The organism is Pseudomonas sp. FW305-3-2-15-E-TSA4 (assembly GCF_058787295.1).
The window spans coordinates 26724-84394 of record NZ_JBYSZP010000017.1; the positions used below are offsets into that span (position 1 = coordinate 26724).

Genomic DNA, 57671 nt, shown 5'->3' on the forward strand with positions numbered 1-57671 from the left:
GCGGTGGATCAGTCAATGAATTTTTGTCTGATCCACCGCTATCGCGAGCAGGCTCACTCCTACAGGTTTGATCAGGGTTGCACGACGGCGCCCGGCACCAACGGCAATTCCAGGCTGGCGACAAACCCGCCCTCAGGATGATTGGCCAGCAGCAGACTCCCGCCATGCCGCTCCGCCGCGCGCTTGGCAATCGCCAGGCCCAGACCATGCCCGGCCGCCGTCTGCCCCGGCGCCCGGTAGAACGGCTCGCCCAACTGGCTCAGATGCTCGGCCTGCACGCCCGGCCCGTGGTCGCGCGCACTCACCACAATTCGTTCGCCCTGACGTGTGGCCTGCAATTCGATTGCCTGCCCCACCGGGTTGAAGCGTTGGGCGTTGCGCAAAAGGTTATCGACGGCGCGCTCGATCATGGTCGGCCAGCCGGTCAGCGTCAGGTGTGGTTCGGCATCCAGGCGCACGGTCTGCTCCGGCGAGCCAAGTTGCGCGTCTTTCTGCAGGGTGCCGAGCAGCGCATTCAGGTCTACTTCTTCAGCACTGGCGTTGTCGGCATCGACTCGCGCCAGCACCAGAATTTCGCTGATCAGCGCTTCCAGCCGATCACATTCGCGGGTCAGGCGTGGCCAGAGCTTTCCCCGTTCTTCGGGGTTGGCCCGTTCCGCCAGCGCCAAGGCGATGCGCAGCCGTGCCAAGGGTGAGCGCAGTTCGTGGGACACATCGCGCAGCAACTGGCGCTGACTGCCGATCAGGCTTTGCAGGCGCGCGCCCATGCGGTTGAAGTCGTTGGCCAGCACGCCGAACTCATCGCGACGGTTGGCCAGTTTCGCCAGGCTGTTCTGCTGATAGGTGGTCTGCCCCAGATCATGCACCGCACCGCGTAAACGACTGAGCGGGCGGGTGATGGAGAAGGTCACCAGCAGGCTGAACAGGGTCAGCACCACCAGCGCAATGCCCAGCGCACTGAGCGGCCAGAGCAGGCTTTCGCGGTGCCAGGCGTCGAGCTCCGGGTGCGGGATGCGGAAGATGAACAGATAGGTGTCGCCGGTTTTTTCGCTGGTGAATTCGTCGGTCAGGCGCCGCCAGGGCAGGCGTCGATCATCGTTGTTCTGCCGGGCTTCGAAAGCGGCGGCCCTGCGAGGGAAGGTGCCACGCACTACCGGGTCGCCGCTTTCGTTCAGCACCTGGACATCGATGTGATATTGGCGCTTGCGTTGTTCGAGGATGTCCTGCGCGGCATCCTCGCCCTGGGCTTCGTAGGTTTGCGTCCATTCGGCGGCCAGGGTGTTGAGGCCGGGATGGCGGCTGAGGATCCACGCGTCCTGGTTGAGCATGTGCCCGAGCAGAATCGACAGCCCCGCCACTAGAGCAATGGCCAGCCAGAAGCTTGCGAGAATACGCCAGAACAATGAACGCACAGAAAATCCTCAATCAAACAAAAAACTCAACAATGTGGGAACGGGCTTGCTCGCGAATGCGGTGTGTCAGTCAACATTACTTTGTCTGATACACCGTATTCGCGAGCAAGCCCGCTCCCACATTTGGATTGAGTGGCAACAGAACCGACGGCGCTTAGCCGTCGGATCCGAGGTTATCGCATTATTGCGCTTTTTGCGGTTGTTGCGCTTTCCACGCTTTGAACTCGGCCCATTCGGCGCGGCGTTCAGCCTGTTTCTTCTGGATCTCGTCGAATTTCTTCTGTTGATCCGGTTTCAGCAGGTTGCGTACGTCAGCTTCGGCTTTCTTGTGGTTGGCGGCCATCTCGTCTTTCATGGCTTTCTGGTCGGCCGGCGAGAGTTTTTCCAGGTACTTCTCGACTACCTGGCGACGCTCATGCATCTGCTCGCCCATGATCTTGCGGATCTGATCACGTTGTTCACGGGACAGGTCGAGTTGGCTGTACGGGCCTTTGCCGTGCTCGCCGTGCATCTGACCGCCGTGGCGTGGGCCGTCGAGCGGGCCACCCATCGGGCCACCATCCTGTGGCATGGCCATGGCGACGGTTGGCAGAGCGGCAGCGAACATCAGAGCGATAAGAGTCTTGCGCATGGTGTATCTCCTTGTCTCGTTCCCGGTACGTTCCGGATGAGTTCAGATTACGGAGATCAAGGTCAGCGGCGGTCAGCGCTGCGTAAAGCTTGAGTAAAGACGCTTTGTTTCCAGCCTTACACATATCCCCCTGCAGGAGCTGCGGCACGCTGCGACCTTTTGATCTTCAAAAGCAAAGATCGCAGCCTTCGGCAGCTCCTACAGGGGGGCGTCGTTGTGTCGGACGACCTCGTCGCGGTGGTTGGATCAGAGGCTGTAGTAGTAACCGCGGCTGCGCAGGGCGACGATTCGCGGGCGACCGTCGGGGTGGGGGCCGATCTTCTTGCGCAGGTTGCTGACGTGCATGTCGAGGCTGCGGTCGTACAGGGTCAGTTTGCGGCCGAGGGCCAGTTGCGCCAGTTCCTGTTTGTCCAGCGGCTCGCCGGGCTGCTTGAGCAGGGCTTCGAGCAAACGACTTTCGGAAACGGTGAGAGTCAGTTCTTTCTCGTCGATGCTGACCACGCCACGCACCGGGCTGAAGCTCAGGTCGCCGAGTTCGAGCTGGGTCGACACGGCAGCCGGGTGACTGCGGCGCAATACGGCACGCAGGCGTGCGGTGAGTTCACGCGGATCGCAGGGTTTGGCCAGGTAATCGTCGGCGCCCAGCTCCAGACCGAGGATGCGATCCAGCGGTTCGCCACGGGCCGAGAGCATCAGCACTGGCAAATCGGCGTGTTCGCTGCGCAATTGCTTGAGCAGTTCCAGACCGCTGCCGTCGGGCAGCATCACGTCCAGCACCACCGCCGCCGGGGCAGATTCGGCCAACGCTTTGCGCGCGCTCTGGCCATCGTGGCAGGCGCGTACCTGGAAGCCTTCCTGGCTCAGCCAGCTACTCAGGAGTTCGCACAACTCCTGGTCATCATCAATCAGTAACAGCTCGCTCATGACTCACTCAATTTAGCCATTGCCGACGTTTTCGGCTTGCTCCACTGGCAAAGATACCGCACAGCAGCGCCAATAGCGCTACCCCGGCGCCGGTGACGAACCATTGCTGCTGTTCGGTCAACAGACGCGGCAATGGACTGGCCTGGGCTTCCTTGAGCTGCAGCTTCAGGCGCTGGTTCTCCTGACGCAACCGGGCAAGCTGGGCGCTTTCGCGGGTGTTATCGGCATTTTGCAGTTGTTTGCTCAGTTCTTCCCGCTGCTGCTCGCTGGCCTTCAGGCGCTGCTGCAGTTCGGTAATCTGACTGCCGGCACTTAACGACAATGGCGTGGAGCTGCCGCTTTCGGTGGTTTCCTCACCATGGGCGGGCGCCATGATCGACAACGTGACCCACATCAGACACAACGGACCTTTGCGCATTGCGATTCCTGCTTGCAAATGGATATTGGGCAGGTTGTCGGCAGGAAAACGAGAATAATGAGCGATTGAGAGCGGTGAGAAGCGGGAAGGTTCAGTGCTTGGAGTGGGTTGAGTGTGGCGAGAGAGCTGTTGTGGTGAGGGGATTCAGCGAAACGTCGCACCGCCCCGATGGGCTGCGAAGCAGACCTGAAATGGGAGCATGCGGTGTGTCAGGCACACCGCATTGGATGGCTTTGGGTTGCTGCGCAACCATCGGGGATAAATCCCCTCGCCACAGAGCCCCTCCACATTCCTTGGTTACGGCAAGACTTGCTTGAACGGCTTGACGATCACGTTGGCGTACACGCCGGCGGCGATGTACGGATCGGCGTCGGCCCAGGCCTGGGCGGCGCTCAGGGAGTCGAATTCGGCGACGATCAGGCTGCCGGTGAAACCCGCAGCGCCCGGATCATTGCTGTCGACCGCCGGGTGCGGGCCGGCCAGTACGATGCGGCCTTCGCCCTTGAGCACTTGCAGGCGTTCGAGGTGGGCGGGGCGCGCGGCGAGGCGGGCTTCGAGCGAGTTGGCGACGTCGGTGGCAATGATTGCGTAGAGCATGTCAGTCCTCGGTTTTTGGTGTTGTGGTATCGGCGTCATGCAGATGGCGGGACAGGTAGATGCCCTGACCGACCAGGAACAGCACGGTCATGCCCAGGCTGCCGAACACCTTGAAGTCGACCCAGATGCTCTGGAAGGTGAACGCCACGAACAGGTTGGCAGCCCCGCAGAACAGGAAAAAGGCGATCCAGGCGATGTTCAGGCGGGTCCAGACCGGATCCGGCAGGGTCAGCGCGTGGCCCATGATGCGTTTGATCAGCAGGCGGTCACCGATGAAGTGGCTGCCGATGAAGGCCAGGGCAAACAGCCAGTTGACCACCGGGGCTTTCCATTTGAGGAAGGTCTCGCTGTGGAAGGCCAGGGTCAGGCTGCCGAACACCAGGCAGGCGATCAGGGTCAGCCATTGGCTCTTTTCCAGCTTGCGCTGTTTGATGAACAACGCGCCGTAGACCACCAGGGAGCTGATGATCAGCATCGCCGTGGCGCTGTAAATACCACCTACAGTGACTTCGTGACCGGTGATATCGACAACCCGTGGATCAAGTTTGTAAACGATGAAAAACAGCAGAAGCGGGATGAAATCGATGAATTGTTTCACAGTGAGAGCCAGAAGCTGGATGTGGCGGCATAATAACAAACATATGGGCGCGCGATAGCGCCAGCTGATTTGAGGTTACAACTCCCCGTGAATGTTGATTTGCATTGCCACAGCACGGCCTCCGATGGCGCCCTGGCGCCAGCGATTCTGGTTGTGCGTGCGTTCGAAAACGGCGTGCGAATCCTTTCGTTGACCGATCATGACACCCTCGAAGGCCTCGCCGAAGCGCGCAGCGCCGCCGAAGAACTGGGCATGCAACTGGTCAATGGCGTCGAACTGTCCTGCACCTGGGGCGGCGCGACCATCCACGTGCTGGGCTACGGTTTCGACGTCAACGCCGCGCCACTGGTCGAGGCGATCGCCCGATTGCACGATGGCCGCTGGCTGCGGTCGGAAGAAATAAGCCGCAAGCTCGGCCTCAAAGGTATGCCCGGTGCCCTCGACGGCGCCCGGCAGATCCAGCAGGAGCTGGGCGACAGCGGCAACGCCCCGGCCCGTCCGCATTTCGCCGACTGGATGGTGCGTGAAGGTTTTGTAAAGGATCGCGCCGAAGCATTCCGCAAATGGCTCGGCGCCGGCAAGCTGGGTGACGTCAAGCAACACTGGCCGACGCTGGAAGACACCGTCGGCACCCTGCGCGCCGCCGGGGCGTGGGTCAGTCTGGCGCATCCATGGCACTACGATTTCACCCGCAGCAAGCGCCGAAAGCTGATTGCCGACTATATTCAAGCGGGCGGGCATGCAATCGAAGTGGTCAATGGCCATCAGCCCGCGGAACAGGTCGGCAGCCTGGCCATCCTTGCCCGCGAGTTCGGTCTGCTGGTCAGCTCCGGCAGTGATTTCCATGGCCCTGGAGGCTGGTCCGAGATTGGCCAGTACCGGCCGGTTCCCGAGGACCTTCCACCCCTGTGGTGTCGGTTCAAACATGACACAGATATTGCCGCCGTCTGAACAGGTAGAAAACGTGAGTCAATTTTTCCAGATCCATCCGGAAAACCCGCAAGCGCGCCTGATCAAACAGGCAGTCGAAATCATCCGCAAGGGCGGGGTGGTGATTTATCCCACGGACTCTTCCTACGCCATCGGTTGCCAGATCGGCGACAAGACCGCGATCGAGCGCGTGCGCCGTCTGCGCCAGCTCGACGAGAAGCACAACTTCGCGCTGATCTGCAGCGACCTGTCGCAACTGGGCAACTACGCCAAGATCGACACCGGCACTTTCCGCATTCTCAAGGCGCATCTGCCGGGGCCTTACACCTTTATCCTCAACGCCACCCGCGAAGTGCCGCGCCTGTTGCTGCATCCGAAAAAACGCACCATCGGCCTGCGGGTGCCGAGCCATCCGATTGCCCTGGCGTTGCTGGCCGAACTCGGCGAGCCGCTGATGAGCGTGACCCTGATCATGCCCGGCGACGAAGATCCGCTGAGCGATCCGTACGAAATGCGTCAATTGCTCGAACACCAGGTGGACCTGATCATCGACGGCGGTTTCGGCGGGATCAAGGCGTCTACCGTGATTGACCTGACCGGCGACGACCCGGAAGTGATCCGCGTCGGTTGCGGCGACCCCGCGCCGTTCATGGTCGAGGCCTGAATGTCCGCAGTGGAGACCGTTGTCGATCCCCAGGCCGGCGCCCAGCAGGAACTGCCGTTTGCCATGGTCTATGGCCAGGCAGTCACGGAAATGCCGCTGGACCTGTACATCCCGCCGGATGCGCTGGAAGTGTTTCTCGAAGCCTTCGAAGGCCCGCTCGACTTGCTGCTGTACCTGATCCGCAAACAGAACATCAACATCCTCGACATCCCGGTGGCGGAAATCACCCGCCAGTACATGGGCTATGTCGAATTGATGCAGTCGGTGCGTCTGGAGCTGGCCGCCGAGTATCTGGTGATGGCGGCGATGCTGGCCGAGATCAAATCACGGATGCTTTTGCCGCGCGCCGAAACCGTCGAAGATGAAGAGGACGACCCGCGCGCCGAACTGATCCGTCGCCTGCAGGAATACGAGCGCTTCAAGGCTGCCGCCGAAGGCATCGACGGCCTGAGCCGGGTCGGTCGCGATGTGGTCGTGCCCAAGCTCGACGCCCCCGAAGCCCGGGCGCGCAAGCTGTTGCCGGATGTCGCGCTGGAAGAGATTCTGATGTCCATGGCCGAAGTGCTGCGCCGGGGCGACATGTTCGAGAGCCACCAGGTCAGCCGCGAGGCACTGTCGACCCGCGAGCGCATGAGCGATGTGCTGGAACGGCTCAAGGGCGGCGGTTTTGTGCCGTTCGTCGAGCTGTTCACCGCCGAGGAAGGTCGCCTCGGCGTGGTGGTGACCTTTATGGCAATCCTTGAACTGGTCAAGGAATCCTTGGTCGAGCTGGTGCAGAATGAGCCGTTCGCCGCGATCCACGTGCGAGCCCGAGCCGAATAACGAGTCGAAACATGAACCTGACTGAACCCCGCGAGCTGGCGCCCCTGCTTGAAGCCTTTCTGTTGGCCTCGGGAAAACCGCAATCGCTTGAACGCCTCTACGAACTGTTCGAAGAAGGCGAGCGCCCCGAACCGCCGGTCTTCAAGAAAGCCCTGAGCCTGCTGGCCAAGTCCTGCGAGGGCCGCGCGTTCGAGCTCAAGGAAGTCGCCTCCGGCTACCGCCTGCAGATCCGCGAGAAGTTTTCGCCGTGGGTCGGACGTTTGTGGGAAGAACGTCCGCAGCGCTATTCCCGGGCGCTGCTGGAAACCATGGCGCTGATTGCCTATCGCCAGCCGATCACCCGCGGTGAGATCGAAGACGTGCGGGGCGTGGCGGTCAACACCAACATCGTCAAGACGCTGATCGAGCGCGAGTGGATCCGCATCGTCGGTTACCGCGACGTGCCGGGCAAACCGGCGATGTTCGCTACTACCAAGGCGTTTCTCGATCATTTCAACCTGAAAAACCTCGAAGACTTGCCACCGCTGGCGGAACTGCGCGAGATGGAAACCGAGCCGGTCCTCGATTTCGACGACGCACCGGCACCGCAGGGCCTGCAGGAACAGGCCGACGCCAGCGCCGACCCGGAAGAACCGAAGGAAGAAACCAGTTTCCACACGCTGTTGCTGGAGCTGGACAGCATGGAGGAGGGGATCAAGACCGACTTCGATGATCTGTTGCGCGATGCCGCGGATGGTGAAGCGTCGACGACTGAGCCGGGAGTCGAGACCGTCGAGCCGGCGATTGAAGTTGAACTTGAGGCCGAGCCTGAAGCCGAACCGGAAGAGGATGTGCTGGGCGTTGCCGAAGCCCGGGAAAAACTCCTGGCCGCCGTCGCTGCCCTCGAACAACCGGTGCCAGAACCTGAACCCGAGCTGAGCGAAGAAGAAGCTGAAGCCCGTGCGCTGGCGGAAGCCATCGAAGCCGAACGCCGCGAATTCGAGGACTGATAACGAACAACTGTGGGAGCGAGCCTGCTCGCGAATGCGGCGTGTCAGACAACGTTGATGTCGACTGACAGGACCCTTTCGCGAGCAGGCTCGCTCCCACATTTGGATCTACGTTCAGCCAGGAGATGCTGATGAGCTCAACCAAAGACCCGTGCATCAGCCTGTGCAAGTTCAGCGACGACATCTGCCTCGGCTGTGGCCGCAGCAAGCGCGAGATCCGTGCCTGGAAGAAACTCGACAAGGACGACAAGCGCACGGTGCTGGCCGAAGCCGCGCTGCGCCTGATCAAGCTGGGTGGCGCCGGTCGGCGGAAAAAGAAATAAGTAGCAAACCATCAGCTAGTCTCTGATGCGCGATGACGCACATCCGCGTATGATTCGCGACCCTTCGGCGATCCCTTCGCCCGAAAACCAGATTTCAATGCTTCAGGCGTCGCCTGAACAGACCACACCGGGAGGTGCCCAGATGAGTGACATCAATCAGCAAGACGACCAGGAAATCGGCCCAGCAGGCGAAAAACTGCAGAAAGTCCTCGCCCGTATCGGCGTTGGCTCGCGCCGTGACGTCGAAGCCTGGATCAGCCAGGGCCGGATCAAGGTCAATGGCAAAGACGCCACCCTCGGCCTGCGCGTCGACATGCACGACGCGATCACCATCGATGGCAAGGTGATCAAGCGCGAAGAGGCTGCCGAATCGGTGCGCCGCGTGATCATGTACAACAAGCCCGATGGCGAGATCTGCACCCGTGACGACCCGGAAGGCCGTCCGACCGTGTTCGACAAGCTGCCGCGTCCGAAAGAAGGCCGCTGGATCAACATCGGTCGTCTCGACATCAACACCACCGGTCTGCTGATGTTCACCACCGACGGTGAGCTGGCCAACCGCCTGATGCACCCGTCCTACGAGATGGACCGTGAGTACGCCGTGCGTGTACGCGGTGAAGTCGACGACGAAATGATCGAGCGCCTGAAGGCCGGCGTGGTACTGGAAGACGGCCCGGCACGTTTCACCGACATTCAACAGGCACCGGGCGGCGAAGGCTTCAACCACTGGTATCACTGCGTGGTGATGGAAGGCCGTAACCGTGAGGTTCGTCGTCTGTGGGAATCCCAGGGCCTGGTGGTCAGCCGTCTGAAGCGCGTGCGTTTCGGTCCGGTGTTCCTCAACTCTGATCTGCCGATGGGCCGCTGGCGCGAAATGAGCCAGTACGAAGTCGACGTGCTCAGTGCCGAAGTCGGCCTGACCCCGGTGGCGATGCCGCAACTCAACGCCAAGAGCAAGGACAAGCTGGAGCGTATGCAGCGCAAATCGTCGCGGCCGATGGCCAAGACCGAGCGCGTGCGTACCCTGCGTCCAGCCGCTGGCGCGCCGACCGGTCCGCGTCCGAGCCGTGAGCCGCAGATCGAAGGCGAGCGTCCGGGTCGCAAGCCGGCTGCACGTCCGGATGGCGAGCGCGCTCCGCGTGGTCGTACCGAGCGTGGCGAAGGTCGTGCGCCGGCCGGTCGCGGTACGCCGGTGGCGGATCGTCCTGCCGACACCACCAACAAGCGTCCGGCCAAGCCTGCACCGAAGCGTCCGGGGATCAAACTGGTCGACGGCGACAAGCCGTCGGGCAAGCGTCGTGGTGCTCCGGCCGGTTCCGGTCAGCGTCCGGGTTTCGGTCGCAAGAAGCCGGAATAAAGCAGTTGTGAGCTTTGAGCGGCAAGCTTCGAGCTAAAGCAAAAAACGCCAACCGCAGGGTTGGCGTTTTTTTTCGTCTGGCGGAAGGTATGTAGCGTCTGATTCGGCCTCTTCGCGAGCAGGCTCGCTCCCACATTAGAATTGCGTCGAACACAAATCTCCTGTGGGAGCGAGCCTGCTCGCGAAGGCGTCAATCGCCTAAAACACAAACCGCCCATCAAACACTGGCTTGTCATCCAGCGCCAACACCCCGCCGGAGAAGATCAGGTCCAGGTGATGACTGCCCTTGGCCCCACCGCCCAGTCCCAGATGCAACCCACAATGCCGCTCTTCGAACCCGGCATTGCGCGCATACAGATCTTTCACACCTTCATTGGTACCAATCCCCAATTCCTCGATGCGTCGGTTTGACGGGTTGGCGTCCAGGTATTTGTTGAAGTCGTGTTCCAGCCCCGGCACATCGGTGGCGATGCGGCTGATGGTCGAGTTCTCGATCCACAGTTCCAGTGGCGACTCCAGCACGCCGTACTTGCGTGCAAACGGGATGGTGCTGAGGAACGTGCCCTTGAATTTCACATGGCCGTTGATGGCTTCGCTGTGGGTGGCGATTTCGCCGGGGGCCAGGTCGAAGTTGCCGACGCCGTTGATGTCGGTCCACTTCTTGATGCTGCTCAGCGGTGTTTCGAACCGCGAGCCATGTTCGTCGGTAAAGCTTAGTGTGGTGGCCTGGGACATGCGCTGGATCAAGTGGCTGTTGAGCCCGGCGATGCGCTGCGGGGTGACGCTGAAAGTGTCGTAGAAATAGTCGCCGTAATCCTTGAACAGCAGCGACTTCTTCCAGTTTTCCGCCATCACGCCCTGCAGGGCGCGAACGAACTCCGGGCCGTCGGGGCGCGGGTTGGGCAGGGTGGAAGAGTCGTAGAAGAAAATGTACAGATCGCTGTCGGCAATCGCCGCGGTCAGCGTTGCGGTGCTTTCCAGGTCCAGGCGACGGGCACTGAACGTGAAGCGGGGATGATCGCCGGCCTGTTCGGCGATGGCGCCGGTCAGGGCTTCGTAATCGGCGGTGTGGCCGAGCAGTACCTTCGCTGAATCGAGACCGGCAAGGGCAGGGTGATGTTCGAGGTAGTAAAGGAAATGCGAGATCGCGCGGGGCTTATCCATGAGTCCTCCCTGACTGACCGTGAAGAAAGCGGCAGGCACGACCGGCCGGATCGTGCCTGCCCGGGGATGTCTTACAGAGGCCACATCGCCGTGCCGAACGGAACCACCGCGTCGGCTTGCATCATTTCCACAGCCGCCTCATGGGTCGGTGCTTCGAACCATTCGTCCAGTTGCAGTTCGGTGTCCAGGTCTTTTTCCAGTGCTTGCATGGTCGATCTCCTAGATGACTTTCACAGTTATGACTGGCCGGTCGAGTTGGCCGGCAAGACGTGAAGAACCTAGTTCAGGGTGTTTTGTAATGCAAAAAATTATTTATTTAAAATTTAAATAAACTTTTTATTCTGTTTTTAAGCGGCGGATTTCTTATTTGAAAACAAAAAACTAAGCGGCACCTTTCATTAGCAAGCTTGCTACCGTCAATTTGCAGACGTCCTACAGAATTTTCCGAAATGGAAAATCTGCGTTACGCCTCGTAAAGAAAAGTTTACGAAAACACCGGTAAAGCCCAGTGGATTTACCTCTCTGCAGACGCTGTAAGGAAAACCTGCCGAAGCCCGGCTGCAAAGGCGTCGCGCAGGGCTCTGGCGCGCTTGTTTCAGCGCTGTTTGCAGGGTGAGATGCGCCTCATGCCTGTCGTGCAGGTGAATAACAAGAAGGAGGCGCAATGAACGCCGTGATCGATCTCCACTTCTCTCCGTGGGACGTTTTTTTCCTCGTCCCCGTCGATGGCCTGCAAAGGCCTGACTCAATTTTTGCAGCCGCCCGAGTGTCTCGAGGCGGACCCACGCAATCCCGGCAAGCGCCACGCTGATCCAGCGGGGTCTGGCAGCAGGGGGTTAGCGGTGTACAATGCGCCGCGTTTTAACTGTGACCCTCTGCGTAATCGCGCAAACCTCAAGGTTATCCGCCTTGTTCACTCCGCCACGTCACAAGCGTGTCGGGTTCGATTTCGTCACAGATAAAAACAAACAGGTGACGCATGACCGTTGTAAAAACGCTGAATTCCTGGTGCTTGCGCTGGGGTTTGATCGGGGTTGTCTGAAATCGCAACCTTGCAGCAACGTCTACTGAACATCATCAAACCTTGCGTGGGACCTTTTTCATGAGTGGACAAAACTCGCAATCAGGCGAGCTGAAACGCGGCCTGAAAAATCGCCATATTCAACTGATCGCCCTCGGTGGCGCGATCGGTACCGGATTGTTCCTCGGCTCGGCCGGGGTGCTGAAATCCGCCGGCCCGTCGATGATCCTCGGCTACGCCATCTGCGGCTTCATCGCCTTCATGATCATGCGCCAGCTCGGCGAGATGATCGTCGAAGAGCCGGTGGCCGGTTCCTTCAGCCATTTCGCGCACAAGTACTGGGGCGGTTTTGCCGGTTTCCTGTCGGGCTGGAACTGCTGGATTCTGTACATTCTGGTGGGCATGTCGGAGCTGACCGCGGTCGGCAAGTACATCCACTACTGGGCGCCGGACATCCCGACCTGGGTCACCGCCGCCGCCTTCTTCGTGCTGATCAACGCGATCAACCTGGCCAACGTCAAAGTCTTCGGGGAGGCCGAATTCTGGTTCGCGATCATCAAAGTCGTGGCGATCGTCGGCATGATCGCGCTGGGCAGCTACCTGCTGGTCAGCGGCCATGGCGGCCCGCAGGCCTCGGTCAGTAACCTGTGGTCGCACGGCGGGTTCTTTCCCAACGGCGTCAGCGGCCTGGTGATGGCCATGGCGATCATCATGTTCTCCTTCGGTGGCCTGGAAATGCTCGGTTTCACTGCAGCCGAAGCCGACAAGCCGAAAACCGTGATCCCGAAAGCGATCAACCAGGTGATCTACCGCATCCTGATTTTCTACATCGGCGCGCTGGTGATCCTGCTGTCGCTGACTCCTTGGGACAGCCTGCTGGCTACCCTCAACGCGTCCGGCGATTCGTACAGCGGCAGCCCGTTCGTGCAGGTGTTCTCGATGCTCGGCAGCAACACCGCTGCGCACATCCTCAACTTCGTGGTGCTGACCGCGGCGCTGTCGGTGTACAACAGCGGCACCTACTGCAACAGCCGCATGCTGCTGGGCATGGCCGAGCAGGGCGATGCGCCGAAAGGTCTGGCGAAGATCGACAAGCGCGGCGTGCCGGTGCGTTCGATCCTGGCGTCGGCAGCGGTCACGCTGGTGGCCGTGCTGCTCAACTATCTGATCCCGCAGCAGGCGCTGGAACTGCTGATGTCGCTGGTGGTTGCAACGCTGGTGATCAACTGGGCGATGATCAGCTTCTCGCACTTCAAGTTCCGACAGCACATGAACAAGACGCAGCAGACACCACTGTTCAAGGCGCTGTGGTACCCGTACGGCAACTACATCTGCCTGGCGTTCGTGGTGTTCATCCTTGGCGTGATGCTGCTGATCCCGGGCATCCAGATCTCGGTGTACGCGATTCCGGTGTGGGTCGTGTTCATGTGGGTCTGCTACGTGATCAAGAACAAGCGTGGGGCGCAGCAGGCGCTGCACGCGGCGGGTTCTGCCGCGAAGTAAGCCAGACGCAGAAAGTGAGAAACCCGGCCAATGTGCCGGGTTTTTTATTGGTCGTCAGACGTATTCGGCGATGGGATGGGCTGTGCAGAACGCTTCGGTCTGCAACCGGAATTGCTCGCGCAAGGCCGGTTCCAGCAGGTAATCCTGCTCGCTGATCGGTCTCACACTGTCGAGGATCCGGCAGATCAGATCGACGATCTGGCGACATCCCTGCGGATCGATTCTGCGCTGCGCGATGGAGCCCGTGCCGATGCGCAGACCGCTGGTAATGAGTGAAGGGCGTGTCTCGCCCGGTACACGATATTTGTCCACGATAATTGCGCAACGCTCCAGCGCCGACTCGGCAATGGCGCCGGTGATGCCGCCACGCAACCGAATCAATACCGTATGGTTTTCACTGCCCCCGCCGACGACTTCGTAGTCGTGAGCCTGAAAGGCGCTGGCGAACTCGTCAGCCGTGCTGCGAATCCGCCCCATGCTTCTGTCGAACTCCGTGGACTTTGCGTAAGCCAGAGCCGCCGCCTTCGCAGCGATCATGTTGACGGCAGGCGCGCCCTGCATTCGCGGATAAACGGCCTGGTCGAGGGCGCGGCTGAATGTCGTCCTCAAGCCGGGCACCTTGGTGTTCGCCGCTTGACCCGAAAGGATCAGACCGCCGCGCGGGCCCATGAGTTGTTTGTGGGTGCAGGTGGTGGTGACGTGTGCGACGTCGATCGGACTGGGATGCCGCCCTGTGGCAACCAGTCCGGCGATATGCTAAATATCGGCGAGCAGGATGGCGCCGGCTTCATCGGCAATCTCGCGAAATCGTTGGAAATCGATGACCCGTGAGTACGCCGTCGCGCCGCACATGATGATGCGTGGGCGATGGGCGAGCGCCAGTTTGCGCACCTGGTCGTAATCGATGACCCCCGCTGAAGTCGTGCCGTACCGAATCGCCTTGTAGTAAATGCCGGCGAATGAGGTGGAACTGCCATGGGTATGATGGCCGCCGTATTTGACGCCCATTCCCAGCAAGGTATCGCCTGGTTCGAGCAGGGCGGTCAGCACGTGGTAATTGGCGTTTGATGCCGAATGCGATTGCACGCTTGCGTACTGGGCATCGAACAGTTCCCGCGCTCTGCGGATGGCAAGCGCTTCGACCAGATCGACGTTTTCGCACCCGCCGCCGTAACGTCTGCCGGGCAACCCCTCGGCCGTCACATTGACCAGTGCCGAAGCGGAGGCGGCCAGGGTCATGGGCCTGACGGCGCAAGAGGAGGAGACCAGCGACAGCACCTGGTGCTGACGGGCAACTTCCGCGTCGAGGATCCCTGCCAGTTCGGCGTCTTGCGCCCACAGATCCGCCAGGCCCCGTTGCAGCAGATCAGCCTGGTTCATGAGCGGTTCGGTATGGACTGCCATTGTCTGTATTCCTTCCCTGTGTGCAGCGCGCTGCGAACGAGCGCGACTTCCTTGGTTTTACCGGAGGGTGCGTGCGTTTCTGCCCTTGACCGACCGGATACAGCGGATTCCTTGTTTTCGCGGCAGTGCGCGCAAACTAATCTCTGTATCGACGACCCGTTTTCTGCTGACTGCGGTCGCTGCCGACAGCCCGGTTGCCCGTCGCATACGGCGGAACACCAGAAAATTAATCAGAAAAATGAACATTGTTCAAATAAAATGATTCTTTTCTCCGGGCCTCAGGGTGTAAAACTGCAGGCGGGAAGGATCGCTATTCACGAGATTCTACTGGCCGATAAGCAGAACTGACGGGTCAGTACAGAATTCGAACTGTTCTTTTTGGTTCACACCAGCGGTGTTGTTGACACTATGTTTATGCCGAAATCAGGGAGGGGGAATGCTATGATCTGCCGCGGCTCTAATACCCGTATAACTATTTCCTAGTGGGCCTGTTGAGTCCCTGAATGATGATTCGAGGGGTATTTCCAAATTGCCTTTATAAAAGACGGTAAGCATTCCATGCACAGAAGAGAACGATCGGAGAATCTGAAGAACAATATCAAGTACCTGATAAAGAGTCGTGGGGAAACGCAGCTGTCGTTATGTAATTCCAGTGGACTGACCCGAACCACGATCTACAACATTCTTGAAGGTAAAGTGGTCAACGTACAGCAGTCCACTGTGCGCAAGATTTCCGACTTTTTCGGAGTGTCCTACGAAGAGATAGAGACGATCTCGTTTGAAGAAAAGGAAATCATCGACAGCAGCATCTCGCCGCAGGGCAACATGAACCCGGCGGCAGTGCCTGTCATCAAGGAAAGTCTGCTTCTGCAGAATCTGGATAAGCGAATCGGCGAGTTGGCGACGATTTTTCCACTGACTTACTATTTCGGAACGTCCTTCAATTTGATAGGCGTCCTGCTGGAAAATGAAGTCAGTGGCATGAATGAACCGGGCGACCTGCTGATCGTGCAGAAAGGCGCGGCAAGCATCGACAAGGAAAAACTGGTGTATGACAAGGTCAGTAAAAGGTTATTCATAACAACTGAAGTTGATCTTGCGCTGGAGAGTGTTTGTGTTGTCGGGGATATAATCGAGGAACGATTTAATGGATTGCAGCGTTGAAAGGGAAAACACCAAATATAAGCTGTTGGGGTTCGAAAACGGAAAAAGCCTGGCGGTGATCATGGTCATTGCGACAGGCAAGATAATTAAAATAAAGCTGAGTGAAGTGTTGAATAGTGAGATTATGGATAATCTGAACAAGATAGAAGTAAAGAATCTGTACAAGAAATTCTACTCCCAGGGAGGGTCGCTTACCGCTTATGAAATAAATGATCGGCATGAGAGCTCCTGGATGATTTATATCATTCTGAACCTGATGCTGTTCACGCTTTATATTTTTACCAGCATTGCGGCGACCAAGCCTATCTATCTGGAATATTTTGATATTGTCGTAACGCCGGGTACTTTCCTGTATCCGCTGACGTTTTTGATCGTCGACTTGCTGAATGAAACCTTCGGCCTCCGGTTGGCGCGCAAGGCGATACTCTTCGCTTTCATCAGTAATGCGGCCATTATCATTTTGCTGGCCATGACTACGTACCTTCCCGGGCTACCCGGGTGGAAGCTCGACGGGCCTTACAATGATGTGATCAGTCAGCTGTCGTCGGTGCTGGTAGCTTCGTCTGTATCGTTTCTGGTGTCGGAAAATATAAACTCTTATCTGTTGTGCAAAATCAAAGAACTGACCAACTCCCGGTTTCTCTTTTTGCGGGTGTTTCTGAGTACTTTGTTTGCGGTGATAATCGACAGTTTTCTTTTCTGCTACATCGCCTTTTACGGGACGATGGAGAACAGCGCGATACTCAGCATGATTTACGTCCAGATCGCGATAAAGGTCGGTTTTGCGTTCTTCAATATCATGCCGGCATACGGTGCCAGGTCATTGTTCAAGAGGTATCTGACGGGTAGTCAGGCTTGATGGATTAAATAATGCGCTCACTCGAAATTTTCAAGTGAGCGCATTTTTGTATGTTGGGTGCTTTATTGCAGATTCAGCTTCGTTTTCAAGCTGTTCATCACCTCATCCTTGTTTTCCAGAAACTCATTGAGTCCTTTTGCGCGAAGATTGCAAGCGTCGCAATTTGCACATCCGCTACCGGTTATGCCGTTGTAGCAGGTCAGTGTCTGGTGGCGAACCAAATCAAGCTGATGGTAATGATCGGCCAATGCCCAGGTTTCCGCCTTGTTCAGCCACATCAGCGGAGTATCAAGTTTCAATGGGTAATCCATGCCCAGCTCAAGGGCTTTGTTGAGTGCCTTGACGAACTCGTCCCGGCAATCCGGATAGCCCGAGAAGTCCGTTTCGCAAACCCCGGTGATGACCGTTCTGGCTTGTACCTGATAGGCGTAAATAGAGGCGAGGGTCAAAAACAGGATGTTTCTTCCCGGCACAAAGGTGCTTGGCAGACTTTCGCCAGAACTATTAACCGTCGGAACCGGGATGTTGTCGCGAGTCAGGCTGCTGATGGCCAGCTCATTCAGCAAAGATACATCCATCACTTTATGCACGGTCACGCCGAGCTGTTTGGCCAGTTGCTGCGCGACTTCGATTTCCGCGCGATGACGCTGACCATAGTCAAACGTGATGCAATGAATTTCGTCATAGTGGCTCAGTGCATGGATCAAACAGGTCGTCGAGTCCTGTCCGCCACTAAATACGATAACTGCTTTATTGCTCATGCTTATGCTTCCTGCATTGAACTGGTAAATTTTCGCTGGGGATCATAACGCGAAACGATTGATGCAAGAAGTTGCGCATGGCCGCAGGAGACCTGCTAGGTGGTTAATCGCGGTATCCTGCACGCTCTGAATTCGGACTTTTTTCCATGCTGGTGATTTCCAACAACGTGCATTTGCCGGATGCCGAGATCGAACTGACGTACATCCGCGCGCAAGGCGCCGGTGGGCAGAACGTCAACAAGGTCTCCAGCGCCGTGCACCTGCGCTTCGACATTCCGGCCTCGTCCTTGCCCGAGTTCTACAAGGAACGGCTGCTGGCGCTGCGTGACAGTCGCATCACCAGCGATGGCGTGCTGATCATCAAGGCTCAGCAGTACCGCACGCAGGAAGCCAACCGGACCGATGCGCTGGAGCGTCTGACCGAGTTGATCCTCAGCGCCACCAAGGTTGAAAAGAAACGCCGCCCGACCAAACCAACCCTCGGCTCGAAGAAGCGCCGGCTCGAATCCAAGACCAAGCGCGGCAGTATCAAGGCCGGGCGCGGCAAGGTGGATTTTTAAGAATTGGCGTCTTGAAATTGTTGCATTTCATCAGGCGCGAGCAATGTATCCATTACGCGCCACTCAATTTAAATCAATTTCCGGATATCGAACGACTCTCTTATTGCTAATTGGTCTACCTGACTGTCATATCTGACAGGTGTGCCGGATTGCTGTTACACGTTTACTGAGCTCTCTTTTTATTGATTGAGCAAAAGCAAATGAGTAACTTAGATGTTGTGCGTGGTACTCCTGATACTGATTTTGGTGCGCGCGGTGAGGTCGTTTTATATGGAAAAGAACATCAGAGACTTCAATCTCGGGTCGTCACTCTTCTCTCAGAACCGAACAGGATTCTTTGCGCCGCAACTGACGAGGAGCGGCAAGAGATTTACCTGTGCATGCTTGATGAGGAAGGAGGTATCGACGAGAGTTTCGGAAAAGCGGGTAGTGTTTTTTTCAAACTCTCGGAGTTTTTTCCTGGGTGGGATTTGCCGCAGCCCTATAGCGTGAAGTTTGATAGTGTTCATGGCAAGTATGTGTTGGGGTTTTTCGCTCGTAAAGACGGCTTTAATCGTGCTACCGGTCTGGCTCGATTCGATTTGAATGGGGGACTTGATGAAGGGTTTGGTAGCAAAGGAGTCATGTTGTGGAGTCTGGATGCGAAAGAGGTTTTTCCTGCAAGTTCAGATGTTCCAAAGGTGAAGCAACCTCTGGCGGATAAGGGGCGCGACTACCACGGAACTATGGAATTATTGGACGATGGCGGCGTTTTGCTTCTGACCACGCTTGATGAAAGAGGACTTTTCGATAGTGCGATCCTGGTCAAGTTAAAAAATAACGGTAGTTTGGACGGAGCGTTCGGTAATGGTGGGTACCGATTGGTTTTTCGAGGTCCGTCTGTTTTAGTCATAGGACAGGATATGTTTCGCCAAGACGATGGTTATATTGTCGCCGCTTCAGAGGGCCTGCGTGATAAAAGTTGGTTTGTTGGCCGGTATGATGCCCGTGGTGATCTTGACGCCAGTTTTGGGGTCGGAGGATATTATGATGGAGCACCTTCGGTTAAAAACTTCATTCTGAAACGCGACGATCGTTCTCAGTTTTATATTATAGGTACTTCGGATAATGGAGTTCCGCAGTATCTGTTTCTCCAGCTTCAACGTCGTGGGTCGAATGGTGAGGAAGATGACCTTTTTGGCAAACAAGGATGGGGAAGATTTATCAGTGATAATTTCAGCGATATCTATATGACGAAAGCAGCACTCTATAATTTGAAATCAACCGTTGTGGTAGCGGGCTATGCTTATTTGCGTGGAGGGTCGGATAGCCAAGCATTTATTGCCAGTCTTGAACAAGACATGGGTTGGGACGAGGGGTTTGGTAATTTTGGAAAGGTTGTATTTTCAAAAGACCAGATTATTCACGATCTCGCGGTCCAGGAAGATCGAAAAATTGTGTTTGTATCCAGTAAAAATAGAGAGAACGGTAGCTTCGCCATTTTCCGTTTGCATGGTTAGCTTATAAAAACCGCAGTTGTTTATTGGCCATTCGGAACCAATGAATGGCCAATATTGGGCGATCAATGAAAGTGGTGTTTTGGTTTAATGCGGTACAAATACACACTCAGGATCAGGCCGCTCAGTGAGGCAATGGCGGCAAACAGAAAGATCGAAGCAAAGCCGAAACCCGCTGCAATTGCCCCCGCCAATGGTCCGGTGATCCCCAGCGACAAGTCGATGAACAGCGAGTACGCGCCGACCGCTGCGCCACGGCTGGAGGCCGGCACCAGATTCACCGCCTCCACGCCCAGCGCCGGGAATACCAGCGAGAAGCCGAAACCGCTCAACGCCGCCCCGGCCAGCGCCCAATGCGCATCCGGCGCCAGCCACAGCAGTAATAGGCCGAGGGTTTCCACCGACAGGCAGGCGATCGCTACGCGGAAGCCGCCGAGGCGGTTGATCAGGTTGCCGAACAGCAGTCGCGCGCCGATGAAGCTGGCGCCGAACAGGCTCAGGCACAGCACTGCGTTGTCCCAGTGCCGGGTGGCGTAGTACAGGGTGATGAAGGTGGCGATGGTGCCGAAACCAATCGAGCCTAGCGCCAGGCCGCAGCCGTGGGGGAACACGCGACCGAGCACATGCATGAACGGCAAGCGCTCGCCGGCGACAATCGGCGCCGCGGTTTTCGGCCACGCCAGCAGCAGGCCCAGCGCTGCCAGCAGAATGATGCTGACGCCCATGCTCCACAATCCCAGCTGGCCGACCAGCCAGACCCCGAACGGCGCGCCGACCGCGAGCGCGCCGTAACTGGCGATGCCGTTCCAAGAGATGACTTTGGCGGTGTTCGCCGCGCCAACGCGGCCGATGCCCCAGCCAATCGAGCCGGAGCCCACCAGACTTTCCGCGCTGCCCAGCACCAGACGGCCGATCAACAGGCTGATCAGGCTGAGCATCGGCAGGTTCGGTGTCCACGCCGAAATCAGCATGAACACGCCGCTCAAGCCGCAACCGGCCAGCCCGATCATCACTGCGCGTTTACTGCCCTGGTTGTCGATGATCTTGCCGGCGTACGGACGGCTGAGCAGGGTGGCGAGGTATTGCACGCTGATCACCAGCCCGGCGATCACCGCGCCAAAGCCAAGATCGCTGTGGACGTAACCCGGCAGCACGGCGAGCGGAATGCCGATGTTCAGGTAGCCGATGAAGGTGAAGAGGACGATGGACACGACTTGCAGCGTGACCGCCAGGGGGCGCTGGGGTTGTGGCATAGAGGACGACATGAGAAACGATCCACGGCAAAGCAGGATTAGATAGGCTGCTTATGATACCGGCGCGGACGAGTCAGGGGCGGGGAAAAGTAAAACTATTTGCCGGGAGGGTGGCTTCAGGGTTTGGCCGGGGCGACCAGTTGTGTAGTGACCAGTGCAGCGAGGGCGTTTTCTTCGCTGCCGAAACGGGCGAGCAGGGCGGCCTGTTTTTCCGGGGAGAGACGGTTCCAGATCTCGATCATTTTCTCGGTCGCGCCGATCAGGACGGCAGCTTGGCTTTCAGAGAATTCGTCGGTCATGGCGGGCTCGGTTTCAGGCAGTGTGGAAAGCGCATCTTAGCGCTTTCCACACGGTCTGTACGGCGGGTTTTACTCTTCGCTGTCGGCCTGGCGGCTCTCAACGGCTTCTTTCGGCTCGGGCTGCTGGGCGCCGGCTTGTTGCGTGGTCGTCTGCTCAGTTTCGTGCAGGCTTGGGAAGGGGAGATTAGGAATCTCGTGCATGGTTGCGCTCCTCGCTAAGTCTGTTGATAGATCTGGTAGATCCGCGCTTCTTGAAAGCCTGCGCAGGATACAGCAGGAAAAATGACAATCAGACTTTTAATTGAAAATAATGCGACAGATGGCCGCAGGGGGAGGGCGTATTCCAAGTGTGGGTGTGAATGAACCTGTGGCGAGGGGATTTATCCCCGATCGGCTGCGAAGCAGTCGTAAAACAATTGCACGCGCCATGTCAGACATTTCGCGATTGCATTGTTGGGGCCGCTTCGCTGCCCATCGGGGATAAATCCCCTCACCACAGGGCTCACTCCTACCGGGGATTGCGGGGTTATTTGCAGGCGTTGGCGATGGCCTCGGCCAGCAGTGCCAGGCGCCTGGCGTCGATCCCGGCGACATTGGCCCGGCCCGAGCTGACCATGTACACGCTGTGCTGCTCACGCAGTTGTTTGACCTGCTCCGGCGACAGCCCGGTGTAGGAGAACATTCCGCGTTGCACGCCAATGTGCGCAAAGCGCTCGCGCAAACCGTGTGGTTCCAGTGCTTCGACCAGACCGCTGCGCAATTGGGCGATGCGCAAACGCATGGCTTCCACTTCATCGGCCCAGCGCGCTTTCAGCTCCGGGTCGGCGAGGATGGTCGCCACCACGGCCGCGCCGTGATCCGGTGGCGTCGACCACAGGTTGCGGGCGATGTTGGCCAGTTGGCTGCGGATGTCGATCAGCTTGTCGGCGGTTTTCGCGCAGACAATCAGCGCGCCGGTACGGTCGCGGTACAGGCCGAAGTTCTTTGAGCAGGAGCTGGTGATCAGCAGCTCAGGCACCTCGGCGGCGAACAGTCGGGTCGACCACGCGTCCTGTTCCAGTCCGTCGCCAAAGCCCTGGTAGGCAAAGTCGATCAGCGGCAGCAGGTCACGGCGGCGCACCACGTCGAGCACACGCTGCCAGTCGTCATGGTTCAGGTCGAAACCGGTCGGGTTGTGGCAGCAGGCATGCAGCAGCACCACGTCGCCGTGCGGCACTTCGTTAAGCACGGCGAGCATCGCATCGACGTCGAGGCGGTTGTCGCTGCCCACGTACGGGTAGTGACTGACCTTGACCCCGGCGGCGGAGAAAATCGTTTCGTGGATCGGCCAGGTCGGGTTGCTCAGCCACACGCCCTTGCCCGGCAGGCACTGGGCGATGAAGTCGGCCGCCAGACGCAGGGCACCGGTGCCGCCCGGAGTCTGGGTGGCGCCGGCGCGCTGTTCGGCGATCAGCTTCGAGTCGGCGCCAAGCACCAGTTCATTGATGACTTTGCCGAACAGCGGATTGCCGTGACCACCGATGTAGGTCTTGGTGTCCTGGCTTTCGACCAGTCGCGCCTCGGCGATTTTCACCGCTTCGGGGATCGGCGTCAGGCCTTGGGCATCCTTGTAGACGCCAACGCCGAGGTCGAACTTGCGCGGGTTAGTGTCCTGCGCATAGGCCTCCATCAAACCGAGGATCGGGTCGCCGGGTACCCGGCCGATGGCGTCAAAGTGCATTACTTGCGTCCTTCTGCGGTCTTGCCCACTTCGTCAGTGCGCGCGGCCATGATGAAGTCGTTGCGGTGCAGGCCTTTGATCGAGTGGCTCCACCAGGTCACGGTGACTTTGCCCCACTCGGTCAGCAGACCCGGGTGGTGACCTTCGGCCTCGGAGATCTCGCCGACGGCGTTGGTGAACGCCAGAGCATGCTTGAAGTTCTTGAACAGGAAAACTTTCTCCAACTGCATGATGCTGTCGCGTACTTCGATGTTCCAGTCCGGGATCTGCTTGATCAGGATCGGCAGTTCTTCGTCGCTGACTTGTGGCGCATCGGCACGGCAGGCTTCGCAGTGGGCTTGGTTCAAAGTGGACATGGTGTGATTCCTGAAATCGAGTGTGTTTTTTTTATAGAAGCTATCGGCCCGTCAATGCCGTCACGCTAAACCAAAGTGACGGCGACTGACAGACTCAATTCTCAGCAAAAGTCGCGGATCACGCGGCTTTCGGTTTTGGCGGAAACTTCGGTGCGTGCAACCCCAGCTGCATGCCTTGGCGAACCATGGCCATGATGTCTTCATGGGCGACATCGAACAGGCGCTTGAGGTTCGGCAGGACAAAGTACAGCGGCTGCAGGATATCGATGCGATACGGTGTGCGCATGGCTTCCAGCGGATCGAAGGCCTGATGCTCGGGTTCGTCCGACAGCGAGTAAACGGTTTCCTTCGGCGAGGACAGGATGCCGCCGCCGTAGATGCGTTTGCCTTGCGGGGTGTCGACCAGGCCGAACTCGATGGTCATCCAGTACAGGCGCGCCAGATACACGCGCTCTTCCTTGGTGGCCTGCAGGCCGAGCTTGCCGTAGGTGTGGGTGAATTCGGCGAACCATGGGTTGGTCAGCAGCGGGCAGTGGCCGAAAATCTCGTGGAAAATGTCCGGCTCTTGCAGGTAGTCCAGTTCTTCGCGGGTACGAATGAACGTGGCCACCGGAAACTGTTTGCTGGCGAGCAATTCGAAGAAGGTCTGGAAGGGGATCAGTGCCGGGACGCGGGCAACCTGCCAACCGGTGGTCTCACCGAGCACCTTGTTGATCTCGCCCAGCTGAGGAATGCGGTCGTGGGGCAGACCGAGTTTTTCGATACCGTCCAGGTATTCCTGGCACGCGCGACCCTCGATCACTTTCAGCTGGCGGGTGATCAGCGTGTTCCACACCGCATGTTCTTCGGCGGGGTAGTCGATAAAACCTTGCGCATCGGGCTCTCGGGCCACGTATTGCGTCTGCTTCATACTGCTCTCCTGCTAGGGGAATTCGTTCTTGTTATGTCCAGCGATGGACTGAGAATTACCCGAGAGTGCGGCGTGATGCAGCAGGTTGAGTGCGTTCCTGGTAGGAACAATCACTGCATTTCGTAAAAAAATCGTTACGCTTTGACTGATATCACGCATTTGCGGTGATTTGCAGGTTTGAAAAGGGCTGTGGCTGTCACATAATCTTGACAACTATCTGCGCGCCTCGACAGAAAAGTCTGGCGCTAACACCTGTGGGAGCGAGCCTGCTCGCGAATGCGGTCTGTCTGACACATCTATGCTGAGTTTGCAGCCGCCTTCGCGAGCAGGCTCGCTCCCACAGGTCTGTGTTCAACCTTATTGCTGGTTTGTCGGGTCATTCATATGCGTATCAAAGTCCACTGCCAAAACCGCATCGGCATCCTGCGCGACATCCTCAACCTGCTGGTGGAGTACGGGATCAACGTTGCACGCGGCGAGGTCGGCGGCGAGCACGGCAATGCGATCTACCTGCACTGCCCGAACCTGATCAACATCCAGTTCCAGGCGCTGCGACCGAAGTTCGAGGCGATTGCCGGGGTGTTTGGCGTCAAGCGCGTCGGGTTGATGCCCAGCGAGCGTCGGCACATGGAGCTGAACGCGTTGCTCGGTGCGCTGGAGTTTCCGGTGCTGTCGATCGACATGGGTGGCTCAATCGTCGCTGCTAACCGCGCCGCCGCCCAATTGCTCGGGGTGCGGGTGGACGAGGTGCCGGGGATTCCGCTGTCGCGTTACGCCGAGGATTTCGACCTGCCGGAGCTGGTGCGCGCCAACAAGTCGCGAATCAACGGCATGCGCGTCAAGGTCAAGGGCGACATCTTTCTCGCCGACATCGCGCCGCTGCAATCGGAGCACGACGACAGTGAAGCCATGGCCGGTGCGGTGCTGACCTTGCACCGCGCCGACCGCGTCGGTGAGCGCATCTATAACGTGCGCAAACAGGAATTGCGTGGCTTCGACAGTATCTTCCAGAGTTCGAAAGTGATGGCCGCTGTCGTGCGTGAAGCGCGGCGCATGGCGCCGCTGGATGCGCCGCTATTGATCGAAGGCGAAACCGGCACCGGTAAAGAGTTGCTGGCCCGTGCCTGTCACCTCGCCAGTCCGCGTGGGCAGTCGCCGCTGATGGCGCTCAACTGTGCAGGGCTGCCAGAGTCGATGGCCGAGACCGAACTGTTTGGCTACGGCCCCGGCGCGTTCGAAGGGGCGCGTGCTGAAGGCAAACTCGGTCTGCTGGAGCTGACGGCGGGCGGCACGCTGTTCCTCGATGGCGTCGGTGAAATGAGCCCGCGCTTGCAAGTGAAGTTGCTGCGCTTTCTGCAGGACGGCTGCTTCCGCCGGGTCGGCAGCGACGAAGAGGTGTATCTGGACGTGCGGGTGATCTGCGCGACTCAGGTTGACTTGTCCGAGCTGTGCGCGCGCGGCGAGTTTCGTCAGGATCTGTATCACCGCTTGAACGTGTTGTCGCTGCACATCCCGCCACTGCGCGAATGCCTCGACGGCTTGACTCCGCTGGTGGAACACTTCCTCGATCAGGCCAGCCGCCAGATCGGTTGTTCGCTGCCGAAACTGGCGCCGGCAGCGATGGATCGCCTCAGTCATTACCACTGGCCGGGCAACGTGCGGCAGCTGGAGAACGTGCTGTTCCAGGCGGTTTCACTGTGCGAGGGCGGCACGGTGAAGGTCGAACACATCCGCCTGCCGGATTACGGCGTGCGTCAGCCGCTTGGCGATTTCTCGCTGGAGGGTGGGCTGGACGAGATCGTCGGGCGTTTTGAGAAAGCCGTACTGGAGCGGCTGTACTCCGAACACCCGAGCAGTCGGCAACTGGGTAAGCGGTTGGGGGTTTCGCATACCACCATCGCTAATAAGCTCCGCCAATACGAAGTTGGTAAGGGTCCCGAGAGTTAACAGCAACACTGTGGTGAAAAGAGCTTTTGTGGTGAGGGGATTTATCCCCGAAGGGTGGCGAAGCAGCCCCAAACCCGGCAAATGCGGTCCATCCGATACACCATCAATGGATGGATTGGGCTGCTGCGCAGCCCGTCGGGGATAAATCCCCTCACCACAGGTTCTTTTTCCATCTGCAACAATCGGGATTGCCGCCCAGCGGCATAACACCGCCGGTTTTTCGACTTCGATACATTTCCAATTTCCCCGCAAAACCCCGCAAGTCCTTTGTTTACCGGGCCGCAAGCCGCCAGAAAAAAGTTGGTCTGCAAATTGCTTATGGCTCAGCAGTACAGCGGTGGGCGGCAAACGTCCGGCATGCAGAGGAAAGAGTGTGGACAAGTACCTTTATGTGGCAATGACCGGCGCCAGTCAGAACGCACTGGCGCAAAAGGCCCATGCCAACAACCTGGCGAACATCTCCACCAATGGTTTTCAGCGCGACCTGGAGCAGGCGCGTTCGATGCCGGTGTTCGGTGACAGCTTTCCGGCGCGTGCGTTTGCCATGAGCGAACGGCCCGCCACCGACTTCACCGCCGGTTCGCTGGTGCAGACCGGGCGTGACCTCGACGTCGCCGTGACCGGCAACGGTTTTATTGCCGTGCAGAACCCTAACGGTGGCGAAAGCTACGTGCGCACCGGCAGCCTGAACATCGACGCCCTCGGCGTATTGCGCGCCGGCAACGGCATGCCGGTACTCGGCAACGGCGGTCCGATCGCCGTGCCGCCGGAGCAGCAGGTCGAAGTTGGTGAAGACGGCACCATCAGTATTCGTGCGATGGGCGAAGGCCCGCGCGTCATGGCGGAAGTCGACCGGATCAAACTGGTCAACCCGGACATCAAGAACCTCAACAAAGGCCTCGACGGCTCGATCTACACCAAGGACGGCCAGCCGGCGCCGGCCGATGCCAACGTCAAACTGGTGTCGGGTTTCCTTGAGTCGAGCAACGTCAATGCCGTGGAAGAAATGACCTCGGTGCTGGCCCTGGCCAAGCAGTTCGAGTTGCACGTCAAGATGATGAACACCGCCAAAGACGACGACCAGGCCATGGCTCGGGTCTTGCAGATCAGCTAATTATCAGAACGTCGCGCCGTAAAACAGGCGCACGAGGAGAATCGAATGCTTCCGGCTCTATGGGTTGCCAAAACCGGTCTGTCCGCCCAGGACACCAACCTGACCACCATTTCCAACAACCTGGCGAACGTCTCGACCACGGGTTTCAAACGTGACCGTGCCGAGTTCCAGGACCTGCTGTATCAGATCAAGCGTCAGCCAGGCGCCCAGTCGACCCAGGACAGCGAACTGCCGTCGGGTCTGCAACTGGGTACCGGTGTGCGCATCGTCGGCACCCAGAAAAACTTCACCGCCGGCAGCCTGCAAACCACCGAGCAGCCGCTGGACATGGCCATCGACGGTCGCGGTTTCTTCCAGATCCTGCAGCCGGACGGCACCACGTCCTACACCCGTGACGGTACTTTCCACCTCGACTCCAACGGTCAGATCGTCAACGCCAGCGGTTTCGCCCTGGAACCGGCCATCGTCATCCCGAACAACGCGCAGAGCTTCACTGTCGGCACCGACGGCACCGTGTCGATCACAGTGCCAGGCAACCCGGCCGCTCAGGTGATCGGCAACCTGCAAACCGCCGACTTCATCAACCCGGCCGGTCTGCAGGCAGTGGGCAACAACCTGTTCCTGGAAACCGCTGCTTCCGGCGCGCCGCAAATCGGCACCCCGGGCCTGAACGGTTTCGGTACCACGCTGCAGAACACCCTGGAAGGTTCCAACGTCAGCACCGTTGAAGAGATGGTCAACATGATCACCACTCAGCGCGCTTACGAGATGAACTCCAAGGTGATTTCCACCGCCGACCAGATGCTCTCGTTCGTAACGCAGAATCTGTAATCAAGTCTATGGGGCGGCCATGAGGTCGCCAGCAACACCGTGAGGTAGGGTCATGAAACGCTTCGTATCTGTTCTGGCATTGGGTGGGGTCGTCTCGCTCGCGGGCTGCGTCGCACCGACGCCCAAGCCCAATGACCCTTATTACGCTCCGGTGTTGCCACGCACGCCATTGCCGTCTGCGGCCAACAACGGCTCGATCTATCAGGCCGGCTTCGAGCAGAACCTGTACAGCGACCGCAAGGCATTCCGGGTCGGTGACATCATCACCATCACCCTGAACGAGAAGACTCAGGCCAGCAAAAACGCCAACTCGCAAGTGGCCAAGAACAGCAAGACCGGCATCGGCCTGACTTCGCTGTTCGGCGGCAGTGGCACCACCAACAACCCGTTGGGTGGCAATGACCTGAGCCTCGACGTCGGCTACAGCGGCGACCGTGCGACCAAGGGCGACAGCAAGGCGGCGCAGGGCAACACCCTGACCGGCTCGATCACCGTGACCGTGGCCGATGTGCTTCCCAATGGCATCATCGCCGTGCGCGGCGAGAAGTGGATGACCCTCAACACCGGCGACGAGCTGGTGCGCATCGCCGGTCTCGTGCGTGCCGATGACATCGCCACCGACAACACCGTGTCGTCGACCCGTGTCGCCGATGCGCGCATCACCTACTCGGGCACCGGTTCGTTTGCCGATGCGAGTCAGCCAGGCTGGTTCGACCGTTTCTTCCTCAGCCCGCTGTTCCCTTTCTAGGTGGCGACTTTGAATTTCAAGAGCCTCATGCTGGCTGCGGCCCTGTTGTCCGCAACCTTTGGTGCCCACGCCGAGCGGCTGAAAGATATCGCCAGCATTTCCGGCGTGCGTTCCAACCAGTTGATCGGTTACGGCCTGGTGGTCGGGCTTAACGGCACCGGCGACCAGACGACGCAGACCCCGTTCACCCTGCAGACCTTCAACAACATGCTCTCGCAGTTCGGCATCAAGGTGCCGCCGGGATCGGGCAACGTGCAGTTGAAAAACGTCGCGGCGGTGTCGGTGAGTGCCGATCTGCCGGCGTTCGCCAAACCGGGTCAGCAGGTCGACATCACCGTTTCGTCCATCGGTAACTCCAAGAGTCTGCGCGGCGGCACCCTGTTGCTGACCCCGCTCAAGGGTATCGACGGCAACGTCTACGCCATCGCTCAGGGCAACCTGGTGGTCGGTGGTTTCGATGCCGAAGGGCGTGACGGTTCGAAGATCACCGTCAACGTTCCGTCGGCCGGTCGTATCCCCGGCGGTGCGTCGGTGGAGCGTTCGGTACCGAGCGGTTTCAACCAGGGCAACAGCCTGACGCTGAACCTCAACCGTTCCGACTTCACCACGGCCAAGCGTATCGTCGACAAGATCAACGACATGCTCGGCCCTGGCGTGGCGCAAGCCATCGACGGCGGCTCGATCCGTGTGACGGCGCCGCTCGATCCGAGCCAGCGCGTCGACTACCTGTCGATCCTCGAAAACCTTGAAGTCGATCCGGGTCAGGCGGTGGCGAAAGTCATCATCAACTCGCGCACCGGCACCATCGTCATCGGCCAGAACGTGAAAGTTTCGCCGGCCGCCGTGACTCACGGCAGCCTGACCGTGACCATCACCGAAGACCCGATCGTCAGTCAGCCGGGCCCATTGTCCAACGGCCAGACCGCGGTGGTTCCACGTTCGCGGGTCAACGCCGAACAGGAAGCCAAGCCGATGTTCAAGTTCGGCCCGGGCACCACCCTCGACGAGATCGTGCGGGCGGTGAACCAGGTTGGCGCGGCACCGGGTGACCTGATGGCCATTCTCGAAGCACTGAAGCAGGCCGGCGCGTTGCAAGCCGACCTGATCGTGATCTGAGGACGGCATCATGGATATGCGCAAAGGCAGTCTGGTGGGCACTGGCGATTCGGGTTCGTACTCCGACCTCAATCGTCTGAACCAGCTCAAGGTTGGCGACAAGAACAGCGATGCGAACATGCGCAAGGTGGCGCAGGAATTCGAATCGCTGTTCCTCGGCGAAATGCTCAAGTCGATGCGTTCGGCCACCGAGGCGTTGGGTAAAGACAACCCGATGAACACGCCGGCGGCCAAGCAATATCAGGAAATGTACGACCAGCAACTGGCGGTGTCGCTGTCCCGCGAGGGCGGCGGTATCGGGCTGGCCGACGTGCTGATGAAGCAGATGTCGAGGAATAAACCGCTGGCACCGGGTGAGGCTGCAGCCGCGTCCGCCGCCAAGCAAGAGGCGGCGAAAGCCGCTGCGGTGCAGACCCCGATTGCCGCCGGCACCACCGCCACCAATGGGCCGTTATCGCGGCTCAATGGCGAGCGTCCGTTGTGGGCCTCGCGTTCCGGGCGTGTGGCTACTACCGAAGCCTCGCACAGCAATGACATGGCAATGATCAACAAGCGTCGTCTGGCATTGCCGCCGAAGCTGGCCGATCGTTTGCTCGCCGGTCTGGTGCCGTCCGCCACGCCGACCGCCACCAATGCCTTGCCGCAACGTGCGGCGACCACGGCCGCCACCGGCGCCGGCCCGCTGTACAACGGCGACTGGCTGACCCGTGCCGAAGACGCCAAGGCGTCCGGCGGGCAGATGCAGATTTACGGTCGGGCGATGGCGCAGATTCCGCTGGCGCCGGCCAAGCGCGCTTTCAGCTCCGCCGACGAATTCGTCAACACCATGCTGCCGATGGCCAAAGAAGCCGCCGCGCGTATTGGCGTCGATCCGCGTTATCTGGTGGCGCAAGCCGCACTGGAAACCGGCTGGGGCAAATCGGTCATGCGTGCCCAGGATGGCAGTAGCAGCCACAACCTGTTCGGCATCAAGGCCAGCAGCAACTGGACCGGCGATTCGGCCCGGGCAATCACCAGCGAGTTCCGCAACGGGCAGATGGTCAAGGAGACGGCACAGTTCCGTTCCTATGCCTCGTACAAGGACAGTTTCCACGATCTGGTGACTTTGCTGCAGACCAACAATCGCTATCAAGATGTAGTGAAGTCGGCCGATAACCCAGAACAGTTTGTACGCGAGTTGCAAAAGGCCGGTTACGCGACCGACCCGAACTACGCGACGAAGATTTCGCAGATAGCCAAGCAGATGAACAGTTTCGAAAACTACGCTGCGGCCGGCGTTTCAACGACGCCTCTATAAACACACGGTAAGGTTTGAATCATGAGTTTGCTCAATATCGGGATGTCGGGGTTGTCTGCGAGTTCTTCCTCTCTCGCGACCACAGGTAACAACATTGCCAACGTCGACACCGCCGGGTATTCACGCCAGCAAACCGTGCAGAGCACCAAGTCATCGCAGCAGTTCGGCAACGTCTTCATCGGTACGGGGACGACCCTGGCCGATGTGCGCCGGGTCTACAACTCTTACCTCGAAAACCAGCTGCATACCGCGACCTCGCTCAATAGCGAAGCGGCTGCGTACGGTGCCCAGGCCACTGCGCTGGATGCCTCGATGTCCGATACCAACACCGGCCTGACCGGTGTGCTGCAAAAGTTCTTTACCTCGATGCAGGGCGTGGCGACCTCGGCCACTGATGACACCTCCCGTCAGTCGGTGCTGACCGGTGCGCAGGCCCTGACCAGCCGTTTCAATGCGCTGGCCAAACAGCTGAACGATCAGAACACCACGATCAATGGCAACCTGGGCGACATGACGTCCCAGGTCAACAAGCTGGCGACTTCGATTGCCAACCTGAACCAGAAGATCGGCGAGATTTCCACCAGCGGCGGCCAGCCGAACGATTTGCTCGACAGTCGTAACGAAGCGGTGCGCCAGCTCTCCGAGCTGACCGGGGCGCAGGTTGTCGAACGTGGCACCAGTTTTGACGTGTACATCGGCACCGGCCAGCCGCTGGTGATCGGCAACACCACCAACACCCTGAGCACCGTGCCGAGCAAGGACGATCCGACGCGCATGGCCATTCAGCTGGACCGCGGCTCAAGCGTGATCGACATCACGTCGGCCATGAGCGGTGGCGAAATCGGTGGCCTGCTGACCTATCGCAAAGAAGTGCTCGACCCTTCGCTCAATGAGTTGGGGCGTGTCGCGCTGATAGTGGCCGATCAGGTCAACAGCCAACAAGCCCAGGGTATCGACAAGAACGGTGACTTCGGCGCCGCGATCTTCAACAATATCAACAGTGCCGCTCTGGTCAGTCAGCGCAGCATTGCGCAGTCGACCAATAGCGCCGGCTCGGGCAACCTCGATGTCACCATCAAGGACACCGGCAAGCTGACCACCAGCGATTATCAGGTGACCTTCACCAGCGCCACCAACTATTCGGTCAAGCGCTCCGATGGCACCGACATGGGCTCGTTCAGCACCACGACCACGCCACCGCCAGTGATCGATGGCTTCACCCTGGCGCTCAACGGCGGCGCCCTGAGCGCTGGCGACACCTTCAAGGTGACCCCGACCCGTAACGCGGCAAGCACTATTCAGACGGTACTGACCGATCCGAAGAAAATCGCTGCGGCAGCGCCGTTGACCGGCGTGGCCAGTGCGAACAATTCCGGTACCTACACCCAGCCGACGCTGACTGATTCGTTCGACATCTACAACCCGGCGTCGCAGACCGAGTTGCAGAATGCGCTCAAATATTCGACGCCGGTCAAACTGGTGTTCGGTGCGGTCGCCAGCGGCAGCCAGTCGTACAACATGGTCGACGCCAAGGGCAACACCATCGGTTCGGGCACCATCGTGCCGGGGCAGGCCAACACCTTGAACCTCAAGGTCGGCATGGTTGACTCCACCGGTGCTCCGGTGATGGACACCACGGTCACGCCGAACGTGCAGAAGACCTTCACCGTACAGACCACCGTGGGCGCGACGCCGAAGTCCGGCGAAACCTTCACCATCAACCTGACCGGCGCGGCGTCTTCGGACAACCGCAACGCACAGACACTGGTTGGCCTGCAGACCAAGCAGACCGTGGACACCGGCAGCGGCAGCAAGGGCATCAGCCTGACCGACGCCTACAACAAACTGGTGACCAACGTCGGTACCAAGGCTGCCCAGAGCAAGTCCGACAATGACGCCACCTCGGTGATCCTCGATCAGGCCAAGGGCGCGCGTGATTCGCTGTCCCAGGTCAACCTCGATGAAGAGACCGGCAACCTGGTCAAGTATCAGCAGTACTACACAGCGTCTTCGCAGATCATCAAAGCTGCGCAGGAAACTTTCGCCACGCTGATCAACAGTCTTTAAGGAGTCGTAATTCATGCGCATTTCCACCGCCCAGTATTACGCGACGCAAGCTGCTCAATATCAGCGCAACTACAGCAAGACGGTCGCGACCGCCAACGAAGCGAGCAGCCTGCAGCGCATCAACACCGCTGCCGACGATCCGATCGGCGCCGGTCGCCTGCTCAAGCTGGGGCAGCAAAGTGCGATGCTCGACCAGTATCAGGGCAACATCGACACCACCAAGAGCTCGCTGACCGTGCAGGAGTCGACGTTGAACTCCATCACCACGGCTCTGCAGCGCGCCAAGGAAATCGGCCTGGCCGCCAACAACGGTATCGCTACCGACGACAACCGCAAGGCGTACGCGGCGGAACTGAGCCAGATCCAGCAACAAGTGCTGGGCCTGATGAACTCCAAGGATGCCAACGGCAACTACCTGTTCTCCGGTTCCAAGACCGATACCGCGCCGTACTCGCAAAACGTCGACGGCACCTACACCTATAACGGTGACCAGACCCAGATCAACCTGGGCATTGGCGACGGTATGTCGGTCGCGACCAATACCACCGGTTGGGACGCCTTCCAGCAGACCATCAACACCAGCCGCACCCAGACCACCATGACCGCTCCGGCGGTGGATGACGGTCGTGTGGTGCTGTCCAACGGTACGGTCGGCACCGCAGCGACCTACAACGCCAAGTTCACGGCGGGCCAGCCATACACCGTGGATTTCATCAGCAGCACGCAGTTGAAAATCACCGATGCCCTGGGCAACGACGTGACGTCCGAGGCCAGCCAGAACGGCCTGATCAGCAACAGCAATGGTGCCAACCAGACCGTCAGCTTCCGTGGCGTCGACATGAAGTTGAACATCAACCTCAAGGCCGGCGACACCAACCCGGATGCGGTCATCGCCGGTCACAGCTTCCAGCTGTCGGCCACACCTGACTCGTTCACTACCGCGCGCAGCCCGGGCAACCCGTCGACGGCGGTCATCACCGGCTCCAGCGTGACCAACCAGGCGGCGTACAGCGCGGCCTTCCCGTCGGGCGGCGGCGCGGTGCTGAAGTTCACCAGCGCCACCGATTTCGACCTGTACGCGGCCCCTGTGACCGCTGACAGCAAGCCAGTGTCGTCGGGCACCATGGTTGGTAGCAACGCCACGGCTGCCGGTGTGACCTTCGCCATCGGCGGTACGCCGGGCGCGGGCGATCAGTTCTCGATTCAGTCCAACAACCACCAGACCCAGAACGTGCTCGACACCCTGGGGCAGATGGTCACGGCGCTGAACATGCCGGTCGATGGTGATCCGGTAGCCAAGCAGAAATTCCAGGGGGCCATGGAGTCGGCGCTGGGCAACATCGACAGCGCCTCCAACCAGATTGGCGCTGCAGTGACCTCGATCGGTGCGCGCGGTCAGTCGCTGGATGACCAGGACACCACCAACCAGAGCCTGATCCAGGCCAACACCACGACCCAGGGTTCGATCCGTGATTCGGATCCGGCCGAAGTGATGACCCGCCTGACGTTGCAGCAGACCATGCTGCAAGCCTCGCAACTGGCGTTCAGCAAGATCAGTCAGTTGGGTCTGTTCAACAAGATCTGACATTGGACGGGCGCGCAGGCGCCCGTTTGTCTCGTCCTTCAGTTAATGTTTTTTTGCGGTTTCATGGGCTCGCTTTACCGAGCGGGCTCGTACCGCCTGTGAGTCCGCCGTGAATCCACTTCCTCTCGTCAGTCTGGTCATTCCCGCCTTCAATCCGCGCTTCTTCGAGCGGACCTTGAACAGTGCGGTGAGCCAGACTTATGGCCAACTCGAAATCATCGTTTGCGACGACAGCCGCGGCAGCGAGATTGAAGCCATCGTTGCGGCGGTAGTCGAGCAGTCCGGCGTCGCCGTGCGTTACGTGCGCAATCCGCGCACCCTGGGCATGGTCGGCAATCTCAAGGCCTGCCTGGAACAGGCGCAGGGCCAATTGGTCAAATTTCTGTGCGACGACGACCATCTCTATGCCGCCTGTGTTGAACAGCAAGCGCAGGAAATGGTGCGTGAGGAAGTCCGGCTGGTGCTGGCTCAGCGTCTGTTCTGGGACGCTGACGACATCATTCTTCCGGCACGTCTGGAAAACACTTCGCTGTCGCCGCTCAGTGGTTTGTTCAAGGGCGACGACCTGCTGGGCATCTTTGAAAAGTTTCCGGTCAATGTGCTGGGTGGGTTCACCAATGCGCTGTTTCGCCGGGAAGATCTTGTCGAGTTGCTGCCGGCGTTGACCCAGGAAGGCCACTGCTTTGAGGCAACCCTGGATTTCGCGCTGTTCGTCTGTCTGATGCGGCGCGGCAACGTGGCGGTGTCCAACAATGTACTCAGTGCCGAGCGACTGTACCCGGAGCGCCTGAGCGCCCAGCAGTCGATGAAAGATGCGGTTGAAGTCGAGCGCGAGTGGATTCTGCAAATGCTCAAGGCGCGCAGCGGCGAATCTGCGCCTGCGCCGGGTTGGGTTCGCTACATCCCGCTGACCAAGGCTGATGAGACACCCCGGGTCTGGGAAGAGCTGCCTCTGAGCCGCACCCTGGGTACCAAACAAAGTCGCCAGGAGTGGTGTGTCGGCATCGACAGCTGGAGTTTTGCCGAGCTTTATGCGCAATGGCTGGAGTGCCGGGTGCTCACCGAGGGGCAGCGCAAGTTGCTGCCGGAGACCCTGGCTGGCTGGTCGCATCAGCCGCGCATCGTCCCGATCGTCATCGATCGCGACGGCAGTCGCGACGGTGTCGAGCGCACGCTGGAGGCGCTTGCCGCACAGGATTATCTGCCGGAGTTGATTCTGGTGCTGTCCGCTGCCTGTTCCGAGGCCGAGCTCGATGGTCGGGTGTTCCGCATGCCGTTGCAGGACGACGGACTGGAGCAGATCAATGCATTGTTACCGCAACTGGAAGGGGCCGACTGGTTCTACCTGTTGCAGGCCGGCGATCGTCCGGTGGTGCCGGCGTTGTTGATCATGGCCGAGCGCATTGCCCATTCTCCGGCGCTGACGTGTCTGTACAGCGATGAAGGCAGCCTGCGCAACGGCGAATCGGCGGAGCCTGCGTTCAAACCGGATTTCAACCTCGACCTGCTGCGCAGTTACCCGTACGTCGGGCGCGCGCTGACGTTCAAGCGCGAACGCTTTCTGGCGCTGGGCGGATTCGCGGCGACGTTCGCCGAACTGGCCCCCCACGACGTGTTGTGGCGCATGGTCGAGAGTGATGGTACGCAGGTGGTCGGGCATGTCGCCGAAGTTCTGGTGCAATCGCCCTTCGATCTGTCCGCCTGGCTCGCCGCTCCGGCGGTCATCGAGCAGAATCCGCGTGTACTCGAGGCCCATCTGCAGCGCCTGGGGATTGCCCACGAAATCCGCCGTGGCAGTTCCGGGTTGCTCAATCGTGTCGACTATCGCCATGCCCGGCGTCCGCTGGTGTCGATCATTATCGTGACCAAGGACCAGACGGCTGCCTTGCAGCGCTGCGTCGAGACGCTGTTGGAGAAGACCGCTTACTCCGAGTACGAGTTGTTGCTGGTCGACAACGGCAGCGAAAGCACCGAAGCGCGGGCCTGGCTGGACGGTATGGCAGAGCTGGGCGGCGAGCGGATTCGTGTCCTGAACTACCCGCAGCAGGGCAACGCAGCGGCGCTGCATAATTTTGCGGTAGGGCAGGCGCGTGGTGAATACGTGCTGCTGCTCAATTCGTTTGCGGTAATCACCCAGGCCGACTGGCTCGACGAACTGCTCAATCATGCGCAGCGTCCGGAAGTCGGCGTGGTCGGCGCCAAGCTGTTCAATCCTGATGGGTGCGTGCTGCACGCGGGTCTGATTCTTGGTCTGCAAGGTGCAGTGGGTTTGCCGTTCTATGGTCAGTCGTTGCAGTCGGATGGTTACATGTTCCGGCTGCAAGCGGTCCATGACCTGAGTGCCGTCAGTGGCGATTGCCTGATGGTGCGCAAGGCGGTTTATGAAGCTGTCGCCGGTCTCGATGAGCAAGCGCTGAAACAGGCGCTGAATGTCGTGGATCTGTGCCTGCGAATCGGTCAGGAAGGATACCTGGTGGTGTGGACCCCTTATGCCTTGCTGGCACTGGGCGCACGCCCCAGTGTCCAGGCGACGGCAGAAGAGGAGCAATTGCAGCTTCAGGAGCAGGAAACCTTCTACCAGCGCTGGTTGCCGCGCATTGCCCGTGATCCGGCCTTCAACGTCAATTTGTCGTTGCAGGGTGTCGGTGCGACGAGCTTCAGCCTGGAACCGGGCCTGCGTACCGGCTGGAGTGCATTTTCCCGGGCGCAGTTGCCGAACGTGCTTGCCGTGCCGATCAACGCCTCGGCCATCGGTCACTACCGCATGAGCCAGCCGCTGATCGAACTGGAAGCGGCCAACCGCGCTGAAGGGCGGATTTGCTATGGACTGCCGTCGATCATTGATATCGAGCGTCAGTCCCCGGACGTGATTGTGCTGCAGGGGCGTTATTCGCAGGGTGCCATTGATGAGATTCCGCCACTGAAGAAATTCAGTCATGCCCGGCGCATCTTTGAGCTTGATGACTATGTGATCGACGTTCCTCATCGCAATGCGCATATTCGCAACATGCCCAATAAACAGGAAATGGAGCGGATGGTGCGCAGTGCGATCAGCCTGTGTGATCGGGTGGTGGTATCGACCCAGCCACTGGCCAATGCGTTGTCGGACATGCACCACGACATTCGCGTCGTCCCCAACATGCTCGCACGCAACTTGTGGACTGACTTGCGCAGCCAGCGTCGCACTTCGAAAAAACCACGGGTCGGCTGGGGCGGTGGCACCAGTCACCACGGCGACCTGGCGGTGATCGCCGATGTTGTGCGTGAGCTGGCCAATGAAGTCGACTGGGTGTTCTTCGGCATGTGCCCGGATGATCTGCGTCCGTACATGCATGAATTCCACGGGGTAATCCCGTTGGAAGTGTATCCGGCCAAACTGGCAAGCCTGAATCTCGATCTGGCGCTGGCGCCACTGGAATTCCACATCTTCAACGACTGCAAGAGCAACCTGCGTCTGCTGGAGTACGGCGCCTGCGGTTACCCGGTGATCTGCACCGATACCGAGGCCTATCGCGGCTACCTGCCGTGCACCCGGGTCAAGACCAACAGCACCGATGAATGGCTGCAGGCGATCCGCATGCACCTGGCCGACCCCGATGCGAGCTATCGCATGGGCGATGAACTGCGAGAAATCGTATTGCGCGACTACGTACTGCGGGGCGACAACCTGCGCTATTGGGAAAACGGCTGGCTGGCGGATTGACCGGCACTGCTGAAAAAGGCGACTTTCGAGTCGCCTTTTTTGCGTCTTAAATATCCTGTTTGTATCAGTATCGACACTTTTTTACCGCAGAGCCTCAAGCATAGCGCTTTTCCTGTCGATACTTCTCTATTCGCTGACCTCGGACGGTTGCTGCTGGCGTGATCGGCTTGTTACCGGGAGGCAGGTTTCCGGATTCAACAACAATGCAAGGAAGAAGCAAATGGCAGTGATTTATGGGACGAGTGAAGCCGATGTCATGAGCGGCAGTGAAGGCAATGACGAGCTCTTCGGACTGGAATCGGATGATCAGATCTGGGGGACTGCCGGAGCCGATCTGCTGGATGGTGGCGAGGGTTTTGATTCCGTGGATTATCGAATCATGTCTTCGGGCGTCAGCGTCGATATCCGCCAAGGGCTTGCCAGCGTCACGAAGGCAGATGGTTCCATTGACACGCTGGTTGCCATCGAAAAAGTGGTCGGCAGCTTCCTTGATGACACCCTTGCCAGTTCGGTTTCCGGCGTCACGCTGGAAGGCAGCGGCGGGGATGACGTTTACATCATCGGCAGTGAGGGCGTGACGATCATCGAAGACGAGCGCGGCGGCTACGACGAGTTGCGCACCAGCGTTAACATCCAGAAGATGGACCCGTTCCTCGACAAAATGACCTTCACCGGAACCGGCGACTTCAAGGGCTACGGCAATGCCGAGCACAACGTGATCATTGCCGGCGCCGGTAATGACTGGCTGTGGGGTGGCGACGGTGGCGATCAGTTCATTGGCGGCGAGGGCTTCGACACCGTCAGCTATACCGACAGCCTTGAAGGCGTCAGTATCGAGCTCTCGAGCATGTGGGGCGCCACTGGTATTGCATTCGGCGATACCTACTCGAGCATCGAGGCCGTGCAGGGTTCGAATTTCAACGATGTGATCTTCGCCGACGCAAGCGCAATGGTCATGGACGGTGCCGATGGCTTTGACGCCGTCGATTACAGCCGTTCCAACGACGCGGTCAGCATCGAGTTTCGTGATGGCAAGGGCTTCGGTTCCGGCGACTACGCCGAGGGCGACACCTTGATCAATGTGGAAAAGGTTGTCGGGACTAACCTGGACGATCACTTCACTGCCAACTCGGGCGGCGTGACCTTCGAAGGTGGCTGGGGCAGCGACGTCTACACGATCAACAGCGAGGGTGTGACCATCGTCGAGACAGACTCAGGCATGGGGTTTGACGAGCTGTACACCAGCCTGTCGGTCATGAAGATGGACCCGTTCATCGAGAAAATGACCTACACCGGTACAGCCGATTTCACCGGTTATGGCAATGATTCCGACAACTACATCTTCGGCGGCAGCGGCGATGACCTGTTCTACGGTGGCGCCGGACGGGATGTCTTCGTGGGCGGCGCGGGAACGGACATCGTCAGCTATGAGGACAGCGACACGGGTGTGGTGGCCACGCTGTGGAGAATCGGCCAGAACGGCACGGCTGACGGTGACACGCATTACGATGTCGAAGGCTTGCGTGGCAGCCATTTTAACGATGAGCTGGGTGCCAACAGGGAAGATACGATTCTGGAAGGCAGCAGTGGTGACGATACCCTGAACGGCAACGATGGCAACGATCATCTCTATGGCGGGCTGAAGTCCGGTCTCGACGGCGACGCGGCGCAGGCTGACAAATTATTCGGCGGCAACGGCGATGACGTCATCGTTAGTGCTGCGAATGACCTGGGCACTGTGGCGGACGGTGGACAAGGCAGTGACACCATCACGGTCCACAACGGCAGTGCCTTTGGTAATGACGGTTTTGACGTGCTCACCGGCACCGGCAACAGTTATCTGTTGTCAGGTGGCAGTGGCAACGACGTGCTGAACCTCAATCTCACGGGGCAGTCGGGCACTGGCGGCATCGCATTGGGCGGTATGGGTGACGATACCTATATCGTGAACACCACTGGGTTGGTATCGATTCAGGACGAGGGCTGGGATATCAATGACACCCTGATCCTGAACACCATCGCCAATATCAGCCAGTTGAACGTCACCCGCATCGGTGACGACGCCTATCTGCATGGTGCCAACGACGGCAGCGCCGGCGTTCCCGACAACGGCGTGAAGCTGCAGGGCTGGTACGCCGGGTACAACAACATCGAACATCTGCAGACCGCTGACGGCCAGTCCTACGACCTGCCTGCCACGATCGATGGATTCGCGATGTTTGGCTGATCCGTCCGATTCATTGAAGTAGCTTGATGAAAGGGATGATTCCGGCAACGGACTCATCCCTTTTTCATGCCTTGAATTCCCGCCGACGCAGCGCTCGCGGAGCTGGCGCGTTTCCTGCAAGTCCCCCTCAAATCGCCATAAAACGAGCGCTCGCGGTCATCGCAGCGGCGCCGCAGGCGGCAAAAGGGTTAGCCAGACGGCGCGCATCGCTCAAGAAAGCCATGCGCAGCCCGGTGACGAACGAGAGGGGAGACGATGAAGGCAGTTATTTTGGCGGGTGGCCTCGGCACGCGCATCAGTGAAGAGTCGCACCTCAAGCCCAAGCCCATGATCGAGATCGGCGGCAAGCCAATTCTCTGGCACATCATGAAGCAGTATTCCGCTCACGGAATCCACGACTTCGTGATTTGCCTGGGCTACAAGGGCTATGCGATCAAAGACTTCTTCGCCAACTACTTCCTGCACACCTCCGACGTCACGTTCGACATGCGCAACAACCGCATGGACGTGCACCAGAACTACAGCGAGCCGTGGAGCGTCACCCTGATCGACACCGGCGAGGAAACCATGACCGGTGGCCGTCTGCTGCGTGCCGGCCGTTACCTCAAGGATGAAGAGGCGTTCTGCTTCACCTACGGCGACGGCGTTTCCGACATCAACATTGCTCAACTCGTCGATTACCACAAAGCCCACGGTCGCCTGGCCACCGTCACCGCGGTGCAGCCGCCGGGACGTTACGGTGCCCTTGAGCGCCAGGGCGATCAGGTACTGGGTTTCACCGAGAAACCGCGCGGCGACGGTGGCTGGATCAACGGTGGTTTCTTCGTGCTGTCACCCAAAGTCCTGTCCTACATTGCTGGCGATGAAACCACCTGGGAAGCCGAGCCGCTGGCGCGTCTGGCAGAGGATGAACAGCTGAACGCCTTCGAACACGAAGGCTTCTGGCATCCGATGGATACCCTGCGCGACAAGAACCACCTCGAAGCGCTGTGGCAGAGCGGGGAGGCCCCATGGAAGCAATGGGCCTGAGTGCGGATTTCTGGCGCGGCAAACGCGTACTGATTACCGGCCACACCGGTTTCAAAGGCAGCTGGCTGACCCTGTGGCTGCAAAGCCTCGGCGCGCAAGTCAGCGGTTTCTCGCTGGATCCGTCGACCGAACCGAGCCTGTATGAACTGGCGCGGGTTCACGAAGGGATCAACGATCAGCGCGGTGATCTGCGCGATCTCGGCGCGTTGCTGGAGATCATCGCCGACACCGAGCCGGAGATCGTCCTGCACCTGGCCGCGCAGCCGCTGGTGCGTGAAGGTTATCGCGACCCGCTGGGTACTTATTCCAGCAACGTCATGGGCACGCTGAACCTGCTCGAAGCGATCCGTCAGGTCGGTTGCGTGCGCGCCTGCGTGCTGGTGACGACCGACAAGGTTTACGCCAACAAGGAATGGCTGTGGCCGTACCGCGAAGACGAAGCCCTCGGTGGCCACGATCCCTACAGCAGCAGCAAGGCTTGCTGCGAACTGTTGGCGCAGTCTTATGCGGCGTCGTTTTTCCCGGCTGACAAGTACGCTGAACACGGTCTGGCTTTGACCACCGCGCGCGCCGGCAACGTCTTGGGTGGCGGTGACTTCGCCCCTGAGCGGCTGATTCCGGACGTGCTCAAAGCCTGGACTGCGGACGAGCCGGTGACCTTGCGTTACCCGCAAGCCGTGCGCCCGTGGCAACACGCGCTGGAACCGCTGGCCGGTTACCTGCAACTGGCTGCGGGGCTCTACGAACAAGGCCCGGAATACGCCGGGGCGTGGAACTTCGGCCCGGGCGAGGCGGACATGTGCAGCGTCGGCGAAGTGGTCGAACTGCTCGCCAGTCGCTGGCCACAGGCACGTGGTCTGCGCATCGAAAAAAGCGAACTGCACGAGGCTGGCCTGTTGCGCCTCGACAGTAGTCGCGCCCGTCAGGTACTCGGCTGGCAGCCACGCTGGACATTACAGCAATGCCTGACCCAGACCCTCGACTGGCATCTGGCGTGGCAGAACGGCGATGACATGCGCAACGTCACTCTCGGCCAACTGAACCTGTACCGAGGCGCGCTGTGAGCGAGTTTTCCTTGAAACCGTTGCCGCTGGCCGGGCTTTTCAGCGTCCAGCACAGACGCTTCGAAGATCAGCGCGGGCATTTCGCCCGGCTGTTCTGCGAAGGCAGCCTGAGTGCGTTCGGCAGCGAATTTCACATCCGCCAGATCAACCATTCCTGCACCCGCGAGAAGGGCAGCGTGCGCGGTCTGCATTATCAGAATGCCAATGCGCCGGAAGCCAAGCTGATCACTTGCCTGCGCGGTGAAGTGTGGGACGTGGCGGTGGATCTGCGTCCGGATTCCGCAACCTTTCTGCACTGGCACGCCGAGCACCTCAAGGCTGGCGACGGTCGCAGCCTGTTGATTCCGGCCGGCTTCGCTCACGGCTTCCAGACCCTGACGGAAGACGCCGAACTGCTTTACCTGCACAGCGCCGATTACGCGCCGGAGCACGAAGGCGGCTTGTCGGTGAACGATCCACGGCTGGCGATTGCCTGGCCGTTGCCTGTCAATAATTTGTCAGCGCGTGATTCCAGCCATCCTGCGCTCGATCAACACTTTGCCGGAGTGCGTCTATGAACTGCCGTGGGTGCGCCGCACCGCTGAGCCTGCCGCTGATTGACCTCGGCACCTCGCCACCGTCCAACGCCTACGTGCATGCCGAGCGCCTGGAGCAGGCCGAACAGTGGGTGCCGCTCAAGGTCGCCGTGTGCCAGCAGTGCTGGCTGGTGCAGACCGAGGACTACACCCGCGCCGACAGCCTGTTCGACGCCGAGTACGCCTATTTCAGTTCGTTCTCCAGCACCTGGCTGGCCCACGCCGAGCGCTATGTCGCCGAGATGGTCGAGCGCTTTGACCTGAGCGCCGACAGCCGTGTGGTCGAAATTGCCGCCAATGACGGTTACCTGCTGCAGTACGTCGCTGCTCGCGGCATTCCGTGTCTGGGTGTCGAGCCGACTCGCAGCACCGCGCAAGCGGCGCGAGAAAAGGGCCTGCAGATTCGTGAAGTGTTCTTCGGTCGCGACAGCGCAGCACAGCTGCACAGCGAAGGCTGGGGCGCCGACCTGATGGCCGCCAACAACGTGCTCGCGCATGTGCCGGACATCAATGATTTCCTGGGTGGTTTCGCCACGCTGCTCAAGCCGACCGGCGTCGCCACTTTTGAGTTTCCGCAACTGCTGACGCTGATGGCTGGCGCACAGTTCGACACCCTGTACCACGAGCACTATTCCTACCTGTCGCTGACCGCGGTGCAGACTCTGTGCGAACGCAATGGTCTGGAAGTATTCGACGTCAGTCAGTTGAGCACCCATGGCGGTTCTCTGCGGGTGTTCGTGCAACGCCAGGACGGTGAGCGTCGTGCGGTGCAGCCGGCGGTGCAGCAACAGTTGCAGGCCGAACTGGATGCCGGGGTGAAAACCCCTGAGTACTACGCGACCCTCGCGCCGGCTGCCGAACGCATCAAGCATGAACTGCTGCGCTTTCTGTTGCAGGCCAAGGCCGACGGCAAGCGGGTGGTCGGTTACGGCGCGGCGGCCAAGGGCAACACCTTGCTCAACTACGCCGGGGTCAAACCGGATCTGCTGGCGTGGGTGGCCGATGCCAACCCGCACAAGCAGGGCAAGTTCCTGCCGGGCAGTCGGATCCCGATTGTCGCGCCGGCGCAGATCGACATCGAAAAACCGGACTACGTGCTAGTACTGCCGTGGAACCTGTTGCACGAAGTCAGTCAGCAACTGGCGCAGGTGCGTCAGTGGGACGGGCGCTTCGTGATCGCCGTGCCTGAGATGAAAGTCCTGTGAACGTCCTGGTCACCGGGGCCACGGGCTTCGTCGGCCGGCATCTGGTCGCGGCGTTGCTCGCCCGTGGCTGCGCGGTACGTGCGGTGGCGCGTAATGTCGAGACTGCGGCGAGCATGCCGTGGATCAACCACGTCGAATTCGTCGCGACGGATATTCACGCGGTGGATCTGGACATTGCGGCGCTCACCGACGGTATCGACGTCCTCGCGCACCTGGCTTGGCCGGGATTGCCGAACTATCGGGCGCTGTTCCATTTCGAGCACAACCTGATGGCCGACTACCGCTTTATCAAAGGCGCGGTCGAGGCGGGTGTGGCGCAAGTATTGGTGACCGGCACCTGCTTCGAGTACGGCATGCAAAGCGGCCCGCTCGGCGAAAGTGTCGAGCCGCAGCCGAGCAACCCTTACGGTCTGGCCAAACACACGCTGCACCTGTTCTTGCAAAATCTGCAGCAGGAAAAACCGTTCACCTTGCAGTGGGCGCGTCTGTTCTATCTGCATGGCGAAGGGCAGAACCCCAACAGTCTACTGGCAGCGCTGGACCGGGCGATCGATGCCGGCGAGGCGTCGTTCAACATGTCTGGCGGCGAGCAGCTGCGCGACTTTTTGCCGATCGCCAGCGCCGCCGATTACCTCGCCACGATCGTCCATCAGCGCGATTTCAACGGCGTGATCAATTGCGCCAGTGGCCAACCGGTATCGGCGCGCGCACTGGTTGAACAACGGCTGCGCGAGCGCGGTGCGGCACTGAAACTGAACCTTGGCCATTACCCTTATCCGAGCCATGAACCGATGGCGTTCTGGGCCGTGACCGAGCGTTTGCAACAGCTACTGGGAGAGCCGCAATGAGGCACGAGTTGTATCGGGTCACCGACCTGCCGGTGTTGCAGAACCGCACCTTCGCCGACCCGGAGTCGGCAAAGGCTTCGGCCAGCGCCGACATGCTGCTGGTGCAGGATGAGCGCAGCGGCCTGATCTTCAACGCCGCGTTCGACGCCGACAAGCTCAGCTATGACGCTGACTATCAAAACGAGCAGGCCCATTCGGGCCAGTTCCAGAAGCACCTGAGCGACGTCGAAGGCATCATCGCCAAACACTTCAAGGGCCAGGAGCTGATCGAAGTCGGCTGCGGCAAGGGCTACTTTCTTGAGCTGCTCAAGGGCCTCGGTTATTCGATCACCGGGATCGACCCGGCCTACGAAGGCGAGAACGCCGACGTGATCAAGGCGCCGTTCACCCGAGGTCTCGGCCTGGCGGCGGACGCCATCGTGCTGCGTCATGTGCTGGAACACATCGAAGACCCGGTGAGCTTTCTGTCGGTGATCGCCGAAGCCAACCAGGGCGGGCAGATCTACATCGAAGTGCCGTGCTTCGACTGGATCCTCGAGCACAAAGCGTGGTTCGACCTGTTCTACGAGCACGTCAATTATTTCCGCCTCGATGACCTGCGCCGGATGTTCGGCACCGTGCACGAGGCTGGCCACCTGTTTGGCGGCCAATACCTGTACATCGTCGCCGACCTTTCGACGTTGCGCCTGACCCCGCAGCAACCGGTGCCACGCCTGACGCTGCCGGACGGTTTCACCGCCAGCCTTGAGCGCGCGGTGCAGATCATTCAGTCCGCACCCGAGCAGGGTTCGGCGATCTGGGGCGCGTCGTCCAAAGGCGTGATCTATTCGCTGTTCCTGCAACGTGCGGGTGTCGCGGTGGATCGCGTGGTGGATATCAATCCGGCCAAGCAGGGGCGTTATCTGCCGCTGAGCGCCGCGCGGGTATCCTCGCCGCAGGAGGCTATGGACGCTTTGCCCGAAGGCGCCCACCTGTTTGTGATGAATTCCAATTACCTCGAAGAAATCAAGCGGATGACCGGTGGACGCTACGTCTATCACGCCGTCGATAGCGCTTCGTTCCAGTGACCATTGAGACTTTGAACATGACCGACAACAGCATCAACCAAGCCTTCGAAGCCGAGTGCCGCGAGCAGATCGCCCAGCAGGGTGACGACCAGAAACTGACTGGCCTGGCCCGTGATTTCTTCAACGAATCGGCCAAACACAAGTACAGCTACCACTTCTCGTGGATGGGCCGCCCGATCATCCAGCTGCCGCAGGACATGATGGCGATGCAGGAGATCATCTGGCAGGTCAAGCCGGATCTGGTCATCGAGTGCGGCATCGCCCACGGCGGTTCGATCATCTACTACGCCTCATTGCTGGAACTGCAAGGTCACGGTGAAGTGCTGGGCATCGACCTCGACATCCGCCCGCACAACCGTGAAGCGATCGAAAGCCACCCGATGGCCAAGCGCATCAAGATGATCGAAGGTTCGAGCATCGACCCGGCCATCGCCGCTCAGGTGCAGGCTGTGGCCAAAGGCAAGAAGGTCATTCTGGTGCTCGACTCCAACCACACCCACGACCACGTGCTCGAAGAGCTGCGCCTGTATGCGCCGCTGGTCTCGGTCGACAGCTACTGCGTGGTGATGGACACCGTGGTCGAAGACATGCCGGCCGATTTCTTCCCGGATCGTCCATGGGGCCCGGGCGACAATCCGAAAACCGCGGTGTGGAAGTACCTGGAAGAGAACCAGGACTTCGAGATCGACCAGCAGTTGCAGAACAAGCTGCTGATCACCGTGGCGCCGGACGGCTATCTGCGTCGCGTTCGTTAATTCGCACCATCACCAAAGCGTTATCTCGGCGAGTCGCCGGTTGTGGAGAGAAGTTATGCAAGGCAAGTACAGTTCTGAACTGGCGCTACCGCTCAACGAGCTGTTGACCGTGGTGCTGATTACTCACAATCGGCCGGCGTTCCTGCGTCGGGCGGTGAAGTATTACAGCAGCTTGCCCTGCCGGATCATGGTGCTGGACTCCACACCCGAGCGGCCGGAGGGGGATTTTTCCGCCGTCGATTACCATCACGTGCCGCAATTCGCCTACTGGGGCATGCAGGCCAAACTGGCGTACGGTGTAGAGCGACTGACCACGCCATACATGGTGCTGGCGGCTGACGACGATTTCATCCTGCACGATTCGCTGGCCGACTCCGTCGGTTTCCTGCAGGCGAATCCGGACTATGGCATGTGCCATGGCTATTGCCTGATGTACCTGACGCTGTCCGGTGGTGTGAGCTATTACCGTCGCGACAAGAAAGTCCAGGAAGATTATGCGTCCGAGCGGGCTCAGGATCGGGTTATCGACTACATGAGTCAGTACATCCCGCCGTTTTATGCGGTGACCCGTACTGACCTGATGAAAACCTGGCACTCGGCATTGCCGGCGGGTACCAATTTCCAGTGGCAGGAAATCGGCCACGTGTACTTCCTGCTGGCGAGTGCCAAGGCGCGGATTCTGCCGATGCCCTATGTGGTGCGCGAGATCAACTACGGCAATTCCGAGCACAGCACCGAGGTGTATCACTCGTTGACTTACGTCGACGCCAAATCGGTCGCCGAGCGAGAAGCGTTCGCTGAATTCCTTGCGTCGCTGCCGACCGGTATCAAGGATCTTGATGCGCAACAGGGCAAGGCGTTTGCCCTGCAGAGCTTCGAGGCGATGGTCGACAGCCTGCAAAGCGGCCGGGCACTGACGGCAGAACTGATTATTCAGTCCACCTGGAATCAGTCGCTCAAGAGGCCTGACCGGCGGTTCGGGCCTTTGCAATACGTCGAGATGCCGTTTTACAACCAGCCATTTTTCGATCGTCTGGAACAGTTCGAATTCATGCTGCACGCCATGCCCGCCGGGCGCATTCAACTGCGCGACCTGGAGGGTGTGTGGACTCGTCAGGCGCACTTGCTGCAGGCGCGCAACAACGATACCCCGGAAAGTGTTCTGGATCGCTTGTGGCAGGCGCACGACCTCAATGCGTTCAACCGCACCGTGGTCAAGCGTCTGGCACAACAGCTGGAACTGGCCGGCGAGGACGAAGAAGCGCAGAACATGCGCGACTGGAATGCTCGTCTCGAAGCGTTGACGCTGGAAGACCATCATCAGGTGTTCGACCAGACGCAGTCCGGCCGACTGCTCAAGTGGCTGGATTCGCGTCAGGCCGATGGTGCTCAGTTGGCATCGATTGCCGAGCACCTGTCGGTCAACGGCGGTGGCCCGCAGTTCGGCATCTTCCTGCTGGATCTGGACGATGACATCGACAAGTTGCAGGTCAGCCTCGACAGCCTGCTCGAAGGCCAATGCAAGGCGTTCAGAATTGTCGTGTTCACCACCGGCGAAGCGCCGGCGGCCACCACGGCGCAGAACACTTTGCACTTTGTCCGGGTTACGCCGGCCAACCTGGTCGATAAACTCAATCAGAGTGCCCGTCAGTCGCCGTGCGACTGGGTGCTGCTGGCCGAGGCGGGCGACGAGTTCACCGCCAGTGGTTTGTTGCGCGCCAGCCTGGAGTTGATGTCCGCAGGCGATTGCCGTGCTGTTTCCACCGACGAGATTCAGCGCGGGGAGAAGGGCGCGCTGATGGATGTGTTCCGTCCCGGCTTCAACCTTGACCTGCTCTTGAGCCTGCCGGGCCTGATGGCGCGACACTGGCTGGTGCGGCGTGACGCATTGATCGAGATAGGCGGCTACCGCGTCGATTTCAACAAGGCGCTGGAATTTGACGTGCTGCTGCGCATCATCGAAGAGCACGGTTTGAACAGCCTGGCCCACCTCGACGAGCCGCTGCTGATCACCGAAGCCGCGTCGCTGGAAGAAAACGCGCATGAGCGTCTGGCGCTGTTGCGCCACCTGGGCAATCGCGGCTACAAGGCCAAGGTCACCTCGGCGGTGCCGGGCATTTATCAGATCGATTACCACCACAGTGATCGTCCTCTGGTATCGATCGTGATTCCGGCCGGCGATGACCTGCCCGCCCTGCAACGCTGTCTCGAAGGGGTGCAACTGCGCACCCGTTATCACCATTACGAGATCCTGATCGCCACCACGGCCACGCAATCGGCCCAGGTCAATGACTGGCTGGGTACGTACCAGCATCCGAAAGTCCAGGTGCTGCGTGCCGATCAATCGCTGAGCGTACCGGCATTGCTCAACGCCGCCAGCCGCCAGGCGCAGGGCGAATACCTGGTATTGCTTGCGGCCGACGCGGAAGTGGTCAACCCGAACTGGCTGGACTCGCTGCTCAACCATGCCCTGCGTCCGGAAATCGGCGTGGTTGGGCCGAAGCTGGTCGATCGCGACGGCAAAGTCAGCCAGGCCGGGCTGATCCTTGGTATGCATGGCGGGGTGGGTTCGGCGTTCGTCGGTGAGAAACATGATGCCGACGGCTATCTGTACCGGTTGTCGGTGGAGCAGAACTGCTCGGCGGTATCGAGCGTGTGCCTGATGGTGCGCAAAGAACTGTTTGAAGCATTGGGTGGTCTGGACGACAGCACATTCGGCGACGCTTTCAACGATGTCGATCTGTGTCTGAAAGCCGCTCAGGCCGGTTACCTCACGGTATGGACGCCGTCGGTGCAGGTCCTGCATCAGGGCGCGATTGCCCAGGCACCCCAGGCACTGGCAGCGCTACAGGAAAAATGGGCCGCCGCGTTCGCTCAGGATCAGGCGTACAACGCCAACCTGAGCCTGAGCGGCAAAGGGTATGGTCTGAACGACAGTGCGTCGCTGGACTGGTCGCAGTTACTCGCTTGAGTCCGTCGGACAAGGAACAGGAATCAGCACATGTTCAACGGTAAATCGATCTTCATCTCCGGCGGCACCGGCTCGTTCGGGCGCAAATTCATTGCCCGTCTGCTTGAGCAATACCAGCCCAAGCGCGTGGTGGTGTTCTCCCGCGATGAGCTCAAGCAGTACGAAATGCAGCAGACGTTCAACGCGCCGTGCATGCGCTACTTTCTCGGTGACGTACGCGACGCCGATCGTCTGCGGCAGGCCATGCGCGGCATCGACTACGTGGTGCACGCGGCGGCGCTCAAGCAGGTGCCGGCGGCGGAGTACAACCCGACCGAATGTATTCGCACCAACGTCAATGGTGCGGAGAACATCATCGCCGCCGCCATCGACAATGGCGTGAAGAAAGTCGTCGCGCTGTCCACCGACAAGGCCGCCAGCCCGATCAACCTGTACGGTGCGACCAAGCTGCTCTCGGACAAGTTGTTCGTCGCCGCCAACAACATTGCCGGCGAACAACAAACGCGTTTTGCCGTGGTGCGCTACGGCAACGTGGCGGGCTCGCGGGGTTCGGTGGTGCCGTTCTTCAGCAAGCTGATTGCCGACGGTGCGCAGGAATTGCCGATCACCGACGAGCGCATGACCCGCTTCTGGATCACCCTCGATCACGGCGTGCAGTTTGTCCTCGACAGCTTTGCGCGGATGCACGGCGGCGAAGTGTTCGTGCCGAAGATCCCGTCGATTCGCATCGTCGATCTGGCGCGGGGCATGGCCGAGCATCTGCCGCACAAGAACGTTGGTATTCGTCCCGGGGAAAAACTGCATGAACTGATGGTGCCGCTGGACGATGCGCGGATGACCCTGGAGTTCGAAGACCACTACACCATCCAGCCTTCCATCCGCTTTACCAGCGTCGATGTCGATTTCTCCATCGACAAGCTTGGCGAACATGGGCGGCCGGTGAGTGAAGATTTCGAATACCGCTCCGACACCAATCCGCACTATCTCTCGGTCGGGCAGATCGCCGAGCTGCACGCGAAGTTGTCGGCATGATTCCCTACGGTCGGCAGAGCGTTGATCAGGCGGACATCGATGCGGTGGTCGAGGTGCTGCAATCGGACTGGCTGACTCAAGGCCCGACTATCGAGCGTTTCGAGCAGGCGGTGGCCGAGCGATGCCAGGCCGACTTCGCCGTGGCGGTGTGCAACGCCACCGCGGCGCTGCACATCGCCTGCCTCGCTGCCGGCCTTGGCCCGGGTGATCGCTTGTGGACCACGCCGAACACCTTTCTGGCTTCGGCCAATTGTGGGCGCTATTGCGGCGCCGAGGTGGATTTCGTCGACATCGATCCGCTGACCTGGAATCTCGATGCCTTCGCCCTCGCCGCGAAGCTCGATCAGGCCGAGCAGGACGGCACGCTGCCGAAAGTGTTGGTGGCGGTGGCGTTCTCCGGGCAGAGCTGCGACCTGCGCAAGATTGCCGAACTGGCCGAGCGCTACAACTTCACCGTAATCGAAGACGCCTCGCACGCCGTGGGCGCCAGCTACGCCGGGCGTCCGGTGGGTTGCGGGGAGTTTGCGGCGATGACCGTGTTCAGTTTCCACCCGGTGAAGATCATCACCAGTGCTGAAGGCGGCATGGTCCTGACCAATCGCCCGCAACTGGCCGAGCGTCTGCAACGCCTGCGCAGCCACGGCATGACCCGCGATCCGCAGCAGATGAGCGAACCCAGCCACGGCCCGTGGTATTACCAGCAGATCGAGCTGGGCTTCAATTACCGGATCACCGATTTGCAAGCGGCGCTGGGTCTGTCGCAACTGGGCAAACTGGACGGGTTTATCGCCCGTCGCCGCGAACTGGCGGCGCGTTACGACCGGTTGCTGGCCTACCTGCCACTGAGCTTGCCCAACGCGCAGCCGGAGGCGGAATCGGCGTGGCACCTGTACGTGGTGCGCTTGCAGACCGAACGCATCGGCCTGACCCATCGTCAGGTGTTCGAAGGCTTGCGTGCCGCCGGCATCGGCGTGAACCTGCACTATATTCCTGTGCATTTGCAGCCGTACTATCGCGACCTGGGTTTTGCCGAAGGCGACTTCCCCGAAGCCGAGCGTTATTACGCCGAGGCGATCAGCCTGCCGCTGTATCCGTTGCTCAGTGATGAGCAGCAGGATCATGTGGTTGAGCAATTGCGCCGGCTGACCGAATAAACCCCGCTGCGGCGGCGAATGAGACTGTGCAATGCGTGATCTGAGTGAGCAGGAAAAATTCTGGCAGGGCGACTTTGGCAACCAGTATGTCGATCGCAACGTCGGACAACCGCTGGTGGCGGCCAATCTGGCGCTGTTCGCCAAGGCTCTGAGCCGCGCCGGGCGCATTGACAGTGTGGTTGAGCTGGGCACCAATGCCGGCAACAATCTGCAGGCGCTGCGTCAACTGCTGCCGCACAGTGAACTGTTCGGCGTCGAGATCAATGAAAGCGCCTGTGCTCAGGCGCGGGCACTGGGCATCGCGCAGATCTGGCACGGCTCGCTGTTCGATTTTCCCCGCGAGCGCAGCTACGACCTGACCCTGAGCAAAGGCGTGCTGATCCATCTGGCGCCGGAGCTGCTGCCGACCGCCTATGCGCAGTTGTATGCGTTGAGCCAGCGCTACATCCTGATCGCCGAATACTACAATCCGGCACCGGTGGAAGTGTCCTATCGCGGCAACAGCGGCAAGCTGTTCAAGCGCGATTTCGCCGGGGAAATGCTTGATCGTTATGCCGATCTGCACTTGCTCGATTACGGCTTTGGTTATCACCGTGACCCACAATTCCCGGTGGACGACATCACCTGGTTCCTGCTGGAAAAACGTCCTTGAACAGCGTCGCAATCATCCCGGCCCGTGGCGGCAGCAAGCGCATCCCGCGCAAGAATCTGCTGGCGTTCGACGGTGTGCCGATGATTGTCCGCTCGATCCGTACGGCGCTCGACAGTGGCCTGTTCGAACAGGTCGTGGTCAGTACCGATGACGCCGACATTGCCGAGCTGGCGCTGGCCCATGGCGCGCAAGTGCCGTTCCTGCGCCCGGCTGAACTGGCGGATGATTTCACCGGCACCGCTGCGGTGATCGTGCATGCCTTGCAGCAACTGCCAGCCTTCGATTACGCCTGCTGCGTGTACGCCACGGCGCCGTTGTTGCAGGCGCGCTTCCTGCGGCAAGGATTTGAGCTGTTGCAGCAGCACCCGGACAAAGCCTTTGCGTTCTCCGTGTGCAGCTTTGGTTTCCCCGTGCAGCGGGCGCTGACGCTGGACGGGCAGGGCGCATTGACCGCGTTGTACCCGGAATTTCGCCAAACCCGCTCGCAGGATCTGCCCGAGGCCTTTCAGGACGCCGGCCAGTTTTACTGGGGTCGCAGCGAGGCGTGGTTGCGCGGTGAAGTGTTGTATTCGTCCGCGAGTCTGCCGGTCATTCTGCCGCGACATCTGGTACAGGACATCGACACACTGCAAGACTGGAAACGCGCCGAATACCTCTACGCCGCGCTCAAGGCCGGCGGAGAACTGCAATGAGAGTGCTGATCCGCGCTGACGCTTCGCCGACCATCGGCAGTGGCCACATTGCCCGTTGCCTGACGCTGGCGCGAGTGCTGCGCAAGCAGGGCAGTCATGTCGCCTTTGCCTGCCGCCGGTTACCGGGGCATCGGCTTTATGCCTTGGCTGCCGAAGGTTTCGAGACCTTCGCCTTGCCGGACGTCTACCCCGACGAAGACCCGCAGCAAGCCATCGAATCGATGCTGCCGTGGCAGGCAGACATCGAGGAGCTGGACGCCTTGCTGGCAGGTCACGCCGCATTCGACTGGATCATCGCCGACCACTACGGCCTCGATCATCACTGGCAAACCGCGGCCCGTCGCTGGGCGCCTCGGATTGCGGCGGTGGACGATCTCGCCACCCGCCGCTACAGCGTTGATCTGCTGCTCAATCAGAATCTGTCCGGTCTCAGCGCAAACTATGCGCCGCTGCTGCCCGAAGACTGCCGCACCTTGCTCGGTCCGCGCTACGCCATGCTGCGCGAGGAGTTCGTCTGTCCGGCCATTGCGATCAAGCCCAAGGCGCGCCGGGTGCTGGTGAATTTCGGTGGTTTCGATGCGGCGATGCAGACCCATCACGCGATGTTGGCGCTGAAGGATTTCGCAGAGCTGGAAGTGGATTTCGTCGCCGGTGCAGACAATCCTGCGTGGGCGCAAATGCAGGCACTGGCCGCAACACGGCCGCATTGGCGCCTGCACAGTTTCGTCAGCGATTTCCAGCAACGCATGACCGCGGCCGATCTGTTTATCGGCGCGGGTGGCGGCACCAGTTGGGAGCGTGCAGCCCTCGGCCTGCCGACCCTCTGCATCGCGGTATCGAACAATCAGCAGGCCAACGGCGAAGTCATGGCAGCGGCGGGGGCGCATGTGTTCATGGGCGCCCGCGAGCAGGTCAGCGTCGAACAACTGCGCGACGCCATCGGTTTTGTCGTCGACAATTTCTATCTGCGCCTGAGTCTGGCCGAGCGTTCACGGCAACTGGTCGATGGGCGCGGTGCTTTGCGCGTGGCGGCGGCACTCGCCGGTGCAGTGCTCAAGCTGCGCCTGGCGACTCTGGATGACGCGCAATTGCTGTTCGACGGGCGCAATGCCGAGGCTGTACGCCGTTGGTCACTGGACACGGCTGCAATCGAATGGCCGCAGCACCTGAGCTGGCTGAATGCGAGCCTGCGCAATCCGCAGCGTCTGCTGTTGATTGCCGAGGCCGATGACGGCGCGGTCGGCGTCTTGCGTTATGACTTGCGCGGCTTTGAAGCCGAAGTGTCGCTGTATCTGCTGGAAGGACGGCTCGGTCTCGGCTGGGGCAGGGCGCTGCTGGCGCGAGGCGAGGTATTCGTCCGCGAGCACTGGCCGCAGATGACCGTTGTCACCGCTCAGGTGCTGCCGGGCAATCGCCCCTCTTTGAATGTGTTTCGTGACGCCGGATTCACCCAGAGTGCCTGCGCGTTCACCAAGGTTTTGAAGGATCACCGCGATGAGTAGTTTCAAGATTGGCGAGCGTCTGATCGGTGCCGATGCGCCGCCGTTCATCATTGCCGAGATGAGCGGCAACCATAACCAGTCGCTGGAGGTGGCCCTGCAGATTGTCGAAGCCGCCGCCAAGGCTGGCGCGCACGCCTTGAAGTTGCAGACGTACACCGCGCAGACCATGACCCTGGATCTGGCCGAGGGCGAGTTTTTCATCAAAGACCCGAATAGCCTGTGGGCGGGTACTTCGCTGTACGACCTGTATGAGAAGGCCCACACCCCGTGGGAGTGGCACGCGCCGATTTTCGCCCGGGCCAAAGCGTTGGGCATGCTCGCGTTCTCGACGCCGTTCGATGACACGGCGGTGGACTTTCTCGAAAGCCTCGATGTGCCGGCGTACAAGATCGCCAGTTTCGAAAACACCGATCTGCCGTTGATTCGTCGCGTGGCGGCGACCGGCAAACCGCTGATCATCTCCACCGGCATGGCCAGCATCGCCGAGCTCGACGAAACCGTGCGCGCCGCCCACGAGGCAGGGTGCAAGGATCTGGTGCTGCTCAAATGCACCAGCACTTACCCGGCAACCCCGCTCAACAGCAATGTGCGCACGATCCCGCATCTGCGTGAACTGTTCGGTTGCGAGGTAGGTCTTTCCGATCACTCCATGGGCGTTGGCGTGTCCGTGGCCGCTGTGGCGCTCGGGGCGACGGTGGTGGAGAAACACTTCACCCTCGACCGTTCGGCGGGCGGGGTCGACGCCAGTTTCTCGCTGGAGCCGGCGGAACTGGCCAGCCTGGTGGTGGAAACCGAACGCGCCTGGCAGGCCATGGGCCAGGTGCATTACGGCGTCACCGAGGCCGAGCGCAAGTCGCTGGTCTATCGCCGCTCGCTGTACGTCACTGCCGACATGGCGGCCGGTGAAGCCTTTTCCGGGGACAATCTGCGCGCCATTCGCCCAGGTCTCGGTCTGCCGCCCAAGCACACCGATGCCGTCCTCGGTCGCCGCGCTCGTCAGGCGATCAAACGCGGCACGCCGCTGGACTGGTCGTTGGTCGAATAACCCGATCTGCAACCGATTCGGCAAAATAGCGTGACCTGCGAGTCATAACGCGCATCTTCACTGTATTGTATTGACCGGGGAGATGGCGCCTGGCCGTGTAATCGGTTCCAGTGATAGCCCTTTGCGCTCCCCGTGGCTGCCCTTTGTGGCGGCCGTTTTCTGTTTGTCGGCGCCCCTCGAATCCTTGCGAGCGGTGGTTTTGGGCTGTTTTTTATTGGGAAGCCGTAATGATTGGCATAAAAAGCATTGCGAGCTACGTTCCTGTAGCCGGCGTGGACAATTACGCACAAGGTGCAAAATTCGAGAAGGATGAAGAATTCATCCTCGGCAAAATCGGTTCGGCCTTCCTGCCGCGCAAAGACGCTGAACAGGAAACCTCCGATCTGTGCGTGGAAGCGGCCAATGCGCTGTTTGCCAGCAACCCTGAACTGAAGCGTGAATCGATCGACGCGCTGATCGTCGTCACCCAGAACGGTGACGAAGAAGGTCTGCCGCACACCGCTGCCATCGTCCAGGACAAACTCGGTCTGCCGACTAATGTCGCGGCGTTCGATATTTCCCTGGGCTGCTCCGGTTACGTCTACGGCATCTACGCGATCAAGGGCTTCATGGAAGCCGCCGGCCTGAAGAACGGCCTGCTGATCACCGCTGACCCGTATTCGAAAATCGTCGACCCGGAAGACCGTAACACCACCATGCTCTTCGGCGATGCCGCCACCGCGACCTGGATGGGCGAAGATCCTTCATGGGCGCTGGGCAAGGCCAAGTTCGGCACCGACGGTTCCGGCGCACCGCACCTGAAAGTCACCGATGGCGTGTTCTTCATGAACGGCCGTCAGGTGTTCAACTTCGCGCTGCTCAAAGTCCCGGCGCACTTGCACGAATTGCTCGACGACTCCGGCCTCAAGGCTGACGACATCGACGCCTTCTGCATTCACCAGGGCAGTGCGGCGATTGTCGATGCGGTGGCCCGCCGTTTCGAAGGCGAGCCGGAGAAGTTCATCAAGGACATGGTCGAGACCGGCAATACGGTGTCGTCGAGCATCCCGCTGCTGCTGGAAAAACACGTACTCGATTCCGACTGGCAGCGCATTGCCCTGAGCGGTTTCGGTGTCGGTCTGTCGTGGGGCTCGGCGATCATCTATCGTCCTTGAGTTGGTCAAAAACGGCGGATACAAAAATAGCGTTCAAGGTTACCCTTGAACGCTATTTTTTTGCCTGAATGGAGCGCTAGGCGGCATGAGCGAGTTTTTCCAACCCAACGCCCAGGTCATCCAGCAACGCTGGCCGGCGTTGTTCGAGCGGCTGAT

Annotated in this window: 52 protein-coding genes and 1 pseudogene (1 of these 53 only partly in view); 37 read left to right on the forward strand and 16 right to left on the reverse strand. The window is 59.9% G+C overall.

Annotated features, from left to right (window positions below; genetic code table 11):
• Positions 1-71: 71 nt before the first annotated feature.
• The 6 genes from AC3WMV_RS22355 to AC3WMV_RS22380 form a co-directional block, all read right to left on the reverse strand.
• Positions 72-1412: a sensor histidine kinase gene (locus tag AC3WMV_RS22355; RefSeq protein ID WP_103368139.1), complete on the reverse strand. Its 1341-nt coding sequence runs from the start codon at positions 1410-1412 to the stop codon at positions 72-74.
• Between the two features lie 181 nt (positions 1413-1593).
• Positions 1594-2043 carry a Spy/CpxP family protein refolding chaperone gene (locus AC3WMV_RS22360; protein ID WP_047600020.1) on the reverse strand — a complete coding sequence of 150 codons (450 nt, stop codon included), beginning with the start codon at positions 2041-2043 and terminating at the stop codon, positions 1594-1596.
• A gap of 246 nt (positions 2044-2289) precedes the next feature.
• Entirely contained in the window at positions 2290-2967 is a 678-nt protein-coding gene (locus tag AC3WMV_RS22365; protein ID WP_007966021.1) for a response regulator transcription factor, read from the reverse strand.
• A gap of 7 nt (positions 2968-2974) precedes the next feature.
• Positions 2975-3385 (reverse strand): SH3 domain-containing protein, encoded by a 411-nt coding sequence (locus AC3WMV_RS22370; protein WP_027613976.1) that lies wholly within the window; start codon positions 3383-3385, stop codon positions 2975-2977.
• Positions 3386-3682: 297 nt separating this feature from the next.
• Entirely contained in the window at positions 3683-3982 is a 300-nt protein-coding gene (locus AC3WMV_RS22375) for a YciI family protein (protein ID WP_007966019.1), read from the reverse strand.
• A 1-nt stretch (position 3983) separates the two neighbouring features.
• Positions 3984-4580: a septation protein A gene (locus AC3WMV_RS22380; protein WP_097090169.1), complete on the reverse strand. Its 597-nt coding sequence runs from the start codon at positions 4578-4580 to the stop codon at positions 3984-3986.
• Between the two features lie 87 nt (positions 4581-4667).
• On the opposite strand from AC3WMV_RS22380, the gene AC3WMV_RS22385 reads away from it, so the two are divergent.
• From AC3WMV_RS22385 to rluB, 6 genes are all read left to right on the forward strand, one after another.
• Positions 4668-5531: a PHP domain-containing protein gene (locus AC3WMV_RS22385; protein ID WP_103368138.1), complete on the forward strand. Its 864-nt coding sequence runs from the start codon at positions 4668-4670 to the stop codon at positions 5529-5531.
• A 13-nt stretch (positions 5532-5544) separates the two neighbouring features.
• A complete protein-coding gene (locus tag AC3WMV_RS22390; RefSeq protein ID WP_007966016.1) occupies positions 5545-6174 on the forward strand; it encodes an L-threonylcarbamoyladenylate synthase in 630 nt (209 codons plus the stop codon).
• The gene (locus AC3WMV_RS22395) at positions 6175-6996 is read left to right on the forward strand and encodes a segregation and condensation protein A (RefSeq protein ID WP_007966015.1); all 822 of its coding nucleotides are present in this window, start codon (positions 6175-6177) and stop codon (positions 6994-6996) included.
• Positions 6997-7007: 11 nt separating this feature from the next.
• Complete coding sequence (gene scpB / locus AC3WMV_RS22400; RefSeq protein WP_103368137.1) at positions 7008-7985, forward strand: SMC-Scp complex subunit ScpB; 978 nt, start codon at positions 7008-7010, stop codon at positions 7983-7985.
• A gap of 131 nt (positions 7986-8116) precedes the next feature.
• A complete protein-coding gene (locus tag AC3WMV_RS22405) occupies positions 8117-8308 on the forward strand; it encodes a DUF1289 domain-containing protein (RefSeq protein ID WP_047292462.1) in 192 nt (63 codons plus the stop codon).
• 142 nt (positions 8309-8450) lie between these two features.
• Positions 8451-9665 carry a 23S rRNA pseudouridine(2605) synthase RluB gene (gene rluB / locus AC3WMV_RS22410; RefSeq protein WP_027613970.1) on the forward strand — a complete coding sequence of 405 codons (1215 nt, stop codon included), beginning with the start codon at positions 8451-8453 and terminating at the stop codon, positions 9663-9665.
• A gap of 198 nt (positions 9666-9863) precedes the next feature.
• Here rluB and AC3WMV_RS22415 read toward each other — a convergent pair whose 3' ends face one another.
• Together AC3WMV_RS22415 and AC3WMV_RS22420 are read right to left on the reverse strand one after the other, a co-directional pair.
• Positions 9864-10829 carry a M29 family metallopeptidase gene (locus tag AC3WMV_RS22415; protein WP_027613969.1) on the reverse strand — a complete coding sequence of 322 codons (966 nt, stop codon included), beginning with the start codon at positions 10827-10829 and terminating at the stop codon, positions 9864-9866.
• Between the two features lie 71 nt (positions 10830-10900).
• Positions 10901-11038 (reverse strand): hypothetical protein, encoded by a 138-nt coding sequence (locus tag AC3WMV_RS22420; protein WP_003222780.1) that lies wholly within the window; start codon positions 11036-11038, stop codon positions 10901-10903.
• Positions 11039-11931: 893 nt separating this feature from the next.
• Between AC3WMV_RS22420 and AC3WMV_RS22425 the strand changes: the two genes are divergently transcribed.
• Positions 11932-13353, forward strand: coding sequence for an amino acid permease (locus tag AC3WMV_RS22425; RefSeq protein WP_027613968.1), 1422 nt, complete (start codon positions 11932-11934; stop codon positions 13351-13353).
• Positions 13354-13407: 54 nt separating this feature from the next.
• Here the strand turns inward: AC3WMV_RS22425 and glyA are convergent.
• A pseudogene (glyA, locus tag AC3WMV_RS22430) lies at positions 13408-14757 on the reverse strand (serine hydroxymethyltransferase).
• Between the two features lie 558 nt (positions 14758-15315).
• On the opposite strand from glyA, the gene AC3WMV_RS22435 reads away from it, so the two are divergent.
• Complete coding sequence (locus AC3WMV_RS22435) at positions 15316-15921, forward strand: helix-turn-helix transcriptional regulator (protein WP_027613966.1); 606 nt, start codon at positions 15316-15318, stop codon at positions 15919-15921.
• Complete coding sequence (locus AC3WMV_RS22440) at positions 15905-16780, forward strand: queuosine precursor transporter (protein ID WP_027613965.1); 876 nt, start codon at positions 15905-15907, stop codon at positions 16778-16780. The genes AC3WMV_RS22435 and AC3WMV_RS22440 overlap by 17 nt, the downstream gene beginning before the upstream one ends.
• Positions 16781-16842: 62 nt before the next feature.
• Here AC3WMV_RS22440 and queC read toward each other — a convergent pair whose 3' ends face one another.
• Positions 16843-17541 (reverse strand): 7-cyano-7-deazaguanine synthase QueC, encoded by a 699-nt coding sequence (gene queC, locus AC3WMV_RS22445; RefSeq protein ID WP_098967794.1) that lies wholly within the window; start codon positions 17539-17541, stop codon positions 16843-16845.
• Between the two features lie 146 nt (positions 17542-17687).
• Here queC and arfB point away from each other — a divergent pair, with 146 nt between their 5' ends.
• Both arfB and AC3WMV_RS22455 read left to right on the forward strand, forming a co-directional pair.
• Positions 17688-18101 (forward strand): alternative ribosome rescue aminoacyl-tRNA hydrolase ArfB, encoded by a 414-nt coding sequence (arfB, locus tag AC3WMV_RS22450; protein ID WP_103368136.1) that lies wholly within the window; start codon positions 17688-17690, stop codon positions 18099-18101.
• A 200-nt stretch (positions 18102-18301) separates the two neighbouring features.
• Positions 18302-19600 (forward strand): hypothetical protein, encoded by a 1299-nt coding sequence (locus AC3WMV_RS22455; RefSeq protein ID WP_103368135.1) that lies wholly within the window; start codon positions 18302-18304, stop codon positions 19598-19600.
• A 62-nt stretch (positions 19601-19662) separates the two neighbouring features.
• On the opposite strand, the gene AC3WMV_RS22460 is transcribed toward AC3WMV_RS22455, so the two are convergent.
• The 6 genes from AC3WMV_RS22460 to phhA all read right to left on the reverse strand — a co-directional run bounded on the left by AC3WMV_RS22460 (position 19663) and on the right by phhA (position 24135).
• Positions 19663-20862 (reverse strand): MFS transporter, encoded by a 1200-nt coding sequence (locus AC3WMV_RS22460; protein WP_103368134.1) that lies wholly within the window; start codon positions 20860-20862, stop codon positions 19663-19665.
• Between the two features lie 104 nt (positions 20863-20966).
• On the reverse strand, positions 20967-21149 hold the full coding sequence (locus tag AC3WMV_RS22465) for a hypothetical protein (RefSeq protein WP_003222790.1): 183 nt from the start codon (positions 21147-21149) through the stop codon (positions 20967-20969).
• Positions 21150-21218: 69 nt separating this feature from the next.
• Entirely contained in the window at positions 21219-21350 is a 132-nt protein-coding gene (locus AC3WMV_RS22470) for a hypothetical protein (RefSeq protein ID WP_256584956.1), read from the reverse strand.
• Positions 21351-21675: 325 nt separating this feature from the next.
• Positions 21676-22869, reverse strand: a complete 1194-nt coding sequence (locus tag AC3WMV_RS22475; RefSeq protein WP_103368133.1) for an amino acid aminotransferase — start codon at positions 22867-22869, stop codon at positions 21676-21678.
• Complete coding sequence (locus AC3WMV_RS22480; RefSeq protein WP_103368132.1) at positions 22869-23225, reverse strand: 4a-hydroxytetrahydrobiopterin dehydratase; 357 nt, start codon at positions 23223-23225, stop codon at positions 22869-22871. The genes AC3WMV_RS22475 and AC3WMV_RS22480 overlap by 1 nt, the downstream gene beginning before the upstream one ends.
• 118 nt (positions 23226-23343) lie before the next feature.
• Positions 23344-24135, reverse strand: a complete 792-nt coding sequence (gene phhA, locus AC3WMV_RS22485) for a phenylalanine 4-monooxygenase (protein ID WP_007965510.1) — start codon at positions 24133-24135, stop codon at positions 23344-23346.
• 384 nt (positions 24136-24519) lie between these two features.
• Here phhA and AC3WMV_RS22490 point away from each other — a divergent pair, with 384 nt between their 5' ends.
• The 26 genes from AC3WMV_RS22490 to AC3WMV_RS22615 all read left to right on the forward strand — a co-directional run.
• Positions 24520-26082 carry a sigma-54-dependent transcriptional regulator gene (locus AC3WMV_RS22490; protein WP_103368131.1) on the forward strand — a complete coding sequence of 521 codons (1563 nt, stop codon included), beginning with the start codon at positions 24520-24522 and terminating at the stop codon, positions 26080-26082.
• Between the two features lie 373 nt (positions 26083-26455).
• Positions 26456-27196, forward strand: a complete 741-nt coding sequence (locus tag AC3WMV_RS22495) for a flagellar basal body rod protein FlgF (RefSeq protein ID WP_007965507.1) — start codon at positions 26456-26458, stop codon at positions 27194-27196.
• Positions 27197-27241: 45 nt separating this feature from the next.
• Entirely contained in the window at positions 27242-28027 is a 786-nt protein-coding gene (gene flgG / locus AC3WMV_RS22500) for a flagellar basal-body rod protein FlgG (RefSeq protein ID WP_003222804.1), read from the forward strand.
• A gap of 52 nt (positions 28028-28079) precedes the next feature.
• Positions 28080-28775, forward strand: coding sequence for a flagellar basal body L-ring protein FlgH (gene flgH / locus AC3WMV_RS22505; RefSeq protein WP_027613958.1), 696 nt, complete (start codon positions 28080-28082; stop codon positions 28773-28775).
• Between the two features lie 27 nt (positions 28776-28802).
• The gene (locus AC3WMV_RS22510) at positions 28803-29891 is read left to right on the forward strand and encodes a flagellar basal body P-ring protein FlgI (protein ID WP_177409042.1); all 1089 of its coding nucleotides are present in this window, start codon (positions 28803-28805) and stop codon (positions 29889-29891) included.
• 10 nt (positions 29892-29901) lie between these two features.
• Positions 29902-31188 (forward strand): flagellar assembly peptidoglycan hydrolase FlgJ, encoded by a 1287-nt coding sequence (flgJ, locus tag AC3WMV_RS22515; RefSeq protein ID WP_096796286.1) that lies wholly within the window; start codon positions 29902-29904, stop codon positions 31186-31188.
• A gap of 21 nt (positions 31189-31209) precedes the next feature.
• Positions 31210-33255, forward strand: a complete 2046-nt coding sequence (flgK, locus tag AC3WMV_RS22520; RefSeq protein ID WP_103368130.1) for a flagellar hook-associated protein FlgK — start codon at positions 31210-31212, stop codon at positions 33253-33255.
• Between the two features lie 13 nt (positions 33256-33268).
• Positions 33269-34840 (forward strand): flagellar hook-associated protein 3, encoded by a 1572-nt coding sequence (locus AC3WMV_RS22525; RefSeq protein WP_103368129.1) that lies wholly within the window; start codon positions 33269-33271, stop codon positions 34838-34840.
• 109 nt (positions 34841-34949) lie between these two features.
• Positions 34950-38543 carry a glycosyltransferase gene (locus AC3WMV_RS22530; protein ID WP_103368128.1) on the forward strand — a complete coding sequence of 1198 codons (3594 nt, stop codon included), beginning with the start codon at positions 34950-34952 and terminating at the stop codon, positions 38541-38543.
• Between the two features lie 220 nt (positions 38544-38763).
• Positions 38764-40770, forward strand: coding sequence for a calcium-binding protein (locus AC3WMV_RS22535; RefSeq protein WP_103368127.1), 2007 nt, complete (start codon positions 38764-38766; stop codon positions 40768-40770).
• Positions 40771-41025: 255 nt separating this feature from the next.
• Entirely contained in the window at positions 41026-41799 is a 774-nt protein-coding gene (rfbF, locus tag AC3WMV_RS22540) for a glucose-1-phosphate cytidylyltransferase (protein ID WP_095139348.1), read from the forward strand.
• Entirely contained in the window at positions 41781-42863 is a 1083-nt protein-coding gene (gene rfbG / locus AC3WMV_RS22545) for a CDP-glucose 4,6-dehydratase (RefSeq protein ID WP_103368126.1), read from the forward strand. The genes rfbF and rfbG overlap by 19 nt, the downstream gene beginning before the upstream one ends.
• Positions 42860-43420 (forward strand): dTDP-4-dehydrorhamnose 3,5-epimerase family protein, encoded by a 561-nt coding sequence (locus AC3WMV_RS22550; protein ID WP_027614216.1) that lies wholly within the window; start codon positions 42860-42862, stop codon positions 43418-43420. Before rfbG ends, AC3WMV_RS22550 begins: the two co-directional genes overlap by 4 nt.
• Positions 43417-44643, forward strand: coding sequence for a class I SAM-dependent methyltransferase (locus AC3WMV_RS22555; RefSeq protein ID WP_103368125.1), 1227 nt, complete (start codon positions 43417-43419; stop codon positions 44641-44643). Before AC3WMV_RS22550 ends, AC3WMV_RS22555 begins: the two co-directional genes overlap by 4 nt.
• Complete coding sequence (locus tag AC3WMV_RS22560; protein WP_103368124.1) at positions 44640-45491, forward strand: NAD-dependent epimerase/dehydratase family protein; 852 nt, start codon at positions 44640-44642, stop codon at positions 45489-45491. Before AC3WMV_RS22555 ends, AC3WMV_RS22560 begins: the two co-directional genes overlap by 4 nt.
• Positions 45488-46558: a class I SAM-dependent methyltransferase gene (locus AC3WMV_RS22565; RefSeq protein WP_103368123.1), complete on the forward strand. Its 1071-nt coding sequence runs from the start codon at positions 45488-45490 to the stop codon at positions 46556-46558. Before AC3WMV_RS22560 ends, AC3WMV_RS22565 begins: the two co-directional genes overlap by 4 nt.
• 17 nt (positions 46559-46575) lie before the next feature.
• The gene (locus AC3WMV_RS22570; RefSeq protein WP_102355272.1) at positions 46576-47313 is read left to right on the forward strand and encodes a cephalosporin hydroxylase family protein; all 738 of its coding nucleotides are present in this window, start codon (positions 46576-46578) and stop codon (positions 47311-47313) included.
• 55 nt (positions 47314-47368) lie between these two features.
• Entirely contained in the window at positions 47369-50284 is a 2916-nt protein-coding gene (locus AC3WMV_RS22575) for a TIGR00180 family glycosyltransferase (protein WP_103368122.1), read from the forward strand.
• Between the two features lie 30 nt (positions 50285-50314).
• Positions 50315-51316 carry a UDP-N-acetylglucosamine 4,6-dehydratase (inverting) gene (pseB, locus tag AC3WMV_RS22580; protein WP_027614222.1) on the forward strand — a complete coding sequence of 334 codons (1002 nt, stop codon included), beginning with the start codon at positions 50315-50317 and terminating at the stop codon, positions 51314-51316.
• The gene (pseC, locus tag AC3WMV_RS22585; protein WP_103368121.1) at positions 51313-52470 is read left to right on the forward strand and encodes a UDP-4-amino-4,6-dideoxy-N-acetyl-beta-L-altrosamine transaminase; all 1158 of its coding nucleotides are present in this window, start codon (positions 51313-51315) and stop codon (positions 52468-52470) included. The genes pseB and pseC overlap by 4 nt, the downstream gene beginning before the upstream one ends.
• 31 nt (positions 52471-52501) lie before the next feature.
• The gene (locus AC3WMV_RS22590) at positions 52502-53122 is read left to right on the forward strand and encodes a pseudaminic acid biosynthesis-associated methylase (RefSeq protein WP_027614224.1); all 621 of its coding nucleotides are present in this window, start codon (positions 52502-52504) and stop codon (positions 53120-53122) included.
• A complete protein-coding gene (pseF, locus tag AC3WMV_RS22595) occupies positions 53119-53814 on the forward strand; it encodes a pseudaminic acid cytidylyltransferase (protein ID WP_103368120.1) in 696 nt (231 codons plus the stop codon). Before AC3WMV_RS22590 ends, pseF begins: the two co-directional genes overlap by 4 nt.
• Complete coding sequence (pseG, locus tag AC3WMV_RS22600; RefSeq protein WP_103368119.1) at positions 53811-55316, forward strand: UDP-2,4-diacetamido-2,4,6-trideoxy-beta-L-altropyranose hydrolase; 1506 nt, start codon at positions 53811-53813, stop codon at positions 55314-55316. The genes pseF and pseG overlap by 4 nt, the downstream gene beginning before the upstream one ends.
• Entirely contained in the window at positions 55309-56361 is a 1053-nt protein-coding gene (pseI, locus tag AC3WMV_RS22605) for a pseudaminic acid synthase (protein WP_103368118.1), read from the forward strand. The genes pseG and pseI overlap by 8 nt, the downstream gene beginning before the upstream one ends.
• A 227-nt stretch (positions 56362-56588) precedes the next feature.
• On the forward strand, positions 56589-57515 hold the full coding sequence (locus tag AC3WMV_RS22610) for a ketoacyl-ACP synthase III (RefSeq protein ID WP_096796272.1): 927 nt from the start codon (positions 56589-56591) through the stop codon (positions 57513-57515).
• 85 nt (positions 57516-57600) lie between these two features.
• On the forward strand, positions 57601-57671 hold the 5' portion of the coding sequence (locus AC3WMV_RS22615) for a motility associated factor glycosyltransferase family protein (RefSeq protein WP_103368117.1). The gene runs 1219 nt beyond the window's last position; the window shows 71 of its 1290 coding nt (coding positions 1-71); the start codon lies at positions 57601-57603; the stop codon falls past the right edge of the window.

Bases quoted from the DNA above. Each gene is read 5' to 3' on its own strand.
- AC3WMV_RS22360 (WP_047600020.1), bottom strand. From the start codon at position 2,043: ATGCGCAAGACTCTTATCGCTCTGATGTTCGCTGCCGCTCTGCCAACC.
- AC3WMV_RS22365 (WP_007966021.1), bottom strand. From the start codon at position 2,967: ATGAGCGAGCTGTTACTGATTGATGATGACCAGGAGTTGTGCGAACTC.
- AC3WMV_RS22370 (WP_027613976.1), bottom strand. From the start codon at position 3,385: ATGCGCAAAGGTCCGTTGTGTCTGATGTGGGTCACGTTGTCGATCATG.
- AC3WMV_RS22375 (WP_007966019.1), bottom strand. From the start codon at position 3,982: ATGCTCTACGCAATCATTGCCACCGACGTCGCCAACTCGCTCGAAGCC.
- AC3WMV_RS22395 (WP_007966015.1), top strand. From the start codon at position 6,175: ATGTCCGCAGTGGAGACCGTTGTCGATCCCCAGGCCGGCGCCCAGCAG.
- scpB (WP_103368137.1), top strand. From the start codon at position 7,008: ATGAACCTGACTGAACCCCGCGAGCTGGCGCCCCTGCTTGAAGCCTTT.
- AC3WMV_RS22405 (WP_047292462.1), top strand. From the start codon at position 8,117: ATGAGCTCAACCAAAGACCCGTGCATCAGCCTGTGCAAGTTCAGCGAC.
- rluB (WP_027613970.1), top strand. From the start codon at position 8,451: ATGAGTGACATCAATCAGCAAGACGACCAGGAAATCGGCCCAGCAGGC.
- AC3WMV_RS22415 (WP_027613969.1), bottom strand. From the start codon at position 10,829: ATGGATAAGCCCCGCGCGATCTCGCATTTCCTTTACTACCTCGAACAT.
- AC3WMV_RS22420 (WP_003222780.1), bottom strand. From the start codon at position 11,038: ATGCAAGCACTGGAAAAAGACCTGGACACCGAACTGCAACTGGACGAA.
- AC3WMV_RS22425 (WP_027613968.1), top strand. From the start codon at position 11,932: ATGAGTGGACAAAACTCGCAATCAGGCGAGCTGAAACGCGGCCTGAAA.
- AC3WMV_RS22435 (WP_027613966.1), top strand. From the start codon at position 15,316: ATGCACAGAAGAGAACGATCGGAGAATCTGAAGAACAATATCAAGTAC.
- AC3WMV_RS22440 (WP_027613965.1), top strand. From the start codon at position 15,905: ATGGATTGCAGCGTTGAAAGGGAAAACACCAAATATAAGCTGTTGGGG.
- queC (WP_098967794.1), bottom strand. From the start codon at position 17,541: ATGAGCAATAAAGCAGTTATCGTATTTAGTGGCGGACAGGACTCGACG.
- arfB (WP_103368136.1), top strand. From the start codon at position 17,688: ATGCTGGTGATTTCCAACAACGTGCATTTGCCGGATGCCGAGATCGAA.
- AC3WMV_RS22455 (WP_103368135.1), top strand. From the start codon at position 18,302: ATGAGTAACTTAGATGTTGTGCGTGGTACTCCTGATACTGATTTTGGT.
- AC3WMV_RS22460 (WP_103368134.1), bottom strand. From the start codon at position 20,862: ATGTCGTCCTCTATGCCACAACCCCAGCGCCCCCTGGCGGTCACGCTG.
- AC3WMV_RS22465 (WP_003222790.1), bottom strand. From the start codon at position 21,149: ATGACCGACGAATTCTCTGAAAGCCAAGCTGCCGTCCTGATCGGCGCG.
- AC3WMV_RS22470 (WP_256584956.1), bottom strand. From the start codon at position 21,350: ATGCACGAGATTCCTAATCTCCCCTTCCCAAGCCTGCACGAAACTGAG.
- AC3WMV_RS22475 (WP_103368133.1), bottom strand. From the start codon at position 22,869: ATGCACTTTGACGCCATCGGCCGGGTACCCGGCGACCCGATCCTCGGT.
- AC3WMV_RS22480 (WP_103368132.1), bottom strand. From the start codon at position 23,225: ATGTCCACTTTGAACCAAGCCCACTGCGAAGCCTGCCGTGCCGATGCG.
- phhA (WP_007965510.1), bottom strand. From the start codon at position 24,135: ATGAAGCAGACGCAATACGTGGCCCGAGAGCCCGATGCGCAAGGTTTT.
- AC3WMV_RS22490 (WP_103368131.1), top strand. From the start codon at position 24,520: ATGCGTATCAAAGTCCACTGCCAAAACCGCATCGGCATCCTGCGCGAC.
- flgG (WP_003222804.1), top strand. From the start codon at position 27,242: ATGCTTCCGGCTCTATGGGTTGCCAAAACCGGTCTGTCCGCCCAGGAC.
- flgH (WP_027613958.1), top strand. From the start codon at position 28,080: ATGAAACGCTTCGTATCTGTTCTGGCATTGGGTGGGGTCGTCTCGCTC.
- AC3WMV_RS22510 (WP_177409042.1), top strand. From the start codon at position 28,803: ATGCTGGCTGCGGCCCTGTTGTCCGCAACCTTTGGTGCCCACGCCGAG.
- flgJ (WP_096796286.1), top strand. From the start codon at position 29,902: ATGGATATGCGCAAAGGCAGTCTGGTGGGCACTGGCGATTCGGGTTCG.
- flgK (WP_103368130.1), top strand. From the start codon at position 31,210: ATGAGTTTGCTCAATATCGGGATGTCGGGGTTGTCTGCGAGTTCTTCC.
- AC3WMV_RS22525 (WP_103368129.1), top strand. From the start codon at position 33,269: ATGCGCATTTCCACCGCCCAGTATTACGCGACGCAAGCTGCTCAATAT.
- AC3WMV_RS22535 (WP_103368127.1), top strand. From the start codon at position 38,764: ATGGCAGTGATTTATGGGACGAGTGAAGCCGATGTCATGAGCGGCAGT.
- rfbF (WP_095139348.1), top strand. From the start codon at position 41,026: ATGAAGGCAGTTATTTTGGCGGGTGGCCTCGGCACGCGCATCAGTGAA.
- rfbG (WP_103368126.1), top strand. From the start codon at position 41,781: ATGGAAGCAATGGGCCTGAGTGCGGATTTCTGGCGCGGCAAACGCGTA.
- AC3WMV_RS22555 (WP_103368125.1), top strand. From the start codon at position 43,417: ATGAACTGCCGTGGGTGCGCCGCACCGCTGAGCCTGCCGCTGATTGAC.
- AC3WMV_RS22565 (WP_103368123.1), top strand. From the start codon at position 45,488: ATGAGGCACGAGTTGTATCGGGTCACCGACCTGCCGGTGTTGCAGAAC.
- AC3WMV_RS22570 (WP_102355272.1), top strand. From the start codon at position 46,576: ATGACCGACAACAGCATCAACCAAGCCTTCGAAGCCGAGTGCCGCGAG.
- AC3WMV_RS22575 (WP_103368122.1), top strand. From the start codon at position 47,369: ATGCAAGGCAAGTACAGTTCTGAACTGGCGCTACCGCTCAACGAGCTG.
- pseB (WP_027614222.1), top strand. From the start codon at position 50,315: ATGTTCAACGGTAAATCGATCTTCATCTCCGGCGGCACCGGCTCGTTC.
- pseC (WP_103368121.1), top strand. From the start codon at position 51,313: ATGATTCCCTACGGTCGGCAGAGCGTTGATCAGGCGGACATCGATGCG.
- AC3WMV_RS22590 (WP_027614224.1), top strand. From the start codon at position 52,502: ATGCGTGATCTGAGTGAGCAGGAAAAATTCTGGCAGGGCGACTTTGGC.
- pseG (WP_103368119.1), top strand. From the start codon at position 53,811: ATGAGAGTGCTGATCCGCGCTGACGCTTCGCCGACCATCGGCAGTGGC.
- pseI (WP_103368118.1), top strand. From the start codon at position 55,309: ATGAGTAGTTTCAAGATTGGCGAGCGTCTGATCGGTGCCGATGCGCCG.
- AC3WMV_RS22610 (WP_096796272.1), top strand. From the start codon at position 56,589: ATGATTGGCATAAAAAGCATTGCGAGCTACGTTCCTGTAGCCGGCGTG.